Here is a 54394-nt window from a genome sequence, read left to right on the forward strand (position 1 = left end):
CCCGCGCCCGCATCAAGGATGTGGACAACGGGCCCGTCAGGTCCACAAAAAGGGCCGATCCATGCAAGCCCCCATGGATCCGTTGGGCGCATCAATGCCCGTTTTGCCCTCCTCGTCGATCGGCTTAGCTCATCAGCTCCGAGTTTTCCGGATTTTACATCTCCTTCAGCTGGTCCCAGCGACCAATAGCTGCTTCAGACGCCGATCGGCCTCGAATTGCCCTGCAAGAATTCCGATGAGATACCGCTACCCGGGTTGTATCTCCCTGAGTGCTCACCATAGGGTCGAACAAAATTAGATTTGTGCCATTGGTAGAAGAATTTTGGAGGGCAAAGAAATGGGGAAGTTGATGACATGTCTGAGCGGGCTCACTTTGGCATTTGCCATTGGCTCGCACGTGACGGCAGATCCTTTTGGTATAGACCTTCAAGCTGACACCCCACAGTCGCTGGGGTGCAAGCATGTCGAGGGGCTCAATCACTATTGCGCCACGCTCCCGCACAGCCACCCGGACATGACGGGCTACATACTGCGATATCATGATGAATTGGGTTATTGCAGCATCATGGCTAGCGGCAAAGAAATTTCCACGAATAGGTTTGGAGCGTCACTACGTGCGCAGTTCGAAGCCATCAAAGAGCAACTTTCCCTGAAATATGGTGAGCCCGGAGTATCGGATGACCTCATGAAAGGCTCGGTCTGGACGGCCCCAGAAGACTGGATGATCGGCCTGATGAAGAAAGAGCGCTACTTGAATGCGCTTTTCCTGCCAGGCGAAGAAAGCCCCTTTGAAGCAATCCGCCTACAAACATCAGCGACCGGCTTGGAAAAGGGGCGGGTCAGTGTGCTCTACATCGGACGCTCTCTTGAGAAATGCATAGAACTCGAGAAGCAAGATCGCTCGAACTCCTTTTGAGCCCAGATCTCAAAAGATGACCAACTCGCTGAAGATGGCGGGTCGCAGCGGCTCCTCCCTGACCGGGAACGCCCGTGGTGCCCGCTCCCACAGGAGCTCGGAGTTTTTGCCGTCGGCATGAGGTTCCGCTGCTGGCGCCATAAGGCGGCCCCGCCCCTCCCCCACCTGAAGGAAGGGGCTTCCCGGGCGATTGGTGATAGCCGTTATGAATGTTTTGTTTTTTCTTTTCATTTTTTCTTTGATCTGATCCCGGCCACAGGCCGAGACCAAGGAGGCCCTGCCGGGACTCATCTTCTTTTCTTCTTTTCTTGTTAGGAGGTGCGCTGCCCGGAACTGTATCGGAGCTGGCGGCCGAAGAATGTCTTGATGTAGGTTTCGATCTGGGGGCGGCTCCTCGGCCAATTCCGGCCCCAGTCGGCCAGCCTGAACGGCAGATCTGCGTCACGGCACCGCGGATGGATAAGCTCCAGGAACCCTAATCCTGACGCGGAGATCCGCAGCTTCTTTGGCTTGGACCAGCCACTCTCGACCTCCAGCTCTTCCTCAAGGAAACCGATATCTTTGAGGTTCAGGATGATAGCTGCTCGTGTAGCCGCACCTGCAAATTGAGCGTGCCACGGATCCGCGTCATATTTTCCAGTCCCCTTCCAGTGATGCATCATCCTCAGGATCTCGGATTCTGTAATTGGTCCTGCGTCTTTCAGCCCAAAGAGCAGCTGAAGAGAGTATTTGGACATCCACAGTTTCCCCTGCGGCGCGCCCGCCTGGCGCATCAGAGGCGAGAAGATCGGGATAGCATTGGCCGCCCAGCAGCTATCGAAGAATTTCTTGGCATCAGCAGCAGCGAGCAGAGCTGTAAATTCCGCATCGGCAGTTGTCCTCCCCTCATGGAACGCCGCCCGGATTTCATCGGTCGCCTCAGACATCAAATGAAGCCGCGGAAAATGCAGTAAATCATCGGGGTCCTGAAGGTAGTGCCGGGTAAGATTCCGGAAAGCGTGCGCTCCGGAGCTATCCGTATCCGTTGCGCAAATGATGACGTCTGCGCTGCGCAGCAGCGCCCGTGCGTCCGTATCTTCTTGAAGATCGCACCCGAGATAGACCGGCTGATTGGTCACATCCCAGACCGGCTCCGCAATCGCGGGCAAACCGGACATGGGCATTTTGCGCGAAAGCTTCATGCCGAAGGTATGCGGCCCCATCGAGTGGGTGGTAATTCCATGAAAGGTGACGTCGGGGAATTCGGCAATGAATGCTTTGTGCATGTTCATAAGCTGAGATTTCTTCTCGCAAACAAGCACAACGGTTTGATCTGCAGACAAGCGCATGGGATCCATTCCTCTTGGAAGGTTTCGATACGCACGGCTTAGCCGTGAACTTCTGGCAGGCTACGCGTGCTTCCGGTAATCTGCAACCGGATTATCTATTTTCGCAGACACATGGCGAGGGGCGGCGACCTGGACATCAGGTCGCGGCACAGCAATGGATCGATGACATCTGCCCTCCTGATTGCGGCAAGCAGGACGCTACTGATCTCTGGGATCGCGAAAGAAGGAATGAGGATCCCGTCGGGCAATTTCGGCGTCATCCAGAGCGGCCGGACCCGCATCCTGCCCCTCCAGCTCCGCCTTCAGGCGGGCCGTCTGCCGGCGCAGCTCTTCGTTCTCCCGCTCCAGCGCGCTGACCCAATCCTTAATGGCCTGACGCTCGCGGCGGAATTGGCCATAGGTCGTGAGCACCTGAACTTTGTCCGGGTCTTCAGCAATTCCAAGCGGCAGCAATGTCCGGTAGATCCCGCCCTTCAGGATCTGATCTCTGACCAAGGCGGAAACGGGCGGCTTGCCTTGCCCCGCCTCCGCCTTCCCAGCAACACGACCTGGATGGCTCTCTGACCGCACTGGCCTCGCAGCCTCGACATCAATCAGGATCTCCCTGGCAATGCCAATGACATCCCCGGCCTGTATCCGGTGCTTTTGAGCAATGCGCTGAACGTCCTGCGAGCGGACCTTGTTCTCCACTGCCGCTGTACGCAGGCTTGTTGCGACAGCGCGGGATTGTTTGGCGGGAATCTGGCTCATGCCAACTCCTGAGAATTCTCTATGAGCGCCCCATAAAGCAAAGATCCCCGATCTCCAATCGCAAAGCTTCAATCCGCGCCTTTCTCGCGAATTCATGCTTCCCGACGATGCCAGCGCCATGATGCTTTTGTTTTTTCGCACACACCCCGTAGCTTCGGAAATTGAACAACGCCGGGGATTATCATGTCATCAAACCTGATTCAGCTGAAGTCAGAAGCCCTTTCAAACCTGCAAAGCCTCACCCTGACCAGGGGTGAAAACCCAATGCTATGCGAATTCATTGTTCATTCTCCGGCTTTTGGCGTCTCCTCTGGCGTCCTGCTTAACCTGGAGGAAAGTGATCTCCAATCCATTGCTGCGACAGTCGATCGAGCAGCTGGTGAGGCGGCACAGACGGGCCAAGACTTCCATGAAACCCTGCCCTACCACCTGGTCTCGACCGCCCTGCCCTATGCGCTGCTTTCCGAGCCGCTGACGGGCGTTGCGAGCCAAGCTCTGGAAGACTACCCCGAAGACCAGGTTGAAGCACTGCAATCCGTGGCGCTCAGCGCTTTGACCAGCACCGCGCTTGAGATCATGAAGCGGCTTCCGGATATTGGCGCATCCCACCTGAATGAAACGCTCAACTTCCTCACGTCCGGTGACATTGAGGCGCGAAGCCAAGCCCTCATCTCATACCCGATGATGGCCGAAACGCTCGTAACAAACCGCAAGTTCCGGGCGATCATCGACGCACGATCAGAACTTGGACCGGTCATCGCTGATGAGCTTGGGCTGACAGCCGCACAGATGCGGGTCTATTCCCGCTTTGAACGCGCCATCTCACACCTGACCTTTGATCCCGGCAATTCCGATGGCGCCACGCCGGTCAAACGTAGATGCGTGACCCGCTTTGGCCATGCGACCTCCATGAACAACATTCAAAGCATTGCGGTTGAGGCAGCGCAGCGCATCCGCTTCGACCAGCTGCCCGCAGGTGCTGACGCGGAGGCCCACGTTCGGGTCTTGGAAGTCCTGGACTTCACAGATACCGCATTGAATTTCGAGAAAACTCTCGATGTTGGCCCCGCTCCTTTTGACCGCATCTTCCGGCGTATCTCCGCCACCGATTGGGGGTCCGCCCGGTCTCGGCTGAGGGACCAGAAATCAAAAATGTGGGACACTCATGACTACCTTCGCAACACGGCAAGGTATCTCACCAGTGCCATCCTTGCCCAAAAGCTGCAGGACGCCGAAGGGATTGACATGCACCGCATCAGCAGCACTGCCCACCAGCTGCTCAGCGAAGAAGAACTGCACGCGGATGATGCTGTCTACCTGTCGACTTTTGCGGACCGCCTTCAAGAAAAAGCCTGGATGACTTGCCGTTCAGTCCTGCAGGTGATCGGAGAACACGCGAGCCTGAAGACCATCGCTGAAGCGGATACCCGCTGGCACCATACACATGGTCAGATCGACAATGAGATGATGGCGATCCAGCAAAATATCGAATGGGCGCCGCTTCTGGATGAGATCCAAGTCGGCTCGCTTGTTGCGAAAGAGCTGTCCAGCACCGACGCGCTGATCCAGCAGGGGCGCCGCGAAAACCATTGCGTCGGCTCCTATTCCCGTCATGTGCTGGACGCGAACCATCAAGCCCTGATGCTGCTGTTTTCGATCGAGAGCCCTGACGGCCGGATTCTTTCCACTGCCGAGCTGACTGGCCAGAAAATGCAAATCCAGCCGGACGGTCCCAGCTACAGCTGGCAAGTGACCCAGCACAAGGCAAAGAATAATGCCTCCCCATCCCGCGAGGCTGAGGCCGCGGCGGAGGCGTTGCGCACCCGCCTGGAAGACCTCAGCGCTGAAGAAGTGCAGACCTATGCTGACCGCATCTCCACCAACCAGGGCAACCTCAAGGAAAAGCTGTCCCGTTTGGTCAACGCTTGCGGCGCCAATATCTGCGAGACGGATATGCCCGAGCGCACGATGCAGCTGATCGCGCCGCTGCTGCCAAAATCATTGCGCGGGCTCAGCGCCGCCGATTGGGCCGAAGCCGCCATTCCGCACGACCAGGACACCAATATCCTGCCCAGGCTGGATGAATGCATCAGCAAACTCAGCTCAGACCTGGCTGCGCTTGAACCTGCACGCGAAACCGAACCTAGCTGCCCGTAATTGAAAGGTGCCGAACATGTCTCAAGAAGATAACCCCCAGGAAGTGACCTCGTCCTCCATCGAGCCCTGGCTCGCCGCCATCCTCCATAAGTTTGAAGTCACCACCATCGAAGCAAGCTTCTCGGGAAGCGGCGACGAGGGCCACATGGATGATCTGATCCTCACTCTGCGTGATGGGGCGGAAGGAACGGAAGACTCCGTCTGGAAATCCCTCAAAGAGCTGAAGGTCCGCAGCGCTGAATCGTACCGCAAATCCCTCTATGACATTTTGGAAGAGAAGGTCGAGAAGGATGCCGACCCGGTCGGGAACTACAGTGACAACGAGGGCGGCGCTGTCTACCTGCAAATCGCGATCTCGGAGGATGCCGCGGAGGTAATCTACACCGATTACACGCCTGGCTCATATGATGACGAGTATGACGATGAGGAAGAGCCGGAATATGAGGATGATTTCGATCCGGGCGCCTGAATCCACAAACAGGGCGCCTCCATCGATTGCAGCGTCTATGCGAATTTGCGAATATCACTCCAATTAAGGAGCGCCCATGTCACACCCGTACCACCATGCCCAGTCATCGGCCCGCAAATATGGCGGGACGCCGGAAGACTACCTGGCAATCCATTCCTGGTTTGACGGCTCGAAAAGCCAGATGGCCAACTTCCGTCACCGCGCATTGCGCCATCATGCCTTCGGCATCTTCGAGATGGAGGCGCAGTTCGGGCCGACCCTTGTGAACTCTGATGGCAAGACCATTCCAACCAGATTTATCGGCGAGCAGCATGTGCGGGAGGACTGCGGCGGGATCATTCCTTCCGCCCAGGACTGGCTGCGCGGAATCCCCTCCAAGCCATGGATGAATGTGGGCCGCCTGGCCGACGATATCGTTCGAGTACCCGCGGGCGATGCGCCGGATCTGAGCCTTGAGGCCTGGCGCGCCGCAGTCGCAGCCGGCGAGACGACCCTGGGTCACAAGGAATGGTCCGAGCGCATCGAAATGATGACATGCGAAACCGCAGGCGAATAAAGGAAAGCCCATGAGCACAGACAAGATCCGCGAGCCCGAACCGACAGAGCTCGAAGCGATCGAGGCCCGCCGCCTTACCCATGTCGAGAACTCCCTGAAAAAGGCACTTCCGGAAAGCTTGCAGGGTGAACCTGAGATTGAGAAGGCTCTCAGCGGGCTGGCCCAGGCAGCAATTGAATCGGTGGACCGGTTCCCTGGCGATGGCTGGCCATTTGAGGCAGATCTGAACACTGCCCCGGGTGAGCTCCACCCATCGACTGCGCGAAGCATTGATGAGATCGATGCGGCCGTATTCAGCGGGGACGCCTTCCACGCGACGGAAAGCCATCTTTTCCTTGCCGCTCATGTGCAGCGCTGGTCGAAAGCGCTCCGCCTTCAGCGGGAAGACGATTACCACAACCGGCCGCAAGACCCGGATGACGATGAGGGTTTGTCGCCATGAGTTCCGCCGCGCAGCCCCGCGCCCCTGACGGCCGACCCATGACCCAGCGTGAAATCCAGATCTGGAATGATGCGGTCACGGCCTGTCGGCAGGCCGCCATGACGGCCGTAGACCAACTGGAGGCCGAAGCGGCAGATGGCATGCCGAACCCCGCACGCATCGTCGTGCGCGACGTCAGCAACAAGCTGATGCCGGGCGATGAACGCCGCCTGCTGCCCCAAGACATGCAGGACCAGTTCATCGAAGCCTTCGGCCGCATCAAGACCACCCCATCAGAGGAAATCAAGACAGATGAATGACGACCGCACCCCATACTACAGGTTCGATGATGCCACCGGGCAGCTCTTCTTTCATGCGGGCGGCGCCAGGACAATTGTGGGCGACATCGATCTCGCACTGGCCTGGACAACAGACGAGTGGAGCGGCGGCTGCCTGCACAAGCATGGGCCCGCGGAAATGGTCGAGCTGCGCGCACTGGAGATCCGTGAAATCGATCCCAGTATCCAGGTCGCGATCATCCCATGGGAAGCAATCCGGCACCCGGAAGCGGGCCCCAAGATCCTTGAGGAGGTCAACGCCTGCATTGCGATTTCCGGCCGGGTCAAGGACTTCGATGTCCGGCTTGGCGAAATTGCGGCATCGCATGAGGTCGAGGTTTCCCCGCGCGACACCGCCTCCGCGCCATCACTCTGACTGGAGCGCTGGAACGCCATGCAGATCCACTACAATATCTCTCCTTTTCACCAGATGGAGCCAGATATGCGGCTCGCAGACTCAATGCTCTACGCTGCCCTGAAGAGCGAGCTGGGTGACCGGATCCAGATCTTCAGCTCCCTGCAGGATTTCAAGGAGGACGGACCCCTCTGGGGAATGGACCACTATGACAGGCCCGATGTCTTGCGCCGCCGGGCAGCCGCCTATCGCGACCCGGCCGTGCTGGCGGCTATCGAAGGCGTTATCGTACCCGCCCGCGAGGCGGGCGCGGTCATGGACGAGATCAGTGCGCGCGGCATCTCCCCGGCCATGCGCAGTATGGCGGACCCGATCGGGCAGTATTACGTCCCGGGCGCGGGCGGTCAGTTTGACAAGCTGAAGGACAGGATCCGTGTGAAATCGGAAGACGAAGACGTCCTGATCCACCCGGCCCCGGAAACCCTTTACGAGCGCCGCTACATGATCGTGGCAGGCGAGATTGCGGCGGAAGGACCCTGCCACTATTGCAGCGAGACCCCTGCGCTGCTGCTGGACCCCGCAAACCGGAACCGGTCAGCAAGAAACTTCTGGGAGAAACTGGAAGACGCGGACCCTCATCACCTGGAGCTGCAGCGCGCAGCTGTTGAAGATCTTCTGGCAAGATACCCCATGACCTCAGGGGCGATCGACGTGGGGATTGCGCAGGAGCCTTCGACCGACCCCAGGGCGCTTGTTGGCCAGGTCTGGGCGGCAGCACCCGGCGGCGCTCTTCCGCTTTTTGCTGATCCGATCGCCTATGCCGGGAAGATTGCAGCGCATCTCCATGTTCTGGAGCCGGATATTGAAGAGGTTGCAGGCATTGCCCCATAGGAGCGCAGAAAGGCTCCCATCCCATCTGTGCGCCCAGCCCTCACTGCGGATCCTGGAAGCGGCCCTCATCATGTAAATTATTTTCGCATATTGCAGATGACGATATTGACCATAAGGGAACCCGCTACTTCGGGATGCCTTGCTTGGAAGAGGGGCGGGAATGGCCACTCTATATGGATGAGCCGATGGCCTTTATCCTGCAGTTGGATCTGGCAAGCCTGCCGGTCATCCCAGGCTTACCCCGCCATGGTCTGCTGAGCTACTTCCGCGGGGAAGACTTCGAAGAAGACCAATCAAATATCGCCCTGATCCTGCAAGACACGTCGAAAGCGGGCGCGCCCCGCCAATGGCCTGAGGGGTTGGAGTTCACTCCGAGTCCCCGCCCGGTTACGGGATGGCGCGAGCTCACCGAAACGCTGCACATTGAGGATCTGGTAGAGCTGGATCTCGATGGCGATCCGCGGGACTTCCCCGCGATGCCGCGCTCGGAAATTGCCGGGACCGTCAGGACATCCGATGGCAAGACGATCCCGGAAGCAGAAGCGATTGCAACCGGCGCAACAGTCAGGATGCACACATTCCGTACGGACAAACTCGGCGGGCACCCTTACTGGGACCAAGGTCCCGAACGGCCGGACGTGGATGATGCCATTCTCCTCTACCAGGTCAGCGACCAGGTTAAGCCCGGCATCGGCACAGATATTCTGGAAGATCCAGCATGCACCATCTACGGAACGGCGCACATTTGGTACTCCCCCAAGAATGGCAGATTTTATCATGATTGGGCTTGAGACTGAGCGGCAGTAAACGTGAAATCTCAGGGCCTGGACGTTCAGTCCAGGTCATTTCCTTCGCATTCAGCCTGTATCACCCGGCCGGGTTTATCCCGGGCCCCGGCCCCAATCGGCGAAAGCGGCCGCTTCCAAATGCGGCGCCCGGCGGCGGGCGCGCGCAACCAGCTCGCCTTCGATAGCACCCTGCGCCTCGATCAGTGCATCCATCCAGGATTGGGTGAAGCTTTCCTGCAGCCGCATAGACATATTTTCGCGTTCCAGCCGGCGCGCCAGGATCTCGAACGTATCCTGCTCCTCGAGGATCGATTGATAGAGAGCATCAAGCCCATCCCGTGACAGCTCGACCAATTCCGGATTGCCAGCGATCTGCCCCGGATCCTGCCATTTCAGAGAGGTCCACTCAGGGCTGCGTTTGGCGGGCCGCTCGGCCGCGCCGCGCACCTTCCTGATGGCATCCTCCACACGGGATTTCCGCTCATTTCGAAATCCGTAGAAATCGTGCTTCTTGAGCGCGCAAAGACGGATCGTGCTCTCTTCAGGATACATTGTGAAGAGGATGATCTTGCCGGGCAGGTGCTTGTGCAGAATGCCCGCCCAGCCCTTCTTATCGCCGATGAAAGCCTTATCGCCCCCCGGATCTCCCCGAGATACCGCCTGGATCATCTCCGCAATACCCTTGCGGATCGCCCAGTAGTTTGGCGTTTTTCGCAAGCCCGCCAGATCTTTCCAGAAAAGGTCGGAGACCTCGACTTTAGTGATCTTCCTGTTCTGCATCAGACCCCGCTTCATCGCCATCCTGGGGCTGATCCGCGAGCATCTGCGTGACGAAGTCATCCGGCTGGAGGGTATCAGCCACCGGCGCAGCCGCGGCCGCATCCCGGCTGGCATCGAGGAGCTCACGATCAAACCGGCGCGCGCTAACGCCCGACTGGACCTTCATCCGGTCACGCATTTCGCGGAACTTCTGGGTGTCGAGAAAGCTCATGATGACCTCCATGCCTGATGTCGCCTGCAAATATACCGATCGCAGTGCCACCCTGCAAGATATGCGAATAATTTTTTCCGTTTTCCGTTTCAACCTCTCATGACACCCTAATCAAAGAGGGAGAAAACAAGAAGCAGGCACAGGATCAGCGCGGCAGGAGAGCCTCCGCGCCCGGCTCGTATCGCGGATCCATCGCCCGCGAAATTTCTGCGGTTTCAGGTTCGATTCCGAGACGTCGCAAACGGGCCCTCGCCCAGTCAACAGTCACAGCGAAGCGGTCCGAAACGCCTTCGATCCCGCCGTCTGCCCAGGCCGTGCGCACTTCGCACTCAGGCATCAAGAACGCCGCCGCGAACCATTGCGCCTCACGGCGGCAGCGCATCAGCATCTCATCCGAACGGTCCAAAAGCCTGGGCACGGACATGCCATAGCCCGGATTGGCAGCACGGACCTTTGGCCAATGCAGCAGGCGATGGCCGATTTCGATTGCCATCACGCCATGATTTTCGCAAGCGCTTCGGAATGAGCTGAGGAAGACGGTGAATGTTCCGTCCGGATTCACCAGGAGGCCATGCGGGTATTTGCCGGCGATGTCGGCCATTTGCGTGCGGCTGCCATTCCTGGCCAGCAATGCCTTCAAGTCAAAGCCGCTGCCGATCTGAACGCCCGCCCGCACGCGTTCCGCAAAGGCTTCAATGCCGGCGCGGCCGACCCCCGCGGGTACCGGCCGCATGTAGCGGCACCTGGCAGGGTTTTGACGCCCGTCAGCTTGCATACTTGAGCAGGCGCGTCATCCGCACCTCAGCTCGCATTATGGTTACGCCGAACGTGTCTGCAACCGCATTGGCTCCCCCTTTCTGAAAGACCTCGCGGGCAAGCGCTGCCGGCATGAGAAACGCGTCCGCAAAAAATCGCGCCTCCTGACGGCTACGGATTAGCTCTTCGTCAGCACCATCAATACGGACCGGGATACGCATGCCCGTACCAGGATGAAGATCCCGGACCCTCTGCCAATGCAGGACAATATGGCCGAATTCCACCGCCATCGTGGTGTTTGAACAGCGCGCAGGCCGGTGCGTGGAGAAGCATACTTCAAAGCTCCCATCCGGTTCGACCCGAAGGGCATGCGGCCAGTGATCCTCGAAGTCGATCCGCCGCACCCGGCCGCTGCGCGTGGAGATAAGCTCGTCCAGATCGTATCCGGTCTGGACGCCAGTCTCGATGCGAATGCGCTCCGCAAGCGCCTCGATCTCGGACCGGGCCATGCCGGTTTCGATTGGGCGCAGATATTCGGTAGCCGAGGTCATATGCTCAACCCGCCTGCTTCAACAGGCGCGCCTTCTCCCGCCCCCAGTCGCGCTTGGCGGAGGTTTCGCGCTTGTCCGCTTTGTTCTTGCCCTTTGCCAGGCCGATCTTCAGCTTGGCGACCCCCTTTTCATTGAAGTAGAGGGCAAGCGGCACGATCGTCATGCCCTGGCGCTGGGTGGCGGCCCAGAACCGTGCAATCTCGCGCTTGGACACCAAGAGCTTCCGTCGGCGGCGCTCCTCAAAAGCCCCGAAGGTGCCCGACTGGCCGTAGGGGGCGATATAGCCATTCACCAGCCACAGTTCCCCCTCCTCCACAGCCGCGTAGCTGTCGGAGATATTGGCGCCGCCCTGGCGCAGGCTTTTCACCTCAGGGCCGGTCAGCACGATACCGGCCTCCAGGTCGCTGTCGATATGGTAGTCGAAACGCGCCCGGCGGTTTTCAGCGATGATATTCTTGCTCTGCCTTGTCATCTCGACTCTCCTTTTTCGCAATCCAGTCTGCCAAAACTAACTTTTCAGGCAGCGCCTTTACCGCGTTTATGATTTTCCCAAATATTCTTCTCGGGCGGCCTGCACCATCTGATCGACGTGCTCATTGGCAAAATCGCCCGCGTGGCCGCGATGCCAGTCGTTGCGGAAGCTGAATCCCATTTCCTCCAGCTGAGCCTTGAGGTGATCCAGCCCCATCATCAATTCCTGGTTTTTCACCGGCTTGCCGTCCGCCTTGCGCCAGCCGCGGCGTTTCCAACCCGGAATCCAGTCAAAGAAGGCGTTCAGCGTATACTGGCTGTCCAGGCGCAGCCGGATTTCACGGGGCGATACCCAGCCCACTGCTGCGTAACAGATGATCATGCAGAGCGCCCGGTCAAGTGCATACACCTCCATGATGTTATTGGTCGATTGCTCCGCGATGCCCGCCATCTCTACCGCGTTACCGCTTACGTCTAGCAGCTCGTTCCCCTCAACAGCCTCACCGTCGTAGATCGCAAAGGCCCAGCCACCGAGGCCTGGGTTCGGAGAGCATCCGCCATCGGATGCGATCGTGATGAAAGGTGCCTGAGCCATAATTGTTTTCCTTTTTCGCAACACGAGTTCTACCAGCACGGCCGCACTCGGGCAACTATATATTTTTTCGCATATCCTGTTTTCTGAGGAGATGCAGTATATCCGCCAGGAGCAATCTAGTGCGCAGCCCTTGAATGCGAATTTTCAGAACCTGTTGTTGCAAAACGACTTCTGACCCCGTAAGCTGCGCCCCATGAAGAAGATGAACGCACACACAACAGCGACCACCACCACGCCATTCAGGCGGGTTTTCTGGTCGTGAGCTGAGCACATCTTCCTCACCCAAACCCCGCCGGGCAGCCGCGCGGGGTTTTGTTTTGCCATGCGGCCGTCCGGCTTCCCAATTTCCCGGAACAAGGACACCGATTATGGAACTCGAAGATCACCGCATGCTCGCCAAGCGCCTGGACCTCTATCACATTGAGGAGAATGCGCCGGGCATGGTCTACTGGCATCCGGCCGGCTGGCGGATCTACCGCGCGCTGGAAGATTTCATCCGCGCAAAGATGCAGGCCGCGGGCTATGAGGAGGTGCGCAGCCCCGCGCTGCTGCCCCGTGAACTCTGGGAGCAATCCGGACATTGGGAGAAGTTCGGCGAAAACATGTACTCTATTCCGCGCCCGGAGGGCCGGGACCTTGCATTAAAGCCGATGAGCTGCCCGGGCCATCTGCAGATCTTCAACTCCAAGCGCCGCTCCTGGCGGGATCTCCCCGCACGCTATGCGGAGTTCGGGCTGTGCCACCGCGATGAGCCCTCCGGCTCGATGCACGGGCTTATGCGCTCGCGCGGCTTCGAGCAGGACGACGCCCATGTAATCTGCCGACCCGAACAGGTGGAAGCGGAAGTGGCCCGTTTCGTGCGCCTCCTGAAGGAGGTCTATGAGGCGCTCGGCTTCCCGGATTTCGAGGTCGCCCTCAGCCTCCGGCCGGAAAAGCGCGCCGGCAGCGAGGCGGACTGGGATGCGTCCGAAGCGCAGCTGCTCTCAGCCGCACGCGCCGCGGGGCTGGAACCCGGCATCCTGCCCGGAGAAGGCGCCTTTTATGGGCCCAAGCTGGAATTCGCACTGCGCGACCTGCAGGGCCGCTCCTGGCAATGCGGCACCATCCAGCTCGACATGGTCCTGCCGAGCCGCCTGGAGGCGCGCTACGTCGGCGAGGACAGCGCTCTGCATGTTCCGGTTATGCTGCACCACGCGGTCCTGGGCAGCATGGGCCGCTTCATCGGCATCATGCTGGAACACCACCGCGGCCGCCTGCCCTTCTGGCTGGCACCGGAACAGGTTGCGATCCTTCCGATCTCGGACGCGCAGGCTGAAGCGGCCGAGGCGGCCTATGCCGCAATGCGCGGCGCCGGGCTACGGCCGGTCATGCTGAACGGGGGCGAAAGCCTGCAGCGGCGCCTGGTTGATGCGCATGAGCGGCTGATCCCCGTGCATGCCGTTATCGGAAAGCGGGAGGCTGAAGTGGGACATGTCATGCTGCAGGATTCCAGCGGCAAGCGGGCAATGCCGCTTGAAGACGCAATCCGCGCGCTCAAGGAGCTATTGCACTGATCGTCGGCAGGAGCGAGTGCTATTCCTGCCAGTTCTGGAACTGCATCCACTTCCGCTGCACCGCGTCTGCAGTGGAAGTGGCCATCGCCCCCGCCCGGTCAGAGAGGAACTGCCCCATGCCGGCCCAGTCGACCGCATCCATCTCGAAGCTGCGAACATCTTCCAGATCCGGAAGCGTGCTCATGGCACGATCCCATGCCTCACCCGGCGCACTCATAGCAGTTTGCCATATCACCTCGCGGGGCGGCACCTCCAGGCTGCAGACCGTCAGCTGCTCCTCCGAAGGAGTGGCGGATGGGTCGAAAAGCTGCTGCAGCTCGGTCATATCGATCAACGTCTGACAAAGGTCTTTGATTTCAAGCGCGGTCGCCGTAGCGATTACGGCCGCACCATAGATGGGGATCGCCTCACCCGGCATGGAGACCACTTCGCGCACCGCGGTCCGCTTGGCCCTTTGAGACACCCGCTCCGCGACTTTACCCGCAGCATCCTGCACCCTCTTGCGGTTCGCCCTGGATACGGCCAACAGCTCAGAAGCATCCGCAAGCTCTGAGCGCAGCTCGCGCTTCATCTGGCGCTCGGCAAGAAGGTCGGCATTGGCTTGCGCCAATCCTGATTGCGCCTCGCGCCGAAGCCTCCGCTCTTCGTTCAGATGCGCATGCACGGTGGCGATCTCATCCGCTTGGCGGGCGGCCAGGGTTTTACGGCCGGACACGAGCTCTACCGCCGAGGCGGCCAACCCATAGACGGATGAGCTGAAAAACAGGGCGATGTTCAAAAAAAGGGAGAACGCCAGAAGCGCGGGCGCAATCAGCCTGCGCAGGAGGCGCAGAGCGCTTTTCAAGGAACCCATCTCGAAATGCCTTCTCAACTATAGATCATCCAGCGGACAGCCAGCCTGACAGAACTAAACAAGCGGCAGCCTTCCAAGGTCAACAGCCCGCGCACGATGACATTTTGAACCAGCCATGCCTTACACAGAGATCCGTATAGATGGTTATGATCGCCCTGTGAGACATTTACCGGCAGCAAGAGAGATATATCAGTCCGTCGGGATTGAAAAATGTCTCACACAGCGTACATTAAACTCCATAAGGCTCACTGTGTAGGACATGGCTATGGATAACCGGCGCATCAACAATACCTTTCCAGATGCCCTCAAACCGATCCTCCGGCAAGTCGGATCGGACATTGCTGCGGCCCGAAAGGTTCGGAAGATCACCCAGGGCGATATGGCTGAGCGCCTGAATGTCGCGCGCGGAACGGTGAGCCGCTTGGAAAAGGGCGACCCCCGCGTCAGCTTTGGCACCTATGCCATGGCCGCCTGGATCATGGGTCTTGAGAAACGTCTGCTTTGTATTTTCGACCAGGAGGAAGATCCTGAGTTCCAACGCGCCGCGCGTCTCGGGCTAGGCCAGCGCATCCGCCCGCCCGCTATGAAAGACATGGGCGGCCTCGATTTCTGAAGGGGAGCTTCCAATGGAGCATAAGGCAATTGTTTTCATCGAACTGAACGGTCAAACCGTGCCGGCCGGGATGATCCGGATCATTGAGGATGGACGTTTCAGCGAGGCCACCTTTGCCTATGGCAAACGCTACCTGGAACGGGCGAATGCTATCGCGATCGATCCGGTACAACTCCCGCTGACGGACGACCTGATCGGCGCGCCAGCAGATTTCAGCCTATTCAATGGAATTCGCGATGCTGCTCCGGATGCCTGGGGCCGCTCTCTCATCGACAAATACGTGCTGCGTCGCTTGAACCGGCCGGCCATGGAAGCGGAGTTTCTCCTCGCCTCTCAAAGCGGCACCCGCGCCGGTGCGTTGCGGTTCGGCAGCAATCCGAGCGGACCAGGTCAGGTGCTGCCTTTCCACCTCCCCGAGTTCTCTCCCAGCTTGGGAGATCTGGAGCAGTTTCAAGCGCTCGTCGACCAGGTTGTCAGGGATCAGGCACATGAGGCGCCCGAGCCCTTAATGGACTTCATCGCCCCAGGCTCCGATATGGGCGGTGCTCGCCCCAAAGGCACCGTCATGATTGATGACTTTCCCTGGCTCGTGAAATTTGGAAAAGAAGGAGACCGCATTTCCATGGCGAGCGCGGAGGCGGGCTGCCTTGATCTCTGCGAAATGGCCGGTCTCGAAGTTTGCGAGCGGCGCATCGAGACCATTGCCGGACGGCCCGCCCTGATGCTCAAGCGTTTTGATCGATACCTCGATGACGCCGGCGCGCTTCACAGCAAGCATATGATCTCGTCCCTGACGCTGCTCGGCGCCCATGAGCTGGACCGCAGCGCGTCCGGCTACGCGGATATCTATGACGCCTTTCGCGCCCGCGGCGGCAGCACCAGCCGCAAGATCGGCGAGGAGATCTTCCGCCGCATGGTGATGAATGTCCTCTGCGGCAACACCGATGATCATTACCGCAATCATGCCTTCCTTTACGAGGACGGCAAGGGCTACGTGCCAAGCCCGGTCTATGACGTGACCCCCTCTCTTCAGGTCAGCAGCTCCCGAGCAATGTTCCTCCACCTTGGCCGTGCAGGATCCGGACGCAATGCGACGCTGGAAGCGGCGGTAGCTGGGGCGGAAAGCCTCGGCCTGCACCGTGATCAGGCGGAAGCCATTGCCAATGAGCTGTCAGAGATGGTTGCCGCAAACTGGCGGCAGGTCATGGAGCGCCGCGGCTGCAGCGCGGAAGACATCCGCATGATAGAGAACTCATTTTCGGAGGCCGGGAAACAGGTCGCTCTGAATCCGGATGAGCCGAGCTTCTGAGCAGAAAACCTCGCCTGCAAATGCTGGCGAGTACGGCACAGCCCTTCAGGTTCCGAAGTCGAAAAGGCGTGATGAGTATCGCTCGGCAAGGCAAGAGATGTTGGCACCGCAGGCGTTTCGGCGTTTCAGCCATTCACGCTGGGTGTTTAGAAACTCTGAGGCGCGCGGTCCGTCCATATTGGCCCGGAACCGGAAATAGAGAGATGCCATCATTCTGTCCATCGGCCAGAGATCCCTCGAGGAGCAGATTGTCCGCTCAGTGAGGGTTGCGGCCTTGCCGCAATCGTAGCTAGGCCCGTTGACAAACGTTGGAAGCCCCTGGTCGCGCAGGGACTTTTCGTTGGCAAGGCACCACCGCGGCAGTCCTTGCCGTTCGAGATTTACCTTTTCCTGCTCTACAAAAAGGGAGAGCTTGCTGGCAAAAATTTCACCACCAAAGATCTCGTGGCCTTTCTGCAAATGCCTTTTGCCTTCGGCTTCTATTGCCTGTGCATCCAATCCCAGTAGATCGGCGCAGCTATTGGACAAACCAATGTAGGACATAACTTTACCAAGGATCATGTTTGGCGTAGCACGGTCCTGCCAAGGGGTAGTCTGAAAGCCGTCCTGAATGGAAACCCTGAGATCAAAGACCTGGGCAATCTCCGGGGTGATCATCCTCATCTCATCCGGCCCGGCAATCGTGAAATACCGGATAGCCTCAATCGGCAGGCCCAGTTCATTGAGATAGGCGCCAATCTCCGCGTTAGCGACCCCGGATTCCGAGATCACCGCTGAACCATTGGCCTCGATCGAAGATCGGTATGCCGCATGGACGCCGATTTGGGCGTTCGGAGACATGTAGGAGCGAGCTCCGGATATCCAGATTATGGCGCAAATCGAGTAGCAGCCGCCCTGATCGAGGACCAGCGTCGTGAACCCACGCATGGCGATTTCGGCACCAATCGAAAGACCTTCCCGCACCACGCCGCCGGGCGAGTCAAGAAGCACAGAGACTCTGGTCGCGCCTTCTGTAAGCCGATAGAAATTCTGGGCATCACCCTCTTCGATGGGGCCCTTAATGAGAATAAGTCTCTGCCCCTCAACGAGACCTGGCAAGCTTTCCATATCCGCTGCGCTGACGTTTGTCAGGGATGACACGAACAGAATAGCAGGCGCAAAAAGACGGAATAGGTGTTTGATCATGGCTTCAAGGGGTGCGTTTTCAATTACCCAGTTGGCGCATGACGATACAAGATGATCCGCATCCGGCAAGGCTCAAAGGCAACAATGCCAATGCACCCAGCAATCAGAGAAGTGGAGCCGGATGGACCTATGGCTCCAAACCATCGCCTGCGGCCACCCTCTCCGGCGCCGGAGGCTCGCCATTGAGGTTGCGCACGCTGCTGATCAGGTGCGGATCTGCCCCCAGATCGAGCTTTCGGGGAGCGGGTGATCGAACTCCCGGCTTTCAAATGGAAAATGATTAACCTCATCAAGCTTCAAAAGACCTCTGAAGAAAAGTTCGCGTACCAGGAGCAGGCTCTTATTGAGGCAGTCGATCAGTTCAGAGACATGAATGTCGCGAAACCCAATTAGAGCAGGCCACCCGAGCCGTTGCTAGTCGGCAGCTTCAGGTGGCCTGATTAAAGTCGCTACTTGGTGCAGTCGGCCTTGAAGATGACCACCCCGGTAAATGGGTTGCTTTTAACTCTTGAGACCTTCAAGGCAAAGACTTCCCCCTCAGCTGCAATCGGGAAGATTGCCTGGTGCTCCAAGTAGGTTGAATATTGGCTCTCATTATAATGGATTGGGCTTGGAGACATTACTTTCGGGGCACCACTCAGAGACCAAAACGTCAGGTGGCCAATGTCATTAAACGGCATGCGACTGTGGTTGCGGTAGCCATAATCACCCGCGTAGTCCAAGCCGTCGACAGCGACATACTCAAAGGGATCTGCTCCCGCCGCGTTCAAAACGGTCTCATCGTATTCCCGCCTGAATTTTCCGCCAGAGTAACTGTAACGGGCAAACTGGGCACGCTCCTGGGACAACCCTCTGAATGCACTTGTGGTGAACAGCAACACTTTTCCGTTTCCTGCGAGGGCAACTTCTCCGACCAGCCATTCATATCCCTGCCCGTTGTACCCGGTATTGGGGGCAGCCTGATAGGCCCAGATTGTCTGTATCAGCTTCCACGTGCCGGACGTTTTTCTGTAGACGGCAACCCCTTTCCCCCCAGGGACACTCTTGTCGATGATCCGGACTGTAACCACGTCGCCCTGCTCATTTACGGTCATCCCTCCCGGTCGGTAATCGAAGACGCCCACATCACTTTCTGCCTGAGGGCTGACGTCCTTCCCGTCAACGAATTTTTCCAACGACCAGTCCCCATTGGCCGGTGTTGACATGACGTAGTAACCCTTTGTGTGATGGCGGGGCGCATAAACGCCAGTTGAGCCATCTCCGCTGATAACCAAATGACCCCACGCTTGCCCATTCTCTTTTGGCAGGAAAGAGGCTTGTCCACTGCCTGTTCGCTTCCAGCCGGACCCGTTGTTGCGGTAGGTTTCATGCCCGGCGTTCAGCTTCAAAAGCCTCAACTCTCGGCTATCCGCGGTGAACGCCATGCTGCTTACACCCCCCATCGTTCCGGCAGGCAAGCTGAATGAATCAACTACCGAGAAATTGCCTCCGCTATCTCGTTTTAGAAAACGCAAGGTGTTACCGCCGCCCGAATGCACAGCAGCGATATACTCACCGCTCGGCGAGATTGTGTGCTGGACGTACCCAACAAGCATTTGCGCCTCAACGTAGTTGCGATCATCCGGCGCGCAGCTGCATTCCTCAATCACGAGGTTTGCATGCTCATTTCTAAGGAAGGAGTTTTTGCCAACGGCCCATTCCGTGCTGGACCGCACCGGGATCATCACGGTGCTTTGCCCCTGGTTCTTGACGATCTTGCAGAAACCATGCCGGTCGATCCGCTCAGACTGCTGACGCGCGATGGACACCGTACCGTCCTGACTTGCCGCGGCGGCAGCGCCTGCGGAAAGCGCAAATATCAGCGCCCCCGCAATCATTGAAAACAACCTCATCTCCACCTCCAAACATGAGAAATCCGCATTTTCTACAACCCATAGTAGCGTAGATTGCGAAAATCTAAACATAGTAGCGTTTTTCAGCTCCCCTTACTTAGCGTCAACCTGTGCGCATCATGCTGAATTCCGATGCCCTGCAGATGTGAATTTCCCTTTTGAAATATGCGAATTTCTATTATCCTGATGTCAAATTATCTCATGAGAATGTGTAGAATGCCTGACTGGATCGTGCCCGAAGCCATCGAAATCCCGTGGAAGACCTTCTCTGGCGGGGAATGCATTTGGCAGATTGACGAAAATGATGACTGGAAATTCACATATTTTGTCATGAAGCACCCCCACACTGGGAAGTGGGTGAGCAACCTCAGCGAAGGGGTGGACCACGAGACCCCGGCCAGCGCGGTTCTGGAGGTCAAGCAGCATTTCACGCGCTGCATCAACCGCTGCCTCGCGTCGCGCCCTCTGGAGGAGTTCCTGGACGAACTGAAGCCCGGTCTCATCGAGGCCATGGGAAGCGAACAGGCGGCCGCTGTAACGGAGGCACTGAAGGTCGAGGCGGCCGGTGCGGCCAGTTTCCAGGTTCGGGAGTTGCCCTGGCTCATGACGCGAGCAGGCAACATGATCACACGCGGCGGCCGGGAGTTCCCCTGGCCATTCACCTACCTGGCCGTTCGGAAGGCCGATCACTGGAAGCTCGACGATGGCGAGCCGCGAGCAACGCGCTCAGAGACGCAGCTGGACGCGCAGCGCCATTTCGAAGCGCGGATCTCCCGGCTCACCACCGGCCCGCTGGAGCACGAAATGCGCGGCCAGCTGATCGAAGCGGCCAAGGAGGGCCTTGAAAGCCTGCTTGCTGCTATCCAGCAGACCTATGGTCTAAAACTAGAAAAGCTCGCGCCCGGGCTGGATGTGACGGCCTCCTGAAAGCAGCGGGGCGGAACTTATTCGGCCCGCCTGCCCTGCGCAGCGTGCCAGCTGCGGTACCCGCAGGAACGCGCTACGGCTTCCAGGTGCGCGATGTGGCCTTGCGCCACGCCTTTGATCAACCTCTCCTCAAGGCGTTTGATGACACTCAGTACGTGATCGGACAACACCTGTGGAGGTGACACGCTGAACTCGTAGTCTCCTTCAATCGGGATTGTCTCTCCGTTCAGGGCCAGCAAGCCCTCCCCCTCCCGCATCGACCGGCAGCTCACGGCAGCATTCTGACTGCAAGCATCACGCATTTGGATGTAACAGTCTTCGCTCGAGACCTCTGGCAAGCAAGCCGCCGGGATGCGCAAACACGTGATCATCGCGTAGCTTCCCAAGCTGCTGAGTGAATTTCTCATTCCCCCCAAGAAATTGATGGTTCCATGAGATAGAAGCACTTCGTCAATAATGAAAAACGCCCCCTTCGGCAGACGGCTCATGACATGGGGATAAAGGTGATCAAAAGCAGCAGCCGCTTCCGTAGTAAGTTTGGTCAAGACGGGGATGAGAATGATCAGGCAGGCAATGCTTCCATCCTCCAAACTGGCATCAATCAGCGCCTGCAGATCGACACTTTGGTCAAATTCGATCTCACGCAAATCAATGACCCTGACGTCTGCCTTGTGCCAACGCTGGACGACTCTGGCGTCCGCGGTAATCATCACAATCCGGCGCCCATTACGCGCCGCAGAACGTGACGCACCATGCACCAGCTCGTTCTTGCCGGACCCGCAGCACCCGCTTACCCAGGTGAGTGGCGCATCAACGGAGATCCGCCCCTTGAGGTTGCTGCGGTTGTTCACCTCGAAGACGCCTGTCGCGTCTTCACAGAGAGCCTGGCGGATCGCTATGGCCGCGCGATCAGGCCGGGCGGGTTCTGCTTGCAGACACCGGGCCGCGCACTTGATGGCGTTATTGGAAAGGGTCAGTTTACCCCGATTGAAGTAGGTCATCGGAAGCCTATTTTCGTCCTGCTGTACTGGTCCCGGCGGGCGATCGGACTGTCTCTAAGGCTTCAGTTCGCATCGGTGCTCGATGGCCAAGCTGCAAACGGGAGCTCCCGGGGACCGGCTGTCTGGCCTGAGCCAATCCAAAATAGCAAAACGTGGCTCTCGAGGGAAACATTTTCGCACTTCAATTTTCTCATTCTCCACCCGCCTTACATGGAGGGCGCAGGCTCCTCTTCGGAAGCGAAGCTGGTCTCGCGCAGAACAGTCCCGTCAAAAGCCTGAATGCTCAGCGCATCGAAATCCAGTCTCTCAGGCCAGGAGCGCAACAAACGCGCGACGCCTTTGTCTTCATCAGTCACCTCCTCATCCAGTCGCATGGCCGAGGACACGCGAAACAGCTCCTCAAGCTCCCCTTCATTCTCCGAGTAGCGCAGCACCCGATCATGATTGCCGTAGGTGCCGATCAGCTGCGCACCAGGCAGCGGCGGGCGATCATCCAGCTGAATACGCTCCGGAAAGCTGCCCGGAAGGACCGTGTCCATAGCCACGGCGATCGCACAGCCCCGGTCCCGAAACGCAAGCAGGAGTTCGATCGCCAGCCTCACCTCAAGGGGGCTGTCGGCCGCGCGCGAAAAGCGTTCGTGGTCGATGATCAGGCGGACCACATCATGCAGTCTTTGATCATCCGCGCCTTCCAGCCAGGTCAGCGGATCCGGACTTTCCCCGGGCTTGGCGATCTCCGAAGGACGCAGATCCACCAAGGGGTCAAGGCGCCTGGCCAGTGCCGGAATGCAGCGGTAAATGGTCCACTCTTCGGTGCTCCACGGCACGCCCCCCTTGAAGAGACCGCTATCGGCGAGGGTTCGGCAGGCCTGGAGAAGCTCCTGGGCCATCTCTTTGCGCCCAAGCTCCTGGAAGGCCGCGGTGCGTTCCCTCTTCCTGCGCATTTCGGCGCGGGTTTTCGGTGAGAGAATTTTTCGAAAGTCCATGTGTCGCGCCCTCTTGATGCCTCGATTGCGGAGAATGGTTCAGAAAAGAGCTGTTTGCCGCGCCGCCCTTACATGGCGGGCGCAGGCTCGGACTCGGCGGTGAATTCGCGTTCACGCAGAACCGTGCCGTCATACGCCTGAATGCTGAGTGTCTCGAAGTCGAGCTCACTGACGGAAACCCTCCGCATACGCTGTGCAAAGGCCTCATCCTCTTCGGACAGCTCTTCGCCCAACCGCAAAGACTCGGCCACCCGGAAACCCTGCTCAAGCTCAGCTACCGCCTCGGCGTATTGGATCACCTGGTCATAGCCACTGGAATAGGAGGCAATCAGCTGCACACCAGGCAGCGGCTCGCGCTCATCCGCCTCGGTCCGCTCCGGAAAGCTGCCCGGAATGACCGTATCCATTGCCACGGCGATATCGCAGCCCTGCGAGCGGGGATCGAGCAAAGCTTCGGCTGCGGCCTTCACCGTCTCAGGACCGTCGTAGGCGCGCCGTAAGCTGGCGTTGGCGATGATCGATTTGATCGAGCTCAGCAACTTTTCATCATCGCCATCTTCGATCCAGGTGAGCGGGTCACGCTTCTCCTCAGGTTTGGCGATCTCGTCGGCACGCAGCTCGAGCGCCGGATCCAGCCGCTTGGCCAGTGCCGGAATGCAGCGGTAGATCGCCCATTCATCATAGCTCCAGTCAGGCGAGCTATGGAAAAGGCCGCTGTCAGCCAGCGCGCGGCTCGAAGCAATGAGCGATGCGGCCATGCCGGCGCGGTCCTGTGCCTGGAACGCCATGCGCCGCTCTCGGCGCTCCTGAATTTCCATCCGGGATTTCGGGGAGATGATTTTGCGCAAGTCTACCATGAGGACACCCTCTTTCTTTGATTTTCACATGCCCAAACCGGGCGTCTCTTCGTTTCTTGGCTCCCGGCCGAGCATCGCTGCCGCCTTCTCGTGGATCTGACGGCCGAGATCGTCATTGGCCATTGCAAAGCGCTCCATGATGGCCTCCAGCTCCTCCTCGCCAAACCGCGGAGCAGCAGGTTTTGGCGGGTAGATGCGGGCCATGATCTTCCGTTGCTCGCTGTATGGAGGCGCAGATCTCTGGCGATGCTTCATCATCTCGTCTGAATGCTTAAACGTCAGCTCGATCCCGGAAACGCCCTCATCAACAAGACGCGCCTCAATCTGGCGGGACACCCGCAGCTCATCATCCCAGTCCCAGATATTGTCCGGCCAGATATCCCGCGCCGTCAGGCGCCGGTTGTGCAGCGCAACCATGTGATCACTCCTGAACCAGCATGGGCGCCTGCTCGGCAACCTCTGGCTCAAACTCCATATCGGCGAGCATGTCGGTCTCGATGTAGCTCTCGTAGGACCAGTCGTTCTCCTGATCATCCATGTCCAGAAACGGGTCCTCGCCGTGCCGCCACAAGATCCGACCAGAGGACATCGTCGTCTCATCCCAGTCCTGCGCATTGCATTTGATGAGATGCGGAGCGATCCGGAACATGGCCTTTTCCAGCGCAGGATGCACCTTCAGCATCTCGCTTTCATAGCGCATGGAAATCCCCATCCCCGTGTCGCCGCAGTCGAAATCCACGACCAGGCTGCGGCCATACTGCTTCATGGCCACCCCCATGGCCTGAAATAGATCCGAGGGCGTGTGAACGTCGAACATCAAGGCCATTTCGCGGTCGACAGACTGGTACTTCTCGCGCTTCACTTTCGCTTCCGCGAAGATCAGATCGACCTCCGCCTCGGTCACCTGCCGGAAGCCATCAGGAATTTCCGGACCGGTCCCTTCCGGGAACCACTTGATGCACCGGATCTTCGGATCCTTCAGGACTTCCTCAAAGTCCGGCGCCGAAACGATAACATTGTCCAGCTCGCCATCCGGGCGCACTGTCCAGCAGAAGCCAAAGGCGCGTAGCGCAGCCAGTAAAAGGGTCGATTGCTGCCCGTCCTTTTCGATTTTCACAGAGCTGGCCATGCCAAATTCACGTGACAGCATCTCCTCCGGATGGACCGGGAACGCAATGGCATTGATGCGCGCCTGATCGGCTGTATTGGCAACCTTCGGGCGACTGAAGCCTTTGGCCTGAGGCTGGATCCAGCCCTCCGGTTGATTGCGCCCTGAGAATGAAAAGCCAGTGGGCCGTTCAAAAGGAAATCCCATCGGGCTGACCGCCCCGAATTCTTGCCCAATGGCCCGATATGCCTTCATGCCGGCCAGGTACTCCGCGCGCCACTGCTCCATGAGCTCCTTGGGCCGACCTTCTTCAGCAATAAGATAAACCCTTTTCATTACGTGATCCTCGTGAATTCTGGCCTGATATGCGTGTTTAAGAAACGATGCTCTCACGGTGCGAAAAAGGCAATTACCGCATTGCGCGTATCTACCGCCTTGTCCTATTCAGTCTAGGGTGTCGGCATCTCTGCTCCCGCCTGATCCCGCGGCGGAGCTGGCTGCGGTGGATGGTTCATCCACTCCCTGGATGCGGTAATGAGACCGCAGGGTACAGAAACCTGTTTGCCGCCTTCAAGAACCGTGCATTTAGCCTTGGGAAGCCAGAGCCGTTCTCCGTCAGAGAACTCCACCAGCAGCCCCTTGCCGCTCCTGCTGACACCCAAGGCTGTCCCGATCTTCCTGGCCACGCCGGCCAGTTCAAAGAGCAGCCCGCTGCGGGCTGAGCGCAGCTCTGCGATTGTCTCCCTGCCAACGCCTTTGAGGCGGGCTGCTTTGCGCCTCATCGCAGACCCTCCCTGACACATTGATGCTATCGAAAGCGGTCACACCATCAAAGTCACCATGGCCTTGACTTGGGTCGATGAAGGCTATCTCAACTTGAGAAACTACTCTGAAAGGTGTGGGGTAATGTCTCGTTTGTTCTTAGTTCGATTAACTATCGTGCTTTTTTTGCAATCCTTTGCCATATCGGCGGCAGCCTCTACGGCGGTTTGTGAATCATTAGCTCAAAAAGCAGTGGAGGAGTTTACCTCTTTCGGAGAACACAATCTGCAACGCGCAACCGAGAGCGTGCATACCATTGTGATTTCCTACCCGGACCATGTTGTGGGCCGAGTAATTATCAGCTTTATGGACTTTTCGCCGACGGCCAATAGAGAATTACTTGAAATAGTTTCAGTAAAGCTCTTTGAGCGCAGTCCATATGGGCAGCCCGGCGATGATCGGGTAGTGCAGTTACGACAATCGGGCATAGCCGATCCAGAGAATGGAGTATCACACATGTCTCGTATACCCGTAAATAAATCAGAGCTTATTGTGATTTCGGATTGGAGTGCCGTACGCACTTGTGCGGTCCAGATTACAATCATGTCTTACGAGGATAAATTGGAAACCGAGTCGGCCATTTTTTCAATATCTGAAGCACTTCGGAGGCGGTAAGTGCTTTCTTAAATTTCAGTGTCTGCCAACTGACCAATGTGGGCAGTGGCCCGACACAAATCTCCTTTTGCGTGCATCCTTACCGCAACACCTGAAAGCCCGAAGACGGTGTTCACCGGCTCGCGGCCGTAGTGTACCGCGGCTTCTCAGGGCGCGGCCACATCTTGCGGGCCGAGCCGCATACCGGCCTCGATCGCCTGAACGGACTGGATCTTGTGGCAGCTACATACGATCAGGAACATGAAAGTCGCATCGAACTTGTGCATGCCAGCGGTGACGATCGGTGTGAATTCCTGGGCCTTTCGCCGCAGGAGGGTGTCGCCGGTACTGCCGGTGCGCTCGAACTCATCCCCCTCCATCATAATTTGGAGGCGCTCATCCTCCGTCAGCTGCTCTACCAAAGAGTCCAACGGGGTGCGATTGAAGGTAAACGCGTTGCTTGTCATGCTGGTTTCCAGTTCAATTCAGATCGGCTGTGCATGCAATCTTGCATTTGCGAAAAAAAATATTCAATCAGCATTTCTCGTTGCGATGTGCGAAAAAATGTTCGATGCTTCCCAAACGGCGCCCGCCTGCCCGCCCCGCCTTATGGCGCGCGCGAAATGTGAAGACACGAAGGCCAGCATCCATGCACCAGTCTCTTGCCCGCCGGGACCAGAATGTGACGCGCGTGTGGGCCCGCCCGGGTGATGGCGCGCTAAAGGGTACCGCTCTTGGCATGCCGCGCAAGGGTGCGGGGCATGATAAGCGAAAACCTTTTCACTTTTCGAAATTCCAGACGATCCTTTCCGCACGCCAATATGGAGAACCCTCATGTCCCAAAGCGCTATTCAGACGCTCATCGCGCAGATCAAGGCTGTGGCCGCCGCGCAGCCCAATCCGGCGAACTTCCTAAAAGACCTTCAGAGCGGCATCGAGGAGATCCCGGGCGCCTATGTCGCCTTCTGCACCCGGGATCTGACTTGGCTCGACGGCTACCTTGAAGGCCGCGGCGACATCAGCACCGAAAACCGGCAGCATGCGCTGTTCAGCGCCTCATCGCGGCACGAGGAGGGTTACGCAAGTCAGGACGGCATCTCGGCGAGCATGGATCTGTGGTTGGACCAGCATTACCCGGTTCAGGACCAGGAAGTTGAGCCATGAGCAGTGTAGAAGATCAGGCCCTTCGCTCCGACATCCAACATTGTGCGGCACGGTCCGCCTCGCTGCTCGAGTTTATCGACAACTTGCTGGACGATGGCATCAGCACGCAGCCGCGGATGAAAGCCGGCTTGGGTATGATCACCCTGCGCTTTCAGCGGGGAGAAACCTCACTGACCCGCAGCGAGGCGGGCATCCGCCTCGAAGGCCCGTTGAGTTACACCGTAACTCACCACGATCATATCCTGCGCTACATGGAGCACGCTCACAGACGCGGAGAGCCGCAGGAGAAGATCCTGGACGAGGCGGCTGAGCTGCGGTTACCCATCCAGACAGCGGAGCCGCCAGAACTTCCATCCCTGCAATTCATGGGCCGATTGCAAAAAATCGCAACCTTGGCCGAGGACTGCCCCGACGAAACGCTGCGCGGCCTGACCCTCGGCTACGACGCCTGGTGCCACAAGACGGAAGAGGATCTGCGTAAATCGCTGGGCGAGGAGGTTATTCCCGGGATTGAGGCGCTGGACGAACCCCATCGCCTTGCAGCCCTGCGCTGGTCCTGCCGGATCCAGGCGGTCGAGCGGATGGGATATGGCATCAGCACTCCCCAGGAGACCGCCCTGCGCCGCCAGCAGGCCATTTTGCGCCACATCGGCCAACCCCCGGAAGCCTCCGCGGAAGATGCCGCACCGACCCCGTAACCCATAGGGGCGGCGGCAGGGAATTGCCGCTGCCAACTGCAAGCCTATCAACACATGGAGCCCTGAGTGACCCCGACACCGACCGCGAAGGACATCGAGAACGCCCTGCAGTCCATCATCTCGGAAACAAAGACCGGAACAAGTCTTCACGGCGCGGACGCGCCGCTTGAGGTCTATGCCTGCCATCTGCAGAAGGAGGTTATCGAACCGCTGTGGAAAGCGCGCGCCGATGCCGGGCTCCTCGCGCCGATCGATGACCTGGGTCATGATGCGCCCCTCACCGCGGCCTGGAACCGGGCCTTGCGGGGTGAGAGCCGTCAATTCGATTTCCGCCTTCTCGCGAAGATCTTCATCGACACAGCGATCAAAGGGCACAAACAGGCCATCGCGATGATCCTGCAGGATCAATATGAGGCGCTCAACGCATCAATCATCGAGAAGATTCCGGGCTATCTGACCGGCCAAGGCATGCCCATGAGCACCACGGCAAGCCTGCGCTCATGGGTGGATGGCACCTACCTGCGTCTGCGGCTGGAGGGGTTCACGCCCGTTCTGCTGAACAAGGATGGCTCCGCTTTGGCCGCGCCCAAGAATATCCCTGCCCCTGTGAACGTGGTCTTCGACAACGAGAAGAGCCCGTTCGAAATCTACGGCCTGATGTCCTTTCAAGGCGACGGTATCGATCACGATGAGGGCAACAAGGCATGGTCCGCCTGGCAAAAAATGGCCAAGGAATGCGGCCTTCTGGCGGAGGGCTATTGGGACAGTATGCTGTCTCTTTCGCTGCGCGCCGCTCTTTCAACCCAAAGAATGGGCATCACCTGGCAGAACCTGCGCCAGGATGAGAGCATCTCCGTTGAGGCAGCGCCTGACGGGGTGATCGTTTATCGAGGGGCTGTCGCCGGGTTGAAGCAGCTGTTTGACGAAGGCCAGTTCCACTGCGGCCCCCGCAGCGCATTTGAAAAAATGCTCATCAAGGGCGGTTTTTCAAAAGCCGGTGCCGGAGACTACCTGGATCGGCTGGCGAACACCTCATCGGCCTTTCGCGCGACAATCCCGGCAGGCGCCCGCATGCGTTTCAACAGCGACGCCGAAACGCTTTATGCGTTCGACATTCAAGCGGATGAAACTGTCACTGTCCGCGATCCCTCTCAGGCCTTGCCAATTCTTGCAGCCGGAAGCTTTGCAATGCCGGATATGACAAGCCATCGCGACCGGCATCATCAGACCGCGGCGGAGGATACCCCAGCCCCGGCCGGCGCAGCAGCCAAGGAGTTCCAGCCATGAAGACCGAACCGCACCCCCTCACTCCAGAGGCACAGATCCGCACGGCCAGGTCCGCCTATATCGGCACCCTCCCGGAAGGCGCCGTTGAAGCCCAATCCATGGTCCAGATCAGCAACCGGTTCACCCTGCGGATCACGGACCTGCTCAGCGTCGAGTGCGCCTACGACATGAACCTGTTCGGGCAAACCTTTCAGGACGCCCCAGACTATCAGCCAGCACCGGACATCCGTTATGTGACGGTTCGTGCCTCTCTTGATGCTGCGCACCGCAGCCAGGAAGCTGTAACGCTCCATATCCCGGACTGGAATGCCGCTTGCGGCGAAGTGCGCCCGGATCTGAACGAAATCACCCGCCGCCTGGCGCACCGTGCGGCATGCCCGGAAACGGAGTTCCCGATCGCGGAACGTGTCACAGCCGGTGAAAACGACAGCCAGCGCGATGTCCGCCACGCCATCCACCAGCGCAGGAGCGAGGCAATCGGCTGGCTGCTCGGGCAGGTCAAGGACGGCAGGGTCGCCATTGATCCGGCCATGATCCGGGTGGAACTGGACAGCAGCATCTTTGATGGGCATGGGACGCTGCTCGCCTGCCGTCTGTGGCTGGGCCAGGATGATCTGCAGGCCTTTGCGAAACATCATGGCGAGGACTGCCTGCTTCGCGCGCTGACCAGCGGCAGCCTTTTCATGAACGGAGACGCCCTGATGAGCGGCGCCCGCTATTCGGAGGAAAAGGCGCTGAAGATCTGCGATCGCGTCATGGGACGGGAAACCGCCAGGTTTGGCTTCAGGCCGATGGTCGCCTGGAGCCCGGCCGCCTTTGAAGCCACAATCAGCCCGCATGTAGCGAACGAGCCTTTTGCAGCGTGCCCGGAGCTGATCCACGGCAAAAAGCCCGGCCTGCTGATGCTGGAGACGCTGATGGATCTTCAGCTCCCTGCTCCGTCCAGGGCCGATGCCGACGATGCGGAGCTCAACTGAGATGCGGGCAACTAAGCAGGAACGGCGCCGCCACAAGCTCGAACAGCTCATTCCCCATCTGGCCCTGCTGGACATCGAGGCCTCCGATGGCGGGCCGGAGGCTTGGCCGGTCGAAATCGGCTGCGCTGCGATCGTTCGCTCCCCCGACGCCGAAGGCGGCTATGAGGCCCTCGCCCACGGGAGCCTGATCCGGCCGCATAAGAGCTGGGACCAGGCGATCTGGAGCCCCTATGCGCAGGCCATCCACGGCATTGCGCGGGAGAGCCTTGAAGATGCGCCAGCAGCGCAGTCGGTGGCCCGCAGCATGCTGGAGATCCTCAGCGTGCCAGGCACCGTCGTGGTCAGTGACAGCCCGCGCAACGATCAGCCCTGGCTCGACCGCCTGATGGCCACATGCGGCGCCGCGGGCCAGATCCGGATCATCTCGATCTGGGAAGCGCTCAACGGGCGGACTGAGCAGGAAAACATCGCCCGGATGAAAGATTGGCTCAAAGCCAATAAGGGCCCGCACCGGGCCGCCGCGGACGCCAGGCGCCTGGCGCAGGCGGTCATTGAATGCCACCTGCAGCCGGCAGCCGAAGCGGAGGGTCCAAGCATCTGCGGGCCCTGATCGCACCTGAATCTTCAGCCCTGCCCTTTCCGCACCTTGGCAAGATGGGCTTCCTTGCTCCGTTGATAGGATGGGGCCGCAAGCGGATGATCTGGCGAAAGCCTCCAGCGCGCCCGGTAGGCGGCCTCATCAAGGCCATGCTCCATCTTAAGGTGGCGCTTGAGCAAAACCTTTGCTTCGCCGCATTCCAGGCACACGACCACGTTGTCTCGGACGCTTTCCTCAATGGGGACAGCCGGGAGCCAGGGGTTTAAATTGTGGGTCTTCTGGGTCATTCCGGGATCCTTTCAAAGCAGTTTCCCGGCAGGTAACTTTGACATCCCACGGCTGTCAACGGGCGGCCAAGGGATCTCAAATTTCTATATTTTTCAGCATTTTGGCGGCTATTCTTGCTAAATGCCCAATTACCAAGAACAGCCGCGCGGAAGACAAGAATAGCATCGGCTCAGTACAAGAATAGAGGGCCGGCTATTCTTGCGGCGCGCTCGGGTGCGAAATCTTTCGGACGTTGCGTCACTTTCTGCCTGAAATACACCCGCCCTACTTCAGCCAGGTATCAATGCCGTGGAAACTGCAGCCATAGGAAAAGTCCCTCCCGGTTGCCTCCTGGAAAACAACCCTTTCTACTTCCGTCGAAGCTGCCGCAGACAAGGCGCTCTGCCACGTGATCATTTCTGCCAAAAGCGGTTCGAAGAACTCATCCAGGAAATCGGGGGTCGCACGCACATGGATCGTTGTCCGTTTCTCTCCCTTGTACCGCAGCATCTCCAAATCCAGAATGCGCCCCAGCCGAAGCGCCATCTCTCTCTGAGAGGACGTATCGAATGAAAGCTTCTGCGGTTCAGCTGCAGTGTTTTGTGCTTTGGCCCTCTTTGCCGCCTGAATAGCTGAGGACGTCAGTTTCCGAAGCTCTGCGGTTTCAGACTTGAAGCTGCTCAGCATTGCCGAAAGCCCAAGACCGATTTTCGGTCTTGTTTCAGCTGCTGAAGGGGAAGGGTGAGGCTCGTTATTCTGCCTCGCGGCTGCTTTGCTTCTTCGGCGTTGCTCGCCTTTACTAACCCTGGTCATTCTAGGTCCTGAATCCAGTTATTTCGCTTTGCTGATCCGTTATGGATGAATGAGAGGCACAGGTCTACTCAGGCGGGCTTCCACACCTTGTCAAAAGCCCCTTCCAGATTCACGCCCAACCGTGCGGCGCTTTCGAGGACGCTCTTCCTGAGCGGCTCATTGCGCTGCAGCAGCCGCTGGAAACGGACCTCTTCAAGCTCGAACACGGTGCCATGTGTGAGGGCTCGGATTTCCGCCCGCCGCGGCGCCTTGGCGAGCAAGGAGATATGGCCGAACAGGTCCCCCTGCCCGAGGCGGTAATCACCGGTCTTGCCGGACACCTCCACCGCCCCGGATCCGATCAGGAATACTTTCGCAGGCGCGCCGTCTTTGGCTTGCAGAACCTCCCCCGGCTCGACGTGGCGCACATGCAGAGCGCGTGAAAGGCGTTTGATCTCCGCGTCATCCATGTCCCGGAAGATCTCCAGACGGCGCAGGAGAGCGCCCTTCTGGATTCCCATGTCGAGCCTGGGGCGGCGGCTGAGCGCCTTACGGTCCCGGGCGATCCGCTCCGTCAGGGTTTTGTGGACCTCCGGAACAATCAGGCTGTCAGCGAGCAGCGTTTCATACTCCTTTTCCTCCAGCCGCAATGCCATCCGCCGGACCCATCGGCGGCCGACGTCCTCGGCATATTGCGGATACTGCAGGCTCAGCCCTTCAAGAAGCGCATTCACCTTCTCCTGCCTCTGAGACAGGATCTCATGCAGGATTTCAGTGACCCGCTTTCCATGGATGCGCCGGATGCGCCCGTCCACAAAGCGGTGCAGATCCTCCAGGATCACACGCTGCGCGATCAGGACCTCGATGCGCTCCGCGGTGATGGCGGCCAGCATGCCGGAGAGCCGCAACCGCCGGTGCAGGAATGCAGCAAGCCGCAGGCGCCGCCCGTCCCCCAGCGAAATCCGCGCCGCTGCGCGATACCCCGGCCGGCCGCCGGTACGCGTCATTTCGATGATGCGCGCGCAATCCTGCGTGAGCCGCATTTGCAGCTCAGAGCCAATGCGCCCATCTCTGACGCCTTCAGCGACAAGATCCCGCTCATGCCCCGCCAGGGCAATCAGCCCGAGTGCAATCCGTTCGCGGTCGAGCACCTTGTTGGCCTCCTCCGCGCGCTCAACGGCAGCTTGGGTCAGCTCCCCAAGCCGCTTGGCCTCGGAGCGGATGATTTCGTGATCGACGCCGCGATCCCGCACCTCGTTGGACACCTCCTCGCGGACATCCTGCAGCGCAACCGCGATGACCTGATCCGAGAGGGCCTGATCGATTGGTTGAAGCCGGTCGAGCCCCAGGCCGCGGATCAAAGGCCGCAAGGTCAGCCCCTGAATCACAAACACCGAGAGTACGTAGCCGGTGGCCACGATGCCGGCCATCCGCTTGATCTCCGCCGGGACCGCAATCGCTTCGGTCACAGCCAGCGCCAGCGCCAGCGTCACCGCTCCGCGCAGCCCGCCCCAAAGAATTGTCACCCGGTACGGCGCGGGGATGGGCGGGGAAAGCTTTGCTGCTGTCAGAACCGGCAGCACGCCCCACAATACGGCCGCACGGGAGACAAGCGCCGCCAGCATGGCAGCGCCAATCAGGCAGATGTCCGTCCAGACGGCCGTCTCCAGCAGCCTGGGGATCAAGAGCGCCGCCAAAAGGAAAATCAGCGCCCCTGCCCAGTGAGCCATCAAGGACCAGGCATCCGTGATCTGCCTCCACACCGCCGGCGCAATGCGCCGCTGCCCCATCAGGTTCAGCACCAGACCGGATGCAAATGCCGCGATCACGCCGGAGTATCCAATGGCTTCCGCCAGCAGGAACGCGGTGAACGGAATGGCCACAGACATGGTGATCTGGGCAGTCGGCCAGCCGGACATCCAAGCCATTACCGGCACGACAAGACGCGCCACCGCCCAGCCGCAAGCAAGGCCGCCGAACATCATCAAGGGCACTTGGACCGCGACTTCCAGCGGCTCTGGGTTGGGAACGCCCGCGGTCACAAAGGCCAGAAAAAACGAAAAGAGCGCGATCGCGGTCGCATCGTTGAGCAGCGACTCCCCCTGGATGATGCGGACCAGCCGCGGCGGCGCCGAGATCGAGCGGAAAATGTCGATCACCGCGCTGGGGTCGGTCGTCGAGATGATGGCCCCGATCAGCAGGCAGCCATAGATGCCGATACTGCTGAAAGGCGTCAGCGCCACGCCCACGGTCAGGGTGGCCAGGATGACCGCCAGGATCGCCATCACCATGATTGGCAGGCTGTCCTCAAGCATCCGGCGGATATCAAGGCTGAGCGCCGCCTGGAAAATCAACACCGGCAAGAAGACGGACAGGAAGAGGTTCGAAGGAATACGCAGCTCCAGCACCCGCCGGAGCTCCCATTCCATGAGCGCCGCAGCCGGGCTTTGCTGCACAGCAAGAGCCCCCAAACCGAGACCGGCGCCCATCATGCACAGCACAATCGCCAATGGCAGACGCAGTCGCGCCGCCAAAGGTTCAGCGGCCGAAATTGCAAAGAAGAGACCCGCAACCAGCCCGATAAGGATTGTCATGTCCATGAAGAGTTCAGCCTTTGCCCGTCAGGGTCTGCAACCAGGTAATCAATGCCCCCGAAAAGAAGGACAGAAGTGCCAAGATCACCAGACCGGAAAGAAGGGAAGTCGAAAATGAACCGATGATGATCGGGAGCACCGTTGCGATGAAAAAAGCCCCCGCCAGTGCCGGGATTGCCATCGTCCTGACCCTTGGGAGAACGCAAGCCAGCGCAATGACTGGATAGATGAACAGCCCCCGGCTGTCCTCTTGCCAGTAGAAGAACGCAAGCTTCAGTTTTCGCATGAAGTTCCCTTCGATGAAAAACTGCGTGATGCCCTCGATGTCAAAAGGCAAAAGGGCCCGGTGAACGGCGTGAAACGAGGGCACTACCCCCACCCGGAGATTGATCACCTCCTGCGATGGCGCAAAAAGGGCAAAGGTCTCCAGGATTTGACCGCCCAGGAAAAACGCCGCCGCCGCGGCGCCCGCAGCAAAGCTGACAATCTGGGTATTTTCTCCTTGCCGCCAGGATCGCATGATCCGGCGGATCGCCGCACCAAGGAATGCCCCGGTGACGAAGAGGAGAAAAAGGTACAAAGGCAGAATGGCCCAGTACCCTTCCGGCATCCCGATCTGGACCAGCTTCTTTTGAAGCGTGACATCCGGCATCGGCTGGAAGAGGACCAGGAACCAATCAGTGAAGTTCAGCATCGCTACGGCCCCGGCAGTAAATAATCACGAGGGCATCATAGTTCTGTTTTTCGCATCGCGCTATCGGCGAATGAATGAACTCCAATATTTTCTTAGGGCGATGAGGCCCGCGCTTACAGCTGCATGCCTTCATCTTCCATGAGCGAGGAGACGTCAAAAGAGGCAGTCTGACTGCAGATCTCTTCGCCATGGGCGACCCAGAAAGATGCCATGAAACGGACCGCTTCCATGCGGTTCACGCTTTCCCCGGTGTCTTGATCCAGGACCACCTCGTCATCGAATGCATCACGCGCTTCAACGAAGGCCTTTCGCAGCACAAGGCCCATGCTGGGACCCTTGCCCTCATCGACAGGAAGCCTGGTCGTCTCATCCATCGGATATGCGCCTTCGAAAGGCAGGCTGGCACCCAAACCAGGACGATCATACTTTTCCGCAAGGTCTTCCCAGTTGTTGGCCCAGAAGTCCTCGGCCTCCGTGACCGCCTGAAGATCAAAGTGACCTTCGATCTGCGCCTCGCCAACCATCTGCATGACCGCCTCAAAGGCATTTACAAGTCTCATGGTGCTCTCCCGATCCGCTCCACGCTCAGATTTTCACATTCTCCTGAAAATGTGCAGCATACTTGTCCAGCAGCTTGACGCCAGCATGCTTGTCCGGAGCGAATTCCGGGAAGGTTTCGCTGAAGCTGCGCACTTCGCCCTCCTCATCTTCAATCTCAAAGAGATGCGCGCGTTCGGGGAAGAGGACACCATAGTCGGCAACGCCCGCTTCAGCATTGCGCGGCTGATCCCACCAGACCCCCATTACGAAGGGCCTCTTCGGCAGCACCACCTCCCTCGCGTACAGCAAAACTGCCGCATCAAACCACTGCAACGGATCTGGCCAGTTCTGGACGCCGCCGAGCCGCGCCATCGCCCGGCGCGTGAGCACAAAGCTGTCTTCACAGTCGGTTGCTCCGGCGCCATCCATTGCGGCTGCAATTTCTTGCTCCAGCGTCCGGCCCACCTTCGCTGCCGCTTCAGCCCGGTTCAGGGATTTGAACTCGGAAAAGTCCCCGGCGTCTTCGTCGTACCAAGTGACCGACCAGACTTGCGCAGGCTCCATGTACCGCTTCATCCGCATCCAGGCTGTGAGCTCGTCGATATCACTTCCGTTGAAACTCATGACATCGATCCACTCGGCCGGAGGGTATTCCAAAACGTACTCGGGTCCGTTCAGGCCTTTGATCGAACGCCACAGTTCAGGACATGTCGACACCGCGACACCAGGCCCATCCACGGATGGCTTTCGCTCATCACTGCCCCTCGCCAGATGGCCGATATGGCTGACGATTGGGATCTTCCTGGTCGTGATATAGGGCATGGAAATCTCCTAGCGGTAATATTTTCGCATATCCTTACCATGCTGAAAGCAGCTTCTCTATCTATTTTTTCGCAGACGCACCGTAGCCTTCCCCGAGGCAGACAGGAGCTGAACGACATGGACATTCCTCAGGGGCGCAATCCTGATGCGGTGATGGCCGCATTGGCTGAATGCAGCACATTCGATGACATTCGCCAGCGCGGTATCTTCTTCCATGGCACATGTGAGGCGATCGAGGGCCCACTCCGGGCTGGGGACTACGACAATGTGTTCTGGATGGCAGAGACCCCGTCCGTTGCCCAATCCTACATCCCCGCATCCGGTGTGACCGCATGGATCTCCGCCCCGCGCGCCTACGAACGGGATGACCACCTGCGCCCGACCCGCGGCGTCAGTCATGCCATGAATTGGGCACTTCAGCGGTCGGGTGCGAAACTTGAAGACATGGATGTGACATGGGACGGCCAGCGTGCGCATTCCTGGCGCATACCTCCCGGCTGGCCAACTGAAGGAGACTACGAAGACTACCTCATTTCGCTGGGGTACAGCGCCAATGACTACGGGATCTACGAGGTCTCGGAAACCTTCGGTCGCAATGGTCCAGAGATTATGCCGGCGGATTGGAAAATGCCTGGGCTATTGATCATTGCCCTCGCAGAAGACATCCAGGTGGAAACACCGGATTGGTCGGAAGGGGCCTTCAGTTACGCGCCGCATAATCGTGTGGCCGACTTCGAACGCTTCGCGCAAAAGGGATATGAGGCGTTCCGAATGCAGGACGCGCTTCAATCCAAGTTCCACGGCAACGTAGGGCACACGGCTATCGGCATTCTGCCGGCAGGGCTTGAAAAGTTATCCTGGATAGCAATCCCAGCAACCCGCCACGATTCCCCTGACGCCAGAGCCTTTCAAAAACCGGAGACCGAGGACTTCTTGACGTTTGCCAGCAAATCGCTCCCGGAGTGGAGAAGGTCTCTCTCACCCCGGGAGTGGGAACTTGAAATCAGCTAACAGCCAGATCTTCAGGCGTTTTTCCGGCCTGCAACGCGTCCTGGAACCATTGCGGCCGCCGACCGCGACCGGTCCATGTCTCAGCTGGGTTTTCAGGGTTAATGTATTTCGGAGCGACTTTGGCTTTTCCTTTCCGGTTCGACTTCAATTCGAACAAGTCCTCCAATGAAAAGCCATACTCTTCGGCCGCCTCCTGGACTGCCTTCAGCGCGGCTGTCCGCATCCGAGCATCATAGTCTTGGATGGCCTTCTCGACATCCTTTTGAAGCTGCTCAAGCTCAGAACGGTTCAAAGACGTAAGATCGATGTTTGTGCTCATCTCATTTCTCGCAAAGTAGTCAATTGACAATTGATAACCATCATTCAAAACGAAATACAAGCCGATAACGGCAGGAATGAGAGCCGGTTTCAATGCGGAAGGTTCACCCGTCCAATATTTGCGAAAAATGTTGTTGCAGCAATATCCGGCCAGAAATATGATCCCCCCATCCATTGCAGGAGAAACAGATTGTATTCGAAATCCATCACCAAGACGGCGACCCCGTCCCCATCCCCGGAGGCCGTGTCCCAGGAAATCGGCGCCATGATTTCCGGTATGAAAACGCGGCTCTCGACGCTCTATGCTGAAGCTTCAGCAGATGACCCCTTGGCTTTTGCTGACGAAATGCAGCCCATTCTGGCGAACCGCCGTGACATTGAAATCAGCATGCAGCGGGCGTGCGATAGCCTGATGGCGGCCGCTGGCGCCTATGAAACGATGATTGCCGCGGTGAATGCGAAAATCGCACCCGCACCGGTGGCGGCGGCTCCGGCGGCTCCGGCAGCTCTCGCAGCCGAGGGCACGGCACAGACTTCCCTGTTTTGTGATACCGTCAAAGCGTCGGGCATCGCGCAGGGCACCCGTTACAGCCAGAAAATTGGTGACGACCTGACCGCGAACGCAATCCTGCACGCGGATGGCCGGATGACAATTCTGGCCGGGAGCGCCATCAGCACAGCCGTTGAAGGGGCGACCAAGATCAAAAACTCGAGCTATCGCCAGGAGCGCATGATGGCGCTGAATGCGAGTAGGCCTTGCGAACATCCGGATACCCGTATCCTGATCAGGAATGTCACCGTACAGTCGGCGGCCAGCGCGGCCACAATCCTGAACGGATCAACCCGGGCCGCCTCAACTTGGCGAGCGGACGACGGCTCCAAGGCCCCGAAAACCCGCGGCTTCGAAGAGGAAACTCGCAGCCAAATCCGCAATTGGGTGAACAAGCACGTTCCGGACATGGTTGAGGAATTTACGGACGAATTCTGCAACAAACGGCACCGCATCCTCTTCCGCGCGCCTCATCGTAAAGCCAAGCTTGCGAAAAGAGAATGCGGTCGCTACTCCCTGACCGCCACGCGCCTGCGCAGAATGGCCGAAGCGGATCAAGTAGGATTTGTTTACTTCCTGCATGGCGAGACCTTCTACGACGTGCCTCTGGAGGCGCTTCTGAAGGTTATCGGAGACAGCGAAAACTTGACCGTTCGCCTGATCAAAGAAACGGCAAACGGGACGGATCTGGCCCTTGAGGCCAGGGGTAACAAAATTGGCAGTCGCTCAACGTTCCCGCTGTAACCCTGTTAAATTCAAAGCGGCTGCCGATCGGCAGCCGCTCTCTTTTCAAGAGGGCCATACTTGCCGGCCCCACAAGCTTGATGATTGTTCCAATGCCCAATTCCTCAACATGGCAGCAGCATGCTTCCTGCCAAGACGCGTCCGTCAACTGGAGCCGGGCGACGCCGGACGGCGGCCTTCACGAGTGCCGCTACGTGCGCCGCAGCCCGGAGTATTTCATTGCCTACCTCTCCTCCCATAGCGGGTGCCGCCACGCCTGCCGGTTCTGCCACCTGACCCAGACAGGGCAGACAATGTTCACGCCGGCGCGCATCGAGGAGCTTCAGGAGCAGCTTGACCAGGTGCTCGCCCACTATGATGCGCATGGGGAACCCGCGGGCAGGATCAACGTGAACTTCATGGCGCGCGGCGAGCCCTTGTCGAACTATGGCCTCATGAGCCGCTTTGCCGACTTCTCAAGATATGCGAAAAATGCAGCAGGCGCCCGAGACTTGGAATTGAAGATCAATATCTCAACGATCATGCCCACCGATGCGCACGATGCCGATCTTGCCGCAGCCTTTGGCGACGCTCCTGTTGTCCTGTACTGGTCCCTCTACTCTCTTGATCCCGCCTTCCGGCGGCGATGGCTTCCGCGCGCCATGGATCCGCAGGCGGCGCTGGAGCGGCTGCTCGATTGGCAGAAGCGCGCCGGCGGACGAGTGGTCCTGCATTGGGCGCTCATCGAGGGCGAAAACGATCAGGATGAAACCTTCGAGCAGATTTCAGACTTCGTGTCAGCTTCCGGGCTCGATGCCAAATTGAACCTGGTGCGCTACAACCCCTATTCCCCGCGCACCGGCGCGGAAGCTGGCGAAGAGCGCTATGCGGCCGCTCTCAAGCGGATCGGTGGCCGCATGGCTGTTGCCGGCAGCAAGGTCGTGTCGCGCGTAGGCTATGACGTGAAAGCCAGCTGCGGCATGTTCCTGGGCGGCAGCACATGACACCGGCCGAAGGGTTCATGGCAGAGCTGCAAGAGCGCCACGGGGATCCAGATCCCTATGGCGAGATTTGCTTTCCGACCTCTGACGGCGGCATCTGCCGCATTGCCGTGGCGCCATGCGGAGCGAGACAACTCTGGCTCGACAGGATCAGTGTCGATGCCCCCCTTCAGCGCCAGGGCCATGGCACCCGGATCCTGCGCCAGATTCTGGCGCTCGCCGACAAGCATGGCTGCCAGGTCGCGCTCGAAGCGTTCTGGCGCCCCGGGTCGGCCAGAGGCGGGTGGCTCATTGCCTTTTATGAAAGGCTCGGCTTCAAACCCGACGGCGGGCAGTCCGAGGATGGATATCAGGAGATGACGCGGGCCCCTCAGGTCCCGTCCCGCTCCAATACACCCGGCACATCATCACCGCGCCTCTGAGCCTTCCAGGCCTCATAGCGCCGCCCTTCCTCGGCCATCATCCGGAACGGCGACTTGTATGGCTCCAGGTCAATCGTCCGGCGGACAATGCGCGGCGGACCGGTTAGATCACAGATCCGCCGCAGTGCCTGCCATTGCTTAAAGACCATCGGCGTCATCTGATCGATGCCGATGAATGTCTTAACCAGCGTTCCGCTGGCCTCGCGCCCGGCAGCCGGGATCACCGTGTCGCAGCAGAAGACGCCATTCTCCACCGCCACCATATATGGCCCCTGATGATTGAGGAGGTTGGCCAATGACACCCATCCCGGCAATCCCCCGAGCACACCCCGAAAGTCATCGAGTGTCCGAACCCCAGCCCTTTGAACGGTGCGCTGGACCGCATGCATGCTGATCATCGCAACGGAGAATTCATTCCTGCACACCCCCTCGGGACGGTCTGGAAACATCCTGTCCTTTCCGGTGTTGAAATCGATGTAGTAGGTGCAGATGCCGATCCCGCGCTGATTGCAGTCGGTGCGCTGCGCCGCACGCAGGCAAAGGATGGACAGGTTCATGAAGTCTTTGCGCGCAACCTTATCAAGCAAAATTGGCTTGAAGGGTCTGAGCGCTTCCGAGCAATGCCTTTTGCGCTCCCGCAAAGTTCGAATAGGAGAGTTCGTTGCGGAGGTTTTATCACCCGCGGCCTTGACTTGGTCCCAGATCTGGCGCGCGTAGCCTCTGGCTAAACTGTCATCGATCTTCATGAAAGTTGGTCCGTTTCAAAGCGGGCAGATAAATTGCCGCCTCATCATATCAGCTGAAACCGGACTGGAAAGACGGGCCGGCCCGAGAGCCGGCCTGAGCGTACGGGAGCCCGCAGATCACATCGCATATTCCGGCGCCGGCTCAGACACCCCCAGCCGGAGGGCCCTCATGACATCGGCCAGCTGTTCGATCTGCGCGACCGCATCCAGCCGGGCACAATGCTCCGCCACAGCCGGGTGATTATCCTCATAGCCGTGCAATTGCTTGGCCAGGTTGATGACCGTGTAGAGGTCAGACTGTTGGCGGCGATGCCACGGCACGCTTCTGTAACCAGCTTCGCCAAAAAGATGATCCAACCGGCGCACGTCAAACGAAGAGTTCCGGAACCACACCGGAACCCAATCCGCAGCCCTCGCCCCAAGTTCGTCGTAGAGCTCCTCTGGGGTCATGACCGAGACGCCGGCAGGCGCGGGCAGCTGGCGGCCTTCGATCTGCGTCTGGCGCCAGTAGTCCCATAGCGGATCCCCGGCCCGGGTGCGGCTGGTCCAGGAAAGCGTCTCCTTGCTCTGGTGCAAGTTCCTGGCGTCAAACCCGCGGTAGTCGACCAGCGCATGGAGCGCCTCACCCACTTCCGCGACCGCGCCATCCTCATTGAGATGGATCTGGAAATCCACGCAAGCGACTTCCCAGATCTGCGCATTTTCCGACAGGGAGAGCGTTTCCGTATCGATCATACGGCCGGCGATGACACGATCCATGATTTGCCCCTCAACAGAATGCAGGTTCTGCCGCAACTTGCGGCGAGATCTCCACCACATTCGGCTCATGTTCTTCGGCAAGCATGACGTACTGGCAGGCATCGGCGAGATCATCGTCGGCTTCAATTGTAATCTCTTCACCGTATGACCGAAGATCCGTGATCTTCGGAATGCCATCATCATAGCTGCCATCCATGTGCAGTGTTCCGACTGCCCAATTGTCATCCCCGATAGCCGTCATGATCGACCTTGCACCATCGCCCTGAGCCATCAATGCAATAGTCTGCGCAGCCTGACGACCTTCGGTGATCGTGATCGAGCGGGACCGGTTGCTGCAGTTCATCCTGGCAATTTCCATGTCATTCCGTGAGGCAATGCGCTGGCTGCCGTCTTCCTGGTGATTGAGGCCCATCTCATCGTTCCACAGGTAAGGCACCGCATCGCCATCGATATCTTTGAAGTACAGCTTCACTTGCATGGCAACTCTCCATTTCTTACTCAGAGCATCTTAGTTTGGAGGCGTGAAAATCCTTAGCCCCGAAGCTTTTCCAGGTCGCAATTCACAGCTGGCCGTCCAGGGGCAAGGAGTGATCCGCCTCGGGCGCCGGAGCAATTTCCCGGGCCTGCCTATTGAGCTCACGTGCAGATGCAGCCCCGCTATCCAGCGCCTCCTGCAGGGCTGAACAGCCCTGCAGGGCGCGCTCCACCTGATCCGGGGCATATTCCCTGAGGTAGGTCAGAAGATGCGTTCTCGCGAGAGACACCCTGTCGACCTGATGAACCCGCTTTCGCTTCTCTTCCAATCGCGCTTTGCGGGCGTCGTCCAGCTCCTGAGACAAGGCTTTCACTTGCTTTTCGAGCTTCTGAACCGCTTCCGGGTTGCTTGAGAGACGCTTCTCCACCGACTTGTACGCCCTGGCGCTCGGTTTGGGTCCGGCTTCCACGGGTGCCTTCGCATCCGCATTCCGCAGCAGATTCAGCCGCAGCTTCTTGGCCGCGATGATTTCATCCACCTTGAAGCGGCGCGCATAAAGGGCCGCCTGCCGCCAGCGCTTGCCGCGATCCGGGCTGTACGTAAGCTCAGACCGCTCGATCTGTCCGTCAATATCCGCGACCTCGACCTCGCGCTCAGCAATGAACTCCTCAAGCAGGCAGATGTCGGGCTGCACCTCTTCACCCGGCTTGCATCCGGGCAGGGCCACGGCCGCGGCCACGGTGATAATACTGTTCAAGCCGGACACTTCGATCATGTCGCGGATAATACCGACGTAGTCCTCGAAGGCATTTTCCTGCGAAGGCGGCGGGTTGTCCCGGTCCCGCAGGAACTCGGCGAGATCCTCTTCGCCATCGACCTTGGCCAGCGCCCAGGCCAGACGTTCGTGAATCCGGCGCACTTCAGAATCCTCAGACATGATCCGCTCCCGCCACATCAGCCGCGATCGCATTCCCATCCATGATCCCGCGCGCGGTCTCAATCGCCTCTTCAAGCGAGGCGCAGTTCAGGATTTTCCCGCTCTTGGCGATCGAGAAATCCTCGATCCCAACCCCGATCACCGGAACACCGGCCGCCAGCGCCGCCCCGACTTCCACCCAAGCACCCTTCAGCGTCTCGCCCGGCTCCATGTAGACAATCAGCACTTCTGCGGATGTCGCCTCCGCAAGGCAGCGCGCCCAAAGGTCAGGCCAATCAAGCTTTGCATCCGGAGCGCTCTCATCGATCCAGGTCGAAATCACGGGCAGGCTTTCCCGCAGTTTCTGCCAGCGCGGACCGTGGGCCACCGCTTTCGAAGCCATGTAAATCCCGCGACGGCTGCCGACCTCGGCCGGGCGGTGCATTTCCTCGGCAAAGAAACGCACGTTGAAAGTCTGGCTGAGCGATCCGAAGCGGGCGCGCGCCGCCGCCTCATCATCAAAATGCTCCGGCCCCACGGCATCATCGGCATATGTGATCAGATACCGCCGGGGACCAGCCTTGCCCGGCGGGCAGCCTGCAGCCTCGTCGCGCGTGGGAAACCGAAGGGCAGGCTCCAGGGTCGCCCCCTCTGGGGCATCGCTCCAGAGCTCGGGCGTCCACTCGTAGCCCAGCGTCTCGCCGCTCTCCAAAACGAACTCGCAATCCTCGAAGTGACCGAGTGCCACCATCCTCCGGCCCGGATCTTGGTAATGTGTGGCAATGATCAGATGGTCACGAGGCTCCGCCCCACCCTCGGCGAATACCGGAGCGCTGTAGATGTTTTGCCAACTGACGCTGGCGGCTTTGCGCGCGCAGGACCGGGCGTGTTCCAGTTCCGCGCGCAGGCGGTTGATCTCTGCGGCCGCTTCAAGGCTCAGCTCATCCGTTTCCTGCAGCAGCCTTCGCAAGACGCCCTTTTCTCCTTGCGCTCTACGCGGTGCATTTTTTCCGCACATCGCGCACAATCGCGCCCGTTTCGGGCCGGCAAAGGCATGCCCGCATTCCTGGCAATTGCCGAAATCGGAGCTGTCTCCAATACTGGCAGCAGTCGCCCCATCCGGCGGCCGGGGCGTGCCGTCATTTCTTGTAATCCGGTGGCTGGCCACAAAGAGCTTCTGGTTCATTCGATTGTCTCCGTGCGAAACAAGCCGACCAGATCCAACCCGGCGCGATCACTTTTCATCGGGCCGCCATACAGCGAACCGCTCATTTTTTCGCAACACTCAGCCGAAGTGCTAGCACTTGCCCGCGGCCCAAGGACCGCCAGAACCGCTACGGCTTCAGCCGAAATCGCAAGACACATGGCAATTGCGAACAATGCGAGCGTGTTGCTCCTGCCGCCTTCACCCTGCCGCCCCCCGAACACACCTTTGATTGTCTTCATTTGCCGTTTTCATCCTCAGCTGAAGGGGTGCCGGATGTCCGGCCAGGCTGATTTCCCGGCGCTCCGGCGATCACCCCATCGGCGCAATCAGGATCGCCTTCGATCATCCCCCGCAGATCGCCCGGGCTGACACAAAGCTGCTCCAACCGGCCCGGCTGGGCTGGCGCCCCGGTAAACTTTGGCTTTGCCGCTTGTTTTGCCCGGATCTTGTCCACCTTGGTCCAGACCCTGGCAAGCTCCCGTTCGGCTTCGGCATGCATGTCCAGATCAGCCGCCAAGCAGAGCGCTGCCAGCGTGACCATGACACCCCCGGCTTCCTGATGCAGCTCGCCAACCGGCCGGTCAAAGACGTAGTCAACCAGCTGAATGGCCTCGGACCGCGTGCAGCCATTGGCTTGGACGAGCTCAAGCGCCTCTTCCAGGAAGCGGTGGTTGCGCTCTTGGCGATCCTTACTGATCTTCTCGCCAAAACACTCCAGCAGCCAAGGCTGCACCCGATGCTGAAAGTCCGCAGCCGCGGCCGCAAGACCGGGCTGGCCAGTCAGCCCCCCATTGCTTTTCGGCATGGGGCTTTCTGCCGCCTGCCGCCCCATCAGGTCATAGCAGGGCTTGCACGCGGGCGCCCGCTTCGGCCCCAAGAACGCATGGCCGCAGCTGCGGCACTGACCGGTGTAGTCCGTACATGGCCAATTGCGCGCGTCATGACCAGGAATGCCGCAATGGATCCGCTCTCCCGCAGCGTCTTCAAGGTGGTAGGGGCCCTTCATAAGTCCCTCATTGCTCTTGCGAAGCACCTCGATTGCCGCCTTGATGTCACTTGCGGCGCTACCATCCAGGGACCTGCGATTGGGATGCGCTTCATCCTCGCACAAGACCTCCACCGCCCGGTCGCAGGCGATAAAGAATTTCGCAGGCTTCGACACAAGATCCTCGCTCAAGGCGCCAGCCTGCTGAAGCAGCGCCAAAGACCGGCCGCTCATCTGTGCGATCTCCCTACCGCCCTCATTGGCCGCAACCAGGACCCAAGGGCGTTTTTTATCACGGCCGTCATGGTGCGCTGCCAGTTCAATCGGCTCCACCTGATTACCCGCCGCAAGCGGCTCAGGGTCGCCAAAAATGAAGCGGATCGCATTACACCCCGCCACGATGCCGCGAGCATCCTCTTCCGAAACAGAGAAAAGCGGTTCGTAATCGGTTCCGGACAGGTCATGGGTGCGCAGCACCAGCATGAGGCGGCGCTGCGGGTCTCCGAACGGGCGAAACCCGAGGCTTTGGTACAGATTCATCTTTGTGGCTCCTCAGTATGTTCCGTTAAGCACACGGTTGTATCCGCGCTTCGAGAGGTAGATGTTGACTTCCAGCTTCAAATTCTTGCGGCACCAGGGATTGCGGACATCCGTATCCATCGGGTCGATCCGCCGCAGCAGGTGGTTGCCGCTGTGCCTGTCCTGACCGCCCCAGGCGTGCAGCACATCAGGGATTTGCTCTTTTGGGAGACCCGTCAGCAGCATGATGTCGTCAAGGTGCCTCGGCGCCAAAGCCGCGCGATAGGTGGCCTTTGCCCCCGTCAGGAAGCAGCGCCATGTCCTCCCGTCCCACTCTGCCAGGCAGTTAGCCTCCCCCCAGCCGTAGACGCTGAAGTGATCAAAGACATCCTCATTGCCGATCTCGCCAAACGCCATCAGCCGCCTGCGGTAGCCCCCGGGCAGCTCTTCCGGCTCACCCGGCCCTGCGGCGACCAGCGCCAGGAGCGACTTTGAATTCGCATGGATCGCGCCGCTGTACCATTTCAGGACCGCATCCTTGCGCTCTGCAAACTCATCGTCCGCACATTTCTGGATGCAGGCGGCCATGTTCTGACGGGCGATGAAGAGCCGGTCTTTCCGCAGCTCGTCTTCCGACCCGAAATCCGCCTCCGAGAAACCCGACAGCTGGTACATCTTCGGCTGATCCCAAAATGGCAGCCGCTCAAAGTCCTGCTGCTTCATGGCGTGAATACCGCCCGGCAGTGCCACCGCATTCTTGGCAATAGCCTTCAGGGGCCCGTCTTCTTGATCCGTCTTAGGGAGGAACAGGATCTCATCGTGTTTGCGAGCCCAGGTGTTCAAAACCTCATGCGGCACACGGTCTTTGTAGCGCTCCTCAAGCCAGCTGTTGAAGGATTCCGGGGCGTAATCCGTCTGCTCGGCCATCGCCGCAGCGGTCACCTCTTCCAGCCGCACATCCTCAAGCTCAATCGGCCTGTAGTCCTGAGCCGCCGGCAGCTGAGTGCCAGCCTCATCGGTCACCAGCAATTGGCGGTGCTGGATCATGGCTCCGGTGTAGCTGAGCTCGGGTGCGCGCCAGGACTGGGTCCAGAAGCGGTCCGCGATGAGCGAAAGCATCATCGTTACCCAGATGGCTTGGGCCGGGGGCAGCTCGCCGATCTCCATGAGCGGCACAAGGTTCAGCCCCGCTGCGACCGGTGCAGTTTCGCGCTCGAAAACCACGTCCCCCTTGTCATCAAGGCTTGTCGGAATGAGCTGATAGGGAAAGTGATTCGCATTTTCGCGAGCCGCATAGTCGCGCGCAAGGCCGCGCCCGCCCCGGGATGAATGCACATCCTCCTGCCCCGGATATACCGGCTTGGACCGATCGGTGAACAGGATGACGTTGCCGCCGTTGCGCAACACAAACGAGAAGTAGCTGCGGTTGGGGTGAGATGCATCCCGCATCAGCACGAGGCCGACACCGGACATCGGCATATCCCGGGCAGCCGCAAGCAAATCGTTGACAGACCAGGCCATGTGGACGTGCCGGATCGCCTGAGGGTGAGCGCTGTCCGCCTCCCCTTCGAGAAACTGATAGGCATGCAACGTCTCGAGAGAACGCAGAGCATCCCGGCGCAGAAACGGGATGGCATCCTGACTTTCGACCATCTCGATCACATCTGGCCGGTCGGCGCCATAGCGCTTCAGCCCGCTGATGACACGGGCGCGGAACTGTGCCGCAATCTCCGCGGCCCGCTCGGACTGAACGATGGAAAAGAGGTTTTCCGCATCCCGCAGGAAACCGGTTGCCGCATCGTAGTCCTTCATGATCTCCGCTGCCGTAAACGTCTTGTCTTCCAGGTAGAAACGCAGAAACACTTCAAGCAGCAGGTATGCGGTTGTTCCCTCCGGATCGAGATCCAGGGCCTCTTTGAGCATCCGGTTCATACCGCCGATGCCCAGGGTTCCAAAACTGTAACCCGTCTCATCCATGCGAACCCCGGTCAGTGCCTCCCAGCGGGTCACCGCGTCTCCGACGATCTCACGCACCGGACGGTCGTCATCAATTTGCGCTTCAGGCTGCATGGGCCGCCTCCCGCCGCTTGCGGCTGTTGAAGAAAAACGCCAATGCCACGCTGTTCAGCGCCAGTGCAGCCGTCCATGCTTCAGGCGCAGCGGAGTGGATCAGGATTCCAGCAGCAAGAAAGAAAAACGGCGCGATCGCTTCGAGAAGCATGGCTTGGCTCCAGATGATGAGAAATTGTTTTTCGCAAACTATTTCTAGTCTGTTTTTCGCAAACTCGCAAGCGTATTAATTCCACTCACAGGCTGGCACCGGGCTCAGTCCGGCCGACGGGATGCCCTGCGCGCAGAAATTTCAGAGACGACATCCTGAACCTCTCCCCTGCTGATCTGCCTTCCGCGGCGGCCATAGCACACCGGGCAAGGCTTGAAGCGCATGGGGGAGACAGTCGCTAGCCGCTTCCCGGTCCCTGAGCAGCACCAGCAGATCTCGACCACAACAGGGCGCACGGACCCAACGAGCCTCATGGCTCTGCACTCTCCGGCTCACAGGCCGCAATCGGGTCCGGCAGCTTGTCGCCCGAGACCTCCGCAAAGACCCGCCTGATTGCCTGAAAATCACGAACCCCCAGCCAGTCCTTGATCCGCTCCCCCATCAGGCTGAGCACAATGTCGCCACCGTCTTCCCCGACCCCCAGTCGTGCAAACGGCTCCATAGCCCGGATCAGCTCAGTTCGATCAGGCGCGATGCCTGTCTCGCACACCGAGGCGTCCCTTCTGCTGCAATTGGCGGCAAAGGTACGGCGGAATGCACCCGGCACATCCACATCCTCCAAAACCCGGGCCTGCGCCCTATCCGCTGCTGCCAGAGCCTGATCCCGTGCGGCGCCTGGCGGCAGGCCCTCCAGCTCTTTACGCAAACCTGCGAACGCGGTGCCGGCCGCTGCAGCCGAATAGGCATCACCTTTTGAAGGCACCTCAGAGACATCGATGTGAGCTTCACCAGCGGCAATTGCATCCTGCGCCCGACGGGCATCGCCGAAGGTTAGCGCCGGCCCGCGCCCGCCCTCCAGCGACTTGCTGATGACGGCGTCATGAGGTGCGCAGCTCGCCCCGGGGATGTCCATGAACTCTGCCAGGGGCCGCAAGGCCTCCGCCAGCCGCTTGAGAGCGGCCGTATCGAGGGGCTTCTGAGACCGGGCATTGATTGCGGACGCGACCGATCTTGCCTTGGCCTCGTTGGCGACTTCCAGCCGGATGCCGTCAATATCCAGAACCCATACGGGGTCCACCGGAACGCTGGTCCCGTCATCCCAGGAGATCCTCTCCTCCTCGGAAACGAAAACCGGCTCCGGCAAGGAGAGCGTGCGCAGCAAAGTCACGGGATGCGCCCCGCGCTCATGCAGCATCATCGCCAGCGTCGCCAGGTCAACCAGGTTCCCTTCGTTCGTTTTTCCCAAATGACCGGCAAACATTGATGCCAAGCGCTCGATCGGACACAGCTTCGGGTCCTGCCAGCCATCGCGGCCCTTCGCCCGGGACCGGGCCAGCTTGCGCCGCATCTCCTCGGCAAATCGCGCAACAGCGCGCTCATCGACTTGCTCCTGCGTCAGGCCTTCATGTTCGATCGTCATGCTTTTCAAGGCTCCAATTCGGCTGTCCGGGACCAGGTGAGGCGGTCATTGATTTCATCCACGGCATCCAGAAAACGCCGGTTGACGCCAAGCGGGTTCCGGTCGAGATCCCCCAGCTCCGTAACAACGAACCAGCAGCGCTCATCATTTCGCATTGGCTCGAACCTGCCCGCGGCAATCATCTCCCGGAAGCCCGCAAGCCCGCGCCGGAACAAGGATTGCTTCAGAATGAATTCGGCTTCCGTTCGGGCATGGATGTCCTCGATATGAACATGCGTTGAGCCGATGAGATCGCTCGAGGTGGACCAGGCACCAATCGGCCGGTTGCTGGGCGGACATGCGAGGTCCACAAGCCGCATCCCCTCTACCAGCCGGTCCAGACCGGCCACTTCGCCGTTGCCGCTCCATCGGCTGGTCATGACAACCATATCGTTCGACTGCTCCCCAAAGGAGCCGAAAAGCTTTCCGCAAACCCCCATGCCGGTGGGACGGGGGCGCCACCAGATCCGATCTGCAAAGCCCAGCAAGGTCAGCCTCAGGCGCAGAGGCCACCCCACCGCCGGCATCGCCCCGCGGACTTCCGCGGCAAACGCCCGAAAAGCTGGGCCGCGCATGTCCTCACCGGACAGCTTCACCCCGAACTCGCCGAGGTGAGACGCATCGATCTGATCGGCATGCGCGTTGAGTGCGACATCGACCCAGGGATCGCGGCACCTGCGTTCAAGATTGCGATCTGCGGCCGCCTCGTTGATGACCTCGTGCAGCTCGTCGCACCATGCCCTCAGGGCATCATCCAGGGGGCTAGCTTGTGCGTCTGTTTTTCGCATACCCTAAGCGCTCCGCATTTCCGATGGCCGATCGCTTTGGGAGCGACGGTCCCTCAGCATGTACTGAAGGGCCAAGGATACAGGGGTCGGGATCCGGGTCGCACCCGACATCCACCTTGTCACGGTGCCTCGGCTCACTCCAAGCGCCTCAGACACGCGGCTCTGCCAGCCGACCTTATCGCCATAGAGAGCCGTTCCGATACGGCGCAGTTGCGCCGGCGAAAGATGGCGGATCATTCGGTCCGCCTGCGGCTTTCCGCCCTCCTGCATACGCCATAGCCTCCTGTTGAATTTCAGCACCGAGCATAGCCACGCCCGGCCAGCCGCACAATACGTTTTTCGCATCTGCGGAAACCTGTGGCTGCAACGGAAGCGCAACAGGGAGAAACAGGTGATGGTTACGGTGTTTTGTGATTTAATTCAGCAGTTTAAGCACCTTGTAACGTCGTAACGCCTGTTTCGGCGAGGGAATGTATATATGGATTGAGTGTTTATACAGGAGTCTCTCTCTTCTTCTTTATATATAACTATCTATAGTGTTACAGATATAGATATACAGAATTAACAGAGCAAAATCAGCCACTTACGACCGAAACTTCACCTGTAACGCATATGTATCGGTGATACAACGTTGATTTTAAAGAACAATTGGGGAGTCGAGTGCGGGCTGAAACAGCCCCTGCCCGCCTTGGTGGGCCGGAATGCCCTCCCCGGCGCATTGCAATAAAGTAAAATAATCGCGTGAATTCAGCGGCGTAACCGAACAACGTTGCAATTCGAGCCTCTCTGGCAGCCAAAATGAGCCTCTACGAGCCATCTGCGCGGCATCAGCGGTCAGCGGCACACCGGGCGGGCTAGCCGGCCGCAGCGAGCAACCTTGCCATGAGGCCGATCTCCGATGTAGTTGCTGTGGCATGAAGGACTGGCCGGTTACGATCCCCAAAGACCTCAGAGAAGCGCTGGACACGTTCAGCTCAAACGAATGGCTTACCCCATTGCGCACCTGGGCAGAGGCCCACGGCCTGCAGCTGGCGGGGGCGCGCCTTTCAGAGCTGGAGCAAAAATGCGCTGAGCTGGAGCGCTGGAGATGGCCAGCCAGCCACCAGGACCGGTGGATCCTGATCAGGGAATGGCTGATCTGTGAAGGGTTTCACCCGCCCGCCGACCTGCCGCTTGAGAGCGAGATCCCAAGCTGCCGCAGCGGGCATTGAATCCGCTCGTCTCAGCTGCAAAGGAAGAGAGGGGCTTGGCGCGCCGGGCGGGTGAGCTGCATTTACATGGCCATCTCGGAGCTGGGATCTTCCGACGCCCTTTCCATGTGATGGGCCTCAATCTCCGCTTCCGTGGACGGCCTGTGGTAAGCGTAGCGAACCAGCTTGCCCACCAGTTCGGGCTTTCCCCATTTGGCAAATTTGCGATCCGCCATGAACGGCGTCCCCAAACGTTCCACGGTCACATGCTTGCCCTTAACCTCAAGAATTTGCGTCTCGCAGACATCATCAGATGCCAGAACAAGGATACGCTGCTGACGTGCAGCGGGCTTCTTGCCCGTCTTGCGCTGACCGCCCTCGCCAGCCGTGGCCGCCTCTCGGGCCCGCCTCTTCTCATGGCGGTCCGCGGGGAGAAGCGCATCAATCTTGCACAGAGCATGATAGATATCCTGGTGGCGAATGATCCGCGCCGTCCAGCCCTTCGTTTCCGGTACGAAATAGGCGGTCTTCACAGAGCGCATGATATCGGGCGCCTGCGGGTGATAGGGGAAGGCGATGTGGTAGAAGCGCCCGGTTTTGACTGCATAGACGTCCTCTGCGACATCAATCCGTTCAGGCTCCTGTCCGATCGGCATGAATTTCATGGGGTATCTCTCCTTGTTTGCAGCCAAGCTATTTCGGACCCCTGAAAACCCAAAATCATATTGTTTTTCGCATACACGCCCAGCTTGCAGCAGCTACCGGTTTTTTTTCAGACGCGAGAGGCGCAACGCTGAATTTACGACAAGCAACTGTTTTTGCTAATACTTTACATCATCCACAGAGAGCCCGGCACAACCCTGAAGTATCTTTTTCGCACTTTTTTTGGTCGGAGTGCATTTTTCCTCTTTTCAACTTCACTTCCTTGCGCTAGCTTTCTCCACAGATCGAACGGGCATGATGCCCTGAACTGCTGAAACTTGGGCCCGCTGGGCGCCACCGCGAAGAAAGGAGGACATGGAATGAAACGCCACGACGCAATCGCTCTGTCGACATTGCATGCACTCCCGTCACGTTCGCGGCGCGCCATGCAAATAGTCCCTGGAAGTTCCAATTCGCAGGGGTATCTCCCGTGCGGTTGGTTTATCCAGTCCGACGCCCGCGTTTCCGGCAGCTGAGGGTCTAAAAGCCCTAAAGATCAGCAAGATAGCCGGATCGGAACGCCCAGAGCATCGGGCCTTCCCTCAACCAAACCCGGCAATCTGCACCCTTCCTTGAAGAATTGTGCTTCCGCCGGTCAGACTCAAGGCTCGATGCCCTGATCTGCGCTCTTTGACATTGCTGGCGGAAGGCCTTGCTCCCGGTAGGAATATGCGACTTGCGTCGCTGACCGATCATCCGGATGCCAAGTCGAGGCCTGAAAGATTGCACCCACCCCGTGCGGGGAGGCTCTGCGATCACATGTGTCATGTGCTGGGGCCGGCAATTCGGTCGGCCCCGGCGCATCCTTAGATTTTCTCCCAGAGCCGCGCAGCAGCGCTGTTCCGGCAGAAGATCCATTCTGTGAAAATGGAACTGTGTTTTTTCATTTTCGCGGCGGGGTGTAGCGCAGCCTGGTAGCGCGACGGTTTTGGGTACCGTAGGTCGGAGGTTCAAATCCTCTCATCCCGACCATCTTTCTGGCGGCCCGATCGGGCCGCCCTGGAGCGTTAGTCGAGTGGTTAAGACGCCTGCCTGTCACGCAGGAAATCACGGGTTCGATCCCCGTACGCTTCGCCAAATTCCTCCGCGGCCCGCACATCTGGCCGTGGAACGGTTTTCTTCCAAGATCCGGTGTCCGGGGTATGGCGCAGCCTGGTAGCGCGTCCGTCTGGGGGACGGAAGGTCGCAGGTTCAAGTCCTGCTATCCCGACCAGATCTTGCAAGCAAATCGATATCTTCAGAACGCCTCTGACAGGGGCGGCGCGACAGGAGCCCGGGGTTGATACCTTCGGGAAAGCATCGCGGTCCGACGTTGCTAGGGCGAAGCCTGGGCCGCAACACCCAGGCAGACTTAGCCTCTGTCACAGGCGTTCTGAATGAGCGGGTATGGTATAGTGGTTGTGCCCGAGCCTTCCAAGCTCGTGAGGCGAGTTCAATTCTCGCTGCCCGCTCCAAAACATCATGGCGATGGTTTTCTGGTGAGCCTGGGCGCCCCCGGAGGGCCGGCTCGGCGTCAGAGGGCGAAACCAATGGGGACTGACGCCCCTTGGCAGACCCAGGCCCCACAGAAAGCCATTGCCGGCGGTTTCGGCCGCCATGCGACGGTAGCTCAGTTGGTAGAGCACCTGGTTGAAGCCCAGGGTGTCGGTGGTTCGAAACCATCCCGTCGCACCAGAAAACAGCGCATTCGCGCCTACCGGGGTCGGCCGCCCGGCAAAACTGGCCGACGAAATTCGCAAATATGTGCGGGTGTGGTGGAATTGGTAGACACACCAGATTTAGGTTCTGGCGGAGTAATCCATGGGGGTTCGAGACCCTCCACCCGTACCATAAACGCCAGCCTTCGGGCAGCGCTTCCTTAGCTCAGTTGGAATAGAGCGCCGCGCTACGGACGCGGAGGCCGGGAGTTCGAGTCTCTCAGGAAGCTCCAATACCC

At 59.2% G+C, this 54394-nt stretch carries 61 protein-coding genes and 7 tRNA genes; 31 read left to right on the forward strand and 37 right to left on the reverse strand.

Annotated features, from left to right (window positions below; translation table 11 throughout):
- Positions 1-337: 337 nt before the first annotated feature.
- The gene (locus tag AB9K35_RS16725; RefSeq protein WP_369927821.1) at positions 338-916 is read left to right on the forward strand and encodes a hypothetical protein; all 579 of its coding nucleotides are present in this window, start codon (positions 338-340) and stop codon (positions 914-916) included.
- Positions 917-1227: 311 nt separating this feature from the next.
- Here the strand turns inward: AB9K35_RS16725 and AB9K35_RS16730 are convergent, their stop codons facing one another.
- Positions 1228-2244, reverse strand: a complete 1017-nt coding sequence (locus AB9K35_RS16730) for a hypothetical protein (protein ID WP_369927823.1) — start codon at positions 2242-2244, stop codon at positions 1228-1230.
- A gap of 198 nt (positions 2245-2442) precedes the next feature.
- Positions 2443-3114: a hypothetical protein gene (locus AB9K35_RS16735; protein WP_369927825.1), complete on the reverse strand. Its 672-nt coding sequence runs from the start codon at positions 3112-3114 to the stop codon at positions 2443-2445.
- Positions 3115-3258: 144 nt separating this feature from the next.
- On the opposite strand from AB9K35_RS16735, the gene AB9K35_RS16740 reads away from it, so the two are divergent.
- From AB9K35_RS16740 to AB9K35_RS16775, 8 genes are all read left to right on the forward strand, one after another.
- Entirely contained in the window at positions 3259-5151 is a 1893-nt protein-coding gene (locus tag AB9K35_RS16740; RefSeq protein ID WP_369927827.1) for a hypothetical protein, read from the forward strand.
- A gap of 16 nt (positions 5152-5167) precedes the next feature.
- Positions 5168-5620 carry a hypothetical protein gene (locus AB9K35_RS16745; protein ID WP_369927828.1) on the forward strand — a complete coding sequence of 151 codons (453 nt, stop codon included), beginning with the start codon at positions 5168-5170 and terminating at the stop codon, positions 5618-5620.
- 76 nt (positions 5621-5696) lie between these two features.
- Entirely contained in the window at positions 5697-6176 is a 480-nt protein-coding gene (locus AB9K35_RS16750; protein WP_369927830.1) for a hypothetical protein, read from the forward strand.
- Positions 6177-6186: 10 nt separating this feature from the next.
- Entirely contained in the window at positions 6187-6618 is a 432-nt protein-coding gene (locus AB9K35_RS16755) for a hypothetical protein (protein ID WP_369927832.1), read from the forward strand.
- A gap of 38 nt (positions 6619-6656) precedes the next feature.
- Entirely contained in the window at positions 6657-6917 is a 261-nt protein-coding gene (locus AB9K35_RS16760; protein WP_369927834.1) for a hypothetical protein, read from the forward strand.
- Positions 6910-7311, forward strand: a complete 402-nt coding sequence (locus AB9K35_RS16765) for a hypothetical protein (RefSeq protein WP_369927836.1) — start codon at positions 6910-6912, stop codon at positions 7309-7311. The genes AB9K35_RS16760 and AB9K35_RS16765 overlap by 8 nt, the downstream gene beginning before the upstream one ends.
- A 66-nt stretch (positions 7312-7377) precedes the next feature.
- Positions 7378-8181, forward strand: coding sequence for a hypothetical protein (locus AB9K35_RS16770; RefSeq protein ID WP_369927838.1), 804 nt, complete (start codon positions 7378-7380; stop codon positions 8179-8181).
- A gap of 134 nt (positions 8182-8315) precedes the next feature.
- Complete coding sequence (locus AB9K35_RS16775) at positions 8316-8972, forward strand: DUF1963 domain-containing protein (protein WP_369927840.1); 657 nt, start codon at positions 8316-8318, stop codon at positions 8970-8972.
- A 90-nt stretch (positions 8973-9062) separates the two neighbouring features.
- Here the strand turns inward: AB9K35_RS16775 and AB9K35_RS16780 are convergent, their stop codons facing one another.
- The 7 genes from AB9K35_RS16780 to AB9K35_RS16810 all read right to left on the reverse strand — a co-directional run bounded on the left by AB9K35_RS16780 (position 9063) and on the right by AB9K35_RS16810 (position 12657).
- On the reverse strand, positions 9063-9749 hold the full coding sequence (locus AB9K35_RS16780; protein ID WP_369927841.1) for a hypothetical protein: 687 nt from the start codon (positions 9747-9749) through the stop codon (positions 9063-9065).
- Positions 9727-9960, reverse strand: coding sequence for a hypothetical protein (locus tag AB9K35_RS16785; protein WP_369927843.1), 234 nt, complete (start codon positions 9958-9960; stop codon positions 9727-9729). The genes AB9K35_RS16780 and AB9K35_RS16785 overlap by 23 nt, the downstream gene beginning before the upstream one ends.
- 145 nt (positions 9961-10105) lie before the next feature.
- Positions 10106-10693, reverse strand: coding sequence for an ImmA/IrrE family metallo-endopeptidase (locus AB9K35_RS16790; protein ID WP_369927845.1), 588 nt, complete (start codon positions 10691-10693; stop codon positions 10106-10108).
- Between the two features lie 31 nt (positions 10694-10724).
- Positions 10725-11267, reverse strand: coding sequence for an ImmA/IrrE family metallo-endopeptidase (locus AB9K35_RS16795; protein WP_369927847.1), 543 nt, complete (start codon positions 11265-11267; stop codon positions 10725-10727).
- A 4-nt stretch (positions 11268-11271) separates the two neighbouring features.
- Entirely contained in the window at positions 11272-11739 is a 468-nt protein-coding gene (gene smpB / locus AB9K35_RS16800) for an SsrA-binding protein SmpB (protein ID WP_369927849.1), read from the reverse strand.
- A 66-nt stretch (positions 11740-11805) separates the two neighbouring features.
- Entirely contained in the window at positions 11806-12372 is a 567-nt protein-coding gene (locus AB9K35_RS16805; RefSeq protein ID WP_369927851.1) for a ribonuclease H, read from the reverse strand.
- Positions 12373-12477: 105 nt separating this feature from the next.
- A complete protein-coding gene (locus tag AB9K35_RS16810) occupies positions 12478-12657 on the reverse strand; it encodes a hypothetical protein (protein WP_369927853.1) in 180 nt (59 codons plus the stop codon).
- A 44-nt stretch (positions 12658-12701) separates the two neighbouring features.
- Between AB9K35_RS16810 and thrS the strand changes: the two genes are divergently transcribed.
- Positions 12702-13886, forward strand: coding sequence for a threonine--tRNA ligase (thrS, locus tag AB9K35_RS16815; RefSeq protein WP_369927855.1), 1185 nt, complete (start codon positions 12702-12704; stop codon positions 13884-13886).
- Positions 13887-13905: 19 nt separating this feature from the next.
- Here the strand turns inward: thrS and AB9K35_RS16820 are convergent, their stop codons facing one another.
- Positions 13906-14664, reverse strand: coding sequence for a hypothetical protein (locus AB9K35_RS16820; protein ID WP_369927857.1), 759 nt, complete (start codon positions 14662-14664; stop codon positions 13906-13908).
- 334 nt (positions 14665-14998) lie between these two features.
- Here AB9K35_RS16820 and AB9K35_RS16825 point away from each other — a divergent pair, with 334 nt between their 5' ends.
- The gene (locus AB9K35_RS16825) at positions 14999-15352 is read left to right on the forward strand and encodes a helix-turn-helix domain-containing protein (RefSeq protein WP_369927859.1); all 354 of its coding nucleotides are present in this window, start codon (positions 14999-15001) and stop codon (positions 15350-15352) included.
- Between the two features lie 13 nt (positions 15353-15365).
- Positions 15366-16661 carry a type II toxin-antitoxin system HipA family toxin gene (locus AB9K35_RS16830; RefSeq protein WP_369927861.1) on the forward strand — a complete coding sequence of 432 codons (1296 nt, stop codon included), beginning with the start codon at positions 15366-15368 and terminating at the stop codon, positions 16659-16661.
- Between the two features lie 45 nt (positions 16662-16706).
- Here AB9K35_RS16830 and AB9K35_RS16835 read toward each other — a convergent pair whose 3' ends face one another.
- Together AB9K35_RS16835 and AB9K35_RS16840 are read right to left on the reverse strand one after the other, a co-directional pair.
- Positions 16707-17846 carry an ATP-dependent Clp protease proteolytic subunit gene (locus tag AB9K35_RS16835; RefSeq protein WP_369927862.1) on the reverse strand — a complete coding sequence of 380 codons (1140 nt, stop codon included), beginning with the start codon at positions 17844-17846 and terminating at the stop codon, positions 16707-16709.
- Positions 17847-18295: 449 nt separating this feature from the next.
- A complete protein-coding gene (locus AB9K35_RS16840; protein ID WP_369927864.1) occupies positions 18296-19738 on the reverse strand; it encodes a hypothetical protein in 1443 nt (480 codons plus the stop codon).
- Between the two features lie 216 nt (positions 19739-19954).
- Between AB9K35_RS16840 and AB9K35_RS16845 the strand changes: the two genes are divergently transcribed.
- Positions 19955-20665, forward strand: coding sequence for a hypothetical protein (locus AB9K35_RS16845; RefSeq protein WP_369927866.1), 711 nt, complete (start codon positions 19955-19957; stop codon positions 20663-20665).
- A gap of 17 nt (positions 20666-20682) precedes the next feature.
- Here the strand turns inward: AB9K35_RS16845 and AB9K35_RS16850 are convergent, their stop codons facing one another.
- From AB9K35_RS16850 to AB9K35_RS16870, 5 genes are all read right to left on the reverse strand, one after another.
- Positions 20683-21666, reverse strand: coding sequence for a hypothetical protein (locus AB9K35_RS16850; protein ID WP_369927867.1), 984 nt, complete (start codon positions 21664-21666; stop codon positions 20683-20685).
- Positions 21667-21872: 206 nt separating this feature from the next.
- Positions 21873-22652 carry a hypothetical protein gene (locus AB9K35_RS16855; protein WP_369927869.1) on the reverse strand — a complete coding sequence of 260 codons (780 nt, stop codon included), beginning with the start codon at positions 22650-22652 and terminating at the stop codon, positions 21873-21875.
- Positions 22653-22720: 68 nt separating this feature from the next.
- Positions 22721-23509 carry a hypothetical protein gene (locus AB9K35_RS16860; RefSeq protein WP_369927871.1) on the reverse strand — a complete coding sequence of 263 codons (789 nt, stop codon included), beginning with the start codon at positions 23507-23509 and terminating at the stop codon, positions 22721-22723.
- A gap of 24 nt (positions 23510-23533) precedes the next feature.
- Positions 23534-23926, reverse strand: coding sequence for a hypothetical protein (locus AB9K35_RS16865; protein ID WP_369927873.1), 393 nt, complete (start codon positions 23924-23926; stop codon positions 23534-23536).
- A gap of 4 nt (positions 23927-23930) precedes the next feature.
- A complete protein-coding gene (locus AB9K35_RS16870) occupies positions 23931-24953 on the reverse strand; it encodes a hypothetical protein (protein ID WP_369927874.1) in 1023 nt (340 codons plus the stop codon).
- Between the two features lie 570 nt (positions 24954-25523).
- On the opposite strand from AB9K35_RS16870, the gene AB9K35_RS16875 reads away from it, so the two are divergent.
- Entirely contained in the window at positions 25524-26054 is a 531-nt protein-coding gene (locus tag AB9K35_RS16875; protein WP_369927876.1) for a hypothetical protein, read from the forward strand.
- Between the two features lie 146 nt (positions 26055-26200).
- Here the strand turns inward: AB9K35_RS16875 and AB9K35_RS16880 are convergent, their stop codons facing one another.
- Positions 26201-26500 (reverse strand): hypothetical protein, encoded by a 300-nt coding sequence (locus AB9K35_RS16880; RefSeq protein WP_369927878.1) that lies wholly within the window; start codon positions 26498-26500, stop codon positions 26201-26203.
- 367 nt (positions 26501-26867) lie between these two features.
- On the opposite strand from AB9K35_RS16880, the gene AB9K35_RS16885 reads away from it, so the two are divergent.
- The 5 genes from AB9K35_RS16885 (at position 26868) to AB9K35_RS16905 (ending at position 30769) form a co-directional block, all read left to right on the forward strand.
- Complete coding sequence (locus tag AB9K35_RS16885) at positions 26868-27197, forward strand: hypothetical protein (RefSeq protein WP_369927880.1); 330 nt, start codon at positions 26868-26870, stop codon at positions 27195-27197.
- The gene (locus AB9K35_RS16890; RefSeq protein ID WP_369927882.1) at positions 27194-27895 is read left to right on the forward strand and encodes a hypothetical protein; all 702 of its coding nucleotides are present in this window, start codon (positions 27194-27196) and stop codon (positions 27893-27895) included. The genes AB9K35_RS16885 and AB9K35_RS16890 overlap by 4 nt, the downstream gene beginning before the upstream one ends.
- A 66-nt stretch (positions 27896-27961) precedes the next feature.
- The gene (locus AB9K35_RS16895; RefSeq protein ID WP_369927884.1) at positions 27962-29182 is read left to right on the forward strand and encodes a hypothetical protein; all 1221 of its coding nucleotides are present in this window, start codon (positions 27962-27964) and stop codon (positions 29180-29182) included.
- Positions 29179-30159, forward strand: coding sequence for a hypothetical protein (locus AB9K35_RS16900; protein WP_369927885.1), 981 nt, complete (start codon positions 29179-29181; stop codon positions 30157-30159). The genes AB9K35_RS16895 and AB9K35_RS16900 overlap by 4 nt, the downstream gene beginning before the upstream one ends.
- A gap of 1 nt (position 30160) precedes the next feature.
- Entirely contained in the window at positions 30161-30769 is a 609-nt protein-coding gene (locus tag AB9K35_RS16905; protein ID WP_369927887.1) for a hypothetical protein, read from the forward strand.
- A gap of 14 nt (positions 30770-30783) precedes the next feature.
- Here the strand turns inward: AB9K35_RS16905 and AB9K35_RS16910 are convergent, their stop codons facing one another.
- From AB9K35_RS16910 to AB9K35_RS16935, 6 genes are all read right to left on the reverse strand, one after another.
- The gene (locus tag AB9K35_RS16910) at positions 30784-31044 is read right to left on the reverse strand and encodes a MucR family transcriptional regulator (RefSeq protein ID WP_369927889.1); all 261 of its coding nucleotides are present in this window, start codon (positions 31042-31044) and stop codon (positions 30784-30786) included.
- A 265-nt stretch (positions 31045-31309) separates the two neighbouring features.
- Positions 31310-31837, reverse strand: coding sequence for a hypothetical protein (locus tag AB9K35_RS16915; RefSeq protein WP_369927891.1), 528 nt, complete (start codon positions 31835-31837; stop codon positions 31310-31312).
- Positions 31838-31905: 68 nt separating this feature from the next.
- Positions 31906-34416, reverse strand: coding sequence for a cation:proton antiporter (locus tag AB9K35_RS16920; RefSeq protein ID WP_369927893.1), 2511 nt, complete (start codon positions 34414-34416; stop codon positions 31906-31908).
- Positions 34417-34423: 7 nt separating this feature from the next.
- On the reverse strand, positions 34424-35104 hold the full coding sequence (locus tag AB9K35_RS16925; RefSeq protein ID WP_369927895.1) for a hypothetical protein: 681 nt from the start codon (positions 35102-35104) through the stop codon (positions 34424-34426).
- 113 nt (positions 35105-35217) lie between these two features.
- Entirely contained in the window at positions 35218-35664 is a 447-nt protein-coding gene (locus AB9K35_RS16930) for a hypothetical protein (RefSeq protein ID WP_369927896.1), read from the reverse strand.
- 25 nt (positions 35665-35689) lie between these two features.
- Positions 35690-36466 carry a hypothetical protein gene (locus AB9K35_RS16935; RefSeq protein WP_369927898.1) on the reverse strand — a complete coding sequence of 259 codons (777 nt, stop codon included), beginning with the start codon at positions 36464-36466 and terminating at the stop codon, positions 35690-35692.
- A gap of 117 nt (positions 36467-36583) precedes the next feature.
- On the opposite strand from AB9K35_RS16935, the gene AB9K35_RS16940 reads away from it, so the two are divergent.
- A complete protein-coding gene (locus AB9K35_RS16940) occupies positions 36584-37477 on the forward strand; it encodes a hypothetical protein (protein WP_369927900.1) in 894 nt (297 codons plus the stop codon).
- Here the strand turns inward: AB9K35_RS16940 and AB9K35_RS16945 are convergent.
- Complete coding sequence (locus tag AB9K35_RS16945; protein WP_369927902.1) at positions 37470-37970, reverse strand: H-NS family nucleoid-associated regulatory protein; 501 nt, start codon at positions 37968-37970, stop codon at positions 37470-37472. The two genes, AB9K35_RS16940 and AB9K35_RS16945, sit on opposite strands and share 8 nt — an antisense overlap.
- A gap of 15 nt (positions 37971-37985) precedes the next feature.
- Here AB9K35_RS16945 and AB9K35_RS16950 point away from each other — a divergent pair, with 15 nt between their 5' ends.
- The 3 genes from AB9K35_RS16950 (at position 37986) to AB9K35_RS16960 (ending at position 40491) form a co-directional block, all read left to right on the forward strand.
- A complete protein-coding gene (locus AB9K35_RS16950; protein ID WP_369927904.1) occupies positions 37986-39089 on the forward strand; it encodes a hypothetical protein in 1104 nt (367 codons plus the stop codon).
- Positions 39090-39181: 92 nt separating this feature from the next.
- On the forward strand, positions 39182-40072 hold the full coding sequence (locus AB9K35_RS16955; protein WP_369927906.1) for a radical SAM protein: 891 nt from the start codon (positions 39182-39184) through the stop codon (positions 40070-40072).
- Positions 40069-40491 carry a GNAT family N-acetyltransferase gene (locus AB9K35_RS16960; protein ID WP_369927908.1) on the forward strand — a complete coding sequence of 141 codons (423 nt, stop codon included), beginning with the start codon at positions 40069-40071 and terminating at the stop codon, positions 40489-40491. Before AB9K35_RS16955 ends, AB9K35_RS16960 begins: the two co-directional genes overlap by 4 nt.
- Here the strand turns inward: AB9K35_RS16960 and AB9K35_RS16965 are convergent.
- The 11 genes from AB9K35_RS16965 to AB9K35_RS17015 form a co-directional block, all read right to left on the reverse strand.
- Positions 40440-41237: a hypothetical protein gene (locus tag AB9K35_RS16965; RefSeq protein WP_369927910.1), complete on the reverse strand. Its 798-nt coding sequence runs from the start codon at positions 41235-41237 to the stop codon at positions 40440-40442. The two genes, AB9K35_RS16960 and AB9K35_RS16965, sit on opposite strands and share 52 nt — an antisense overlap.
- A gap of 117 nt (positions 41238-41354) precedes the next feature.
- Positions 41355-41996, reverse strand: a complete 642-nt coding sequence (locus tag AB9K35_RS16970; protein ID WP_369927911.1) for a 3'-5' exoribonuclease domain-containing protein — start codon at positions 41994-41996, stop codon at positions 41355-41357.
- A gap of 10 nt (positions 41997-42006) precedes the next feature.
- On the reverse strand, positions 42007-42474 hold the full coding sequence (locus tag AB9K35_RS16975; RefSeq protein ID WP_369927913.1) for a hypothetical protein: 468 nt from the start codon (positions 42472-42474) through the stop codon (positions 42007-42009).
- An 82-nt stretch (positions 42475-42556) separates the two neighbouring features.
- On the reverse strand, positions 42557-43408 hold the full coding sequence (locus tag AB9K35_RS16980; RefSeq protein WP_369927915.1) for a hypothetical protein: 852 nt from the start codon (positions 43406-43408) through the stop codon (positions 42557-42559).
- Positions 43401-44357 (reverse strand): hypothetical protein, encoded by a 957-nt coding sequence (locus tag AB9K35_RS16985; RefSeq protein WP_369927917.1) that lies wholly within the window; start codon positions 44355-44357, stop codon positions 43401-43403. Before AB9K35_RS16985 ends, AB9K35_RS16980 begins: the two co-directional genes overlap by 8 nt.
- A 212-nt stretch (positions 44358-44569) precedes the next feature.
- Positions 44570-44833, reverse strand: a complete 264-nt coding sequence (locus tag AB9K35_RS16990; protein WP_369927919.1) for a hypothetical protein — start codon at positions 44831-44833, stop codon at positions 44570-44572.
- Complete coding sequence (locus tag AB9K35_RS16995; RefSeq protein WP_369927920.1) at positions 44830-46119, reverse strand: hypothetical protein; 1290 nt, start codon at positions 46117-46119, stop codon at positions 44830-44832. Before AB9K35_RS16995 ends, AB9K35_RS16990 begins: the two co-directional genes overlap by 4 nt.
- A 12-nt stretch (positions 46120-46131) precedes the next feature.
- Positions 46132-48168, reverse strand: coding sequence for a hypothetical protein (locus AB9K35_RS17000; protein ID WP_369927922.1), 2037 nt, complete (start codon positions 48166-48168; stop codon positions 46132-46134).
- Positions 48158-48319 carry a hypothetical protein gene (locus tag AB9K35_RS17005; protein WP_154667669.1) on the reverse strand — a complete coding sequence of 54 codons (162 nt, stop codon included), beginning with the start codon at positions 48317-48319 and terminating at the stop codon, positions 48158-48160. Before AB9K35_RS17005 ends, AB9K35_RS17000 begins: the two co-directional genes overlap by 11 nt.
- A gap of 310 nt (positions 48320-48629) precedes the next feature.
- Entirely contained in the window at positions 48630-49739 is a 1110-nt protein-coding gene (locus AB9K35_RS17010; RefSeq protein WP_369927924.1) for a hypothetical protein, read from the reverse strand.
- A gap of 5 nt (positions 49740-49744) precedes the next feature.
- Positions 49745-50566 (reverse strand): hypothetical protein, encoded by an 822-nt coding sequence (locus AB9K35_RS17015; RefSeq protein ID WP_369927926.1) that lies wholly within the window; start codon positions 50564-50566, stop codon positions 49745-49747.
- Between the two features lie 914 nt (positions 50567-51480).
- Here AB9K35_RS17015 and AB9K35_RS17020 point away from each other — a divergent pair.
- Positions 51481-51777 carry a hypothetical protein gene (locus AB9K35_RS17020; protein ID WP_369927928.1) on the forward strand — a complete coding sequence of 99 codons (297 nt, stop codon included), beginning with the start codon at positions 51481-51483 and terminating at the stop codon, positions 51775-51777.
- A 62-nt stretch (positions 51778-51839) separates the two neighbouring features.
- Here AB9K35_RS17020 and AB9K35_RS17025 read toward each other — a convergent pair whose 3' ends face one another.
- Entirely contained in the window at positions 51840-52421 is a 582-nt protein-coding gene (locus tag AB9K35_RS17025) for a hypothetical protein (RefSeq protein ID WP_369927930.1), read from the reverse strand.
- Between the two features lie 932 nt (positions 52422-53353).
- Between AB9K35_RS17025 and AB9K35_RS17030 the strand changes: the two genes are divergently transcribed.
- The 7 genes from AB9K35_RS17030 (at position 53354) to AB9K35_RS17060 (ending at position 54388) form a co-directional block, all read left to right on the forward strand.
- Positions 53354-53430: transfer RNA gene (locus AB9K35_RS17030), tRNA-Pro, on the forward strand.
- A 29-nt stretch (positions 53431-53459) separates the two neighbouring features.
- Positions 53460-53535, forward strand: a tRNA-Asp gene (locus AB9K35_RS17035).
- Positions 53536-53594: 59 nt separating this feature from the next.
- Positions 53595-53671, forward strand: a tRNA-Pro gene (locus AB9K35_RS17040).
- A 167-nt stretch (positions 53672-53838) separates the two neighbouring features.
- Positions 53839-53912: transfer RNA gene (locus AB9K35_RS17045), tRNA-Gly, on the forward strand.
- 144 nt (positions 53913-54056) lie between these two features.
- A tRNA-Phe gene (locus AB9K35_RS17050) sits at positions 54057-54132 on the forward strand.
- Positions 54133-54203: 71 nt separating this feature from the next.
- Positions 54204-54288 (forward strand) — tRNA-Leu (locus tag AB9K35_RS17055).
- A 22-nt stretch (positions 54289-54310) separates the two neighbouring features.
- Positions 54311-54388: transfer RNA gene (locus tag AB9K35_RS17060), tRNA-Arg, on the forward strand.
- Positions 54389-54394: the final 6 nt, after the last annotated feature.

The organism is Leisingera sp. XS_AS12, from assembly GCF_041224635.1.
In the GTDB taxonomy this organism is placed as follows: Bacteria; Pseudomonadota; Alphaproteobacteria; order Rhodobacterales; family Rhodobacteraceae; genus Leisingera.

Coding starts and splice junctions, on each gene's coding strand:
- AB9K35_RS16725 (WP_369927821.1), top strand. CDS start 338: ATGGGGAAGTTGATGACATGTCTGAGCGGGCTCACTTTGGCATTTGCC.
- AB9K35_RS16730 (WP_369927823.1), bottom strand. CDS start 2,244: ATGCGCTTGTCTGCAGATCAAACCGTTGTGCTTGTTTGCGAGAAGAAA.
- AB9K35_RS16735 (WP_369927825.1), bottom strand. CDS start 3,114: ATGGCGCTGGCATCGTCGGGAAGCATGAATTCGCGAGAAAGGCGCGGA.
- AB9K35_RS16740 (WP_369927827.1), top strand. CDS start 3,259: ATGCTATGCGAATTCATTGTTCATTCTCCGGCTTTTGGCGTCTCCTCT.
- AB9K35_RS16745 (WP_369927828.1), top strand. CDS start 5,168: ATGTCTCAAGAAGATAACCCCCAGGAAGTGACCTCGTCCTCCATCGAG.
- AB9K35_RS16750 (WP_369927830.1), top strand. CDS start 5,697: ATGTCACACCCGTACCACCATGCCCAGTCATCGGCCCGCAAATATGGC.
- AB9K35_RS16755 (WP_369927832.1), top strand. CDS start 6,187: ATGAGCACAGACAAGATCCGCGAGCCCGAACCGACAGAGCTCGAAGCG.
- AB9K35_RS16760 (WP_369927834.1), top strand. CDS start 6,657: ATGACCCAGCGTGAAATCCAGATCTGGAATGATGCGGTCACGGCCTGT.
- AB9K35_RS16765 (WP_369927836.1), top strand. CDS start 6,910: ATGAATGACGACCGCACCCCATACTACAGGTTCGATGATGCCACCGGG.
- AB9K35_RS16770 (WP_369927838.1), top strand. CDS start 7,378: ATGCGGCTCGCAGACTCAATGCTCTACGCTGCCCTGAAGAGCGAGCTG.
- AB9K35_RS16775 (WP_369927840.1), top strand. CDS start 8,316: ATGCCTTGCTTGGAAGAGGGGCGGGAATGGCCACTCTATATGGATGAG.
- AB9K35_RS16780 (WP_369927841.1), bottom strand. CDS start 9,749: ATGCAGAACAGGAAGATCACTAAAGTCGAGGTCTCCGACCTTTTCTGG.
- AB9K35_RS16785 (WP_369927843.1), bottom strand. CDS start 9,960: ATGAGCTTTCTCGACACCCAGAAGTTCCGCGAAATGCGTGACCGGATG.
- AB9K35_RS16790 (WP_369927845.1), bottom strand. CDS start 10,693: ATGCGGCCGGTACCCGCGGGGGTCGGCCGCGCCGGCATTGAAGCCTTT.
- AB9K35_RS16795 (WP_369927847.1), bottom strand. CDS start 11,267: ATGACCTCGGCTACCGAATATCTGCGCCCAATCGAAACCGGCATGGCC.
- smpB (WP_369927849.1), bottom strand. CDS start 11,739: ATGACAAGGCAGAGCAAGAATATCATCGCTGAAAACCGCCGGGCGCGT.
- AB9K35_RS16810 (WP_369927853.1), bottom strand. CDS start 12,657: ATGGCAAAACAAAACCCCGCGCGGCTGCCCGGCGGGGTTTGGGTGAGG.
- thrS (WP_369927855.1), top strand. CDS start 12,702: ATGGAACTCGAAGATCACCGCATGCTCGCCAAGCGCCTGGACCTCTAT.
- AB9K35_RS16825 (WP_369927859.1), top strand. CDS start 14,999: ATGGCTATGGATAACCGGCGCATCAACAATACCTTTCCAGATGCCCTC.
- AB9K35_RS16830 (WP_369927861.1), top strand. CDS start 15,366: ATGGAGCATAAGGCAATTGTTTTCATCGAACTGAACGGTCAAACCGTG.
- AB9K35_RS16835 (WP_369927862.1), bottom strand. CDS start 17,846: ATGATCAAACACCTATTCCGTCTTTTTGCGCCTGCTATTCTGTTCGTG.
- AB9K35_RS16840 (WP_369927864.1), bottom strand. CDS start 19,738: ATGAGGTTGTTTTCAATGATTGCGGGGGCGCTGATATTTGCGCTTTCC.
- AB9K35_RS16845 (WP_369927866.1), top strand. CDS start 19,955: ATGCCTGACTGGATCGTGCCCGAAGCCATCGAAATCCCGTGGAAGACC.
- AB9K35_RS16850 (WP_369927867.1), bottom strand. CDS start 21,666: ATGACCTACTTCAATCGGGGTAAACTGACCCTTTCCAATAACGCCATC.
- AB9K35_RS16855 (WP_369927869.1), bottom strand. CDS start 22,652: ATGGACTTTCGAAAAATTCTCTCACCGAAAACCCGCGCCGAAATGCGC.
- AB9K35_RS16860 (WP_369927871.1), bottom strand. CDS start 23,509: ATGGTAGACTTGCGCAAAATCATCTCCCCGAAATCCCGGATGGAAATT.
- AB9K35_RS16865 (WP_369927873.1), bottom strand. CDS start 23,926: ATGGTTGCGCTGCACAACCGGCGCCTGACGGCGCGGGATATCTGGCCG.
- AB9K35_RS16870 (WP_369927874.1), bottom strand. CDS start 24,953: ATGAAAAGGGTTTATCTTATTGCTGAAGAAGGTCGGCCCAAGGAGCTC.
- AB9K35_RS16875 (WP_369927876.1), top strand. CDS start 25,524: ATGTCTCGTTTGTTCTTAGTTCGATTAACTATCGTGCTTTTTTTGCAA.
- AB9K35_RS16880 (WP_369927878.1), bottom strand. CDS start 26,500: ATGACAAGCAACGCGTTTACCTTCAATCGCACCCCGTTGGACTCTTTG.
- AB9K35_RS16885 (WP_369927880.1), top strand. CDS start 26,868: ATGTCCCAAAGCGCTATTCAGACGCTCATCGCGCAGATCAAGGCTGTG.
- AB9K35_RS16890 (WP_369927882.1), top strand. CDS start 27,194: ATGAGCAGTGTAGAAGATCAGGCCCTTCGCTCCGACATCCAACATTGT.
- AB9K35_RS16900 (WP_369927885.1), top strand. CDS start 29,179: ATGAAGACCGAACCGCACCCCCTCACTCCAGAGGCACAGATCCGCACG.
- AB9K35_RS16905 (WP_369927887.1), top strand. CDS start 30,161: ATGCGGGCAACTAAGCAGGAACGGCGCCGCCACAAGCTCGAACAGCTC.
- AB9K35_RS16910 (WP_369927889.1), bottom strand. CDS start 31,044: ATGACCCAGAAGACCCACAATTTAAACCCCTGGCTCCCGGCTGTCCCC.
- AB9K35_RS16915 (WP_369927891.1), bottom strand. CDS start 31,837: ATGACCAGGGTTAGTAAAGGCGAGCAACGCCGAAGAAGCAAAGCAGCC.
- AB9K35_RS16920 (WP_369927893.1), bottom strand. CDS start 34,416: ATGGACATGACAATCCTTATCGGGCTGGTTGCGGGTCTCTTCTTTGCA.
- AB9K35_RS16925 (WP_369927895.1), bottom strand. CDS start 35,104: ATGCTGAACTTCACTGATTGGTTCCTGGTCCTCTTCCAGCCGATGCCG.
- AB9K35_RS16930 (WP_369927896.1), bottom strand. CDS start 35,664: ATGAGACTTGTAAATGCCTTTGAGGCGGTCATGCAGATGGTTGGCGAG.
- AB9K35_RS16935 (WP_369927898.1), bottom strand. CDS start 36,466: ATGCCCTATATCACGACCAGGAAGATCCCAATCGTCAGCCATATCGGC.
- AB9K35_RS16940 (WP_369927900.1), top strand. CDS start 36,584: ATGGACATTCCTCAGGGGCGCAATCCTGATGCGGTGATGGCCGCATTG.
- AB9K35_RS16945 (WP_369927902.1), bottom strand. CDS start 37,970: ATGGATGGGGGGATCATATTTCTGGCCGGATATTGCTGCAACAACATT.
- AB9K35_RS16955 (WP_369927906.1), top strand. CDS start 39,182: ATGCCCAATTCCTCAACATGGCAGCAGCATGCTTCCTGCCAAGACGCG.
- AB9K35_RS16960 (WP_369927908.1), top strand. CDS start 40,069: ATGACACCGGCCGAAGGGTTCATGGCAGAGCTGCAAGAGCGCCACGGG.
- AB9K35_RS16965 (WP_369927910.1), bottom strand. CDS start 41,237: ATGAAGATCGATGACAGTTTAGCCAGAGGCTACGCGCGCCAGATCTGG.
- AB9K35_RS16970 (WP_369927911.1), bottom strand. CDS start 41,996: ATGGATCGTGTCATCGCCGGCCGTATGATCGATACGGAAACGCTCTCC.
- AB9K35_RS16975 (WP_369927913.1), bottom strand. CDS start 42,474: ATGCAAGTGAAGCTGTACTTCAAAGATATCGATGGCGATGCGGTGCCT.
- AB9K35_RS16980 (WP_369927915.1), bottom strand. CDS start 43,408: ATGTCTGAGGATTCTGAAGTGCGCCGGATTCACGAACGTCTGGCCTGG.
- AB9K35_RS16990 (WP_369927919.1), bottom strand. CDS start 44,833: ATGAAGACAATCAAAGGTGTGTTCGGGGGGCGGCAGGGTGAAGGCGGC.
- AB9K35_RS16995 (WP_369927920.1), bottom strand. CDS start 46,119: ATGAATCTGTACCAAAGCCTCGGGTTTCGCCCGTTCGGAGACCCGCAG.
- AB9K35_RS17000 (WP_369927922.1), bottom strand. CDS start 48,168: ATGCAGCCTGAAGCGCAAATTGATGACGACCGTCCGGTGCGTGAGATC.
- AB9K35_RS17005 (WP_154667669.1), bottom strand. CDS start 48,319: ATGCTTCTCGAAGCGATCGCGCCGTTTTTCTTTCTTGCTGCTGGAATC.
- AB9K35_RS17010 (WP_369927924.1), bottom strand. CDS start 49,739: ATGACGATCGAACATGAAGGCCTGACGCAGGAGCAAGTCGATGAGCGC.
- AB9K35_RS17015 (WP_369927926.1), bottom strand. CDS start 50,566: ATGCGAAAAACAGACGCACAAGCTAGCCCCCTGGATGATGCCCTGAGG.
- AB9K35_RS17020 (WP_369927928.1), top strand. CDS start 51,481: ATGAAGGACTGGCCGGTTACGATCCCCAAAGACCTCAGAGAAGCGCTG.
- AB9K35_RS17025 (WP_369927930.1), bottom strand. CDS start 52,421: ATGAAATTCATGCCGATCGGACAGGAGCCTGAACGGATTGATGTCGCA.